Raw genomic sequence first — 57,374 nt, 5'->3', positions numbered from 1 at the left:
AGGGCCCCATCTGCATCACAGGACAGTGCCGCAGCCTCGAACTGCACAGCCCCATTCTGCTGCGCCCAGACATGCAGCAGATGGCTTTTGCCTGTACCCGCAGGCCCCCACAGCCAGAGCCTCCCTTCCGGCCAGCGGGCCCGTGCCAGCCATGCACGCGCCGACGCATTGGACGAACCAGCAATGAACCGTTCCGCCGAGAAAGGACGGTCCTGCTGAAGATCCAACACCAGCTGTACCCGTGCGTCTGTCATCCCCGCTTCATCCGCCCCCTTGCCTCAGCCTGCCTGCCCCTGTCATCGGGGAGCAGAAGGTTTCCCATTCTTTCACAAAACCGAAATGATTTGACAGTCCTGCACATTCCGTCTTCACGCAGGATGCTCTATAAAGGCACCAGCATCAACCAGCAGGGACATCATACCCCCATGACCAAGACATCCTCCTCCCCCAGTGCCAGTTACGCCGCAGCCGGTGTGGACATCGAAGCCGGAGATGCCTTGGTCGATGCCATCAAGCCGGCGGCCAAGGCCACGACACGCCCCGGTGTCATGGGCGGGCTTGGAGGGTTCGGTGCCCTGTTCGACCCCAAGGCAGCGGGCCTGAAAGACCCCGTGCTCGTCAGCTGCACGGATGGTGTGGGCACGAAGCTCCTGCTCGCCATCGAAAGCGGCCTGCATGATGAGATCGGCATCGACCTCGTGGCCATGTGCGTCAATGACCTGATCGTGCAGGGTGCCCAGCCGCTCTTCTTCCTAGACTACATGGCAACGGGCAGCCTTTCCGTCGCCGTAGCGGAACGGATCATCAAGGGCATTGCCAACGCCTGCAAGGAAAGCGGCTGCGCCCTGGTGGGGGGTGAAACGGCTGAAATGCCGGGACTCTATGGCAAGGGCCATTACGACCTTGCAGGCTTCAGCGTTGGTGCCGTGGAACGTGATGCCATGCTGCCCGCCACCATCCATGAAGGCGACAGCCTGATCGCCCTGCCATCCTCCGGTGTCCATTCCAACGGCTTCTCCCTCGTCCGCCACATCGTGGGAGCCTCCGGCCTGAGCTGGAACGACCCTGCCCCCTTCTCCCCGAAGCAGACGCTGGCCGAAGCCTTTCTGACGCCCACACGCCTCTATGTCAGCACCGTTCTTGCCCTGCATGAGAAGAAGCTGATCAACGGCTGCGCCCATATCACCGGTGGCGGCCTGCCCGGGAACCTGCCCCGTGTCCTGCCTGAAGGGCTGGGTGTGGAAGTGGACGGGCAGAGCTGGCCGATCCCCGGCATCTTCTCATGGCTTGCCGAACAGGGACCTGTCAGCGAGGATGAAATGCTGAAGGTCTTCAACTGCGGCATCGGCATGGTGCTGGTCACCAGCGAGCCGGAGAAGGTCATGGCAGAGCTGGAACAGCGTGATGAAGAAGCCATGCTGATTGGCCGTGTCGTCCGCAGCAGCACGCCGTTCCGCCTCACCTCCCCGCTGAATCTGGGCTGAGGAACCAATGGTGAAGAAGACCCCCATCGCCGTTTTCATCAGCGGTCGTGGCAGCAACATGGTCGCCCTGATGGAAGCCTGTGCCCGGCCAGACTTTCCTGCCGAGATCGTTCTTGTCCTCAGCAACCGGGCCGATGCGGCCGGGCTGGAAACGGCCAGCAGGGCTGGAATAAAAACACTCTGCATTCCCCACAAGGAATACGGCAAGGATCGTGAAGCTCATGAGCGGGCACTGGACGAGGCCGTCCGGGCCTCTGGTGCGAAGCTGATCTGCCTTGCAGGCTACATGCGGGTGCTGACCCCCTGGCTTGTCCAGCAGTGGCAGGGCCGCATGATCAACATCCATCCCAGCCTGCTGCCCGCCTTCCCCGGCCTGCATACGCATGAGGCCGCCCTGAAGGCTGGAGCCAGAGAACATGGCTGCACCATCCATCTCGTGACGGACGGTGTGGATGAAGGCCCCATTCTGGCCCAGGCCCATGTCCCCGTCCTGCCCGGCGATGATGCTGACACTCTGGCAGCCCGTGTTCTGGAGCAGGAACACCGCCTCTACCCGGAAACACTGCGCCGGTTCATCGAGGGACGGCAGATTTCCTGAACAGGATCCACCAGCTGGATACAGAAAAGGGAGCCGTCTCCGGCTCCCTTTCTTATAGGGGCCGATGCCCCATGCCGCTCTCCATTCAGAGAGGGATCAGGGCAGGATTTCCGTCTCGGCAAAGAAGAAAGAAATCTCACGCTTTGCATTCTCGAGGCTGTCAGAGCCATGAACGGAATTCTCGCCAATGCTCTGGGCATAAAGCTTACGGACGGTTCCCTCTGCGGCTTCGGCCGGGTTAGTGGCACCCATCACGTCACGATGGTGGGCAACAGCATTCTCGCCCTCCAGAACCTGCACGACCACCGGAGCGGAGCACATGAAGGACACCAGCTCACCAAAGAAGGGGCGGTCCTTGTGGACTTCGTAGAAAGCACCAGCCTGCTTCTCTGTCAGCTGGATGCGCTTCTGGGCCACGATGCGCAGGCCTGCATTCTCGAATACAGTATTCACCTTGCCGGTCAGATTGCGACGTGTGGCATCAGGCTTGATGATGGACAGTGTACGTTCCAGAGCCATAAGACCCTCCTCAGTAATAGACGTCTATAGTCAGCCTCCCCTAGAGGAAAAAACCTGTTTCTGGTAGTGTTCGGGGCATCTTTTTTCATATTTTCATCGTCCGAGGGCCTGCGTGAGTCTGCTTTCCATTACCGATCTTACCTTGCGCATCGCAGGCCGTACCCTGCTCGACCAGGCCTCCCTCACCATCGAACCCGGGCGGCGCATCGGGCTGATCGGTCATAACGGGGCAGGAAAATCCACCCTTCTGGCCGCCATTGCCGGGGACATCTCTCCCGATGGCGGCAGCATCACCCTTTCCGGCCGTGCCACGATGGGCCGGGTGAAGCAGGAAACACCCTCCGGCCACCTCTCTCTTCTGGACACGGTCCTGAACAGCCATGAGGAACGCACCCGCCTTCTGGCAGAGGCCGACAGCACGACAGACCCGACCCGTCTGGCGGACGTGCATGAACGCCTGCTCGCCATCGATGCCCACAGTGCGCCAGCCCGGGCCAGCACCATTCTTGCGGGTCTGGGGTTCGATCAGGCGGCACAGCAGCGTCCCGTCAATGATTTCTCGGGCGGATGGCGGATGCGTGTGGCCCTGGCCAGTGCGCTCTTTCTGGCCCCCGACCTCCTGCTGCTGGACGAGCCGACGAACCATCTGGACATCGAGGCCACGCTCTGGCTGGAGAACTGGCTGGCCCGCTTCCCCGGTGCGGCCCTGATCGTCAGCCATGACCGTGCGCTGCTGGACAACAGCGTGCAGGCCATTGCCCATCTGGACCAGAAAAAACTCTCTCTCACCCCCGGCGGCTATGAACGCTTCGTGCAGATACGCACGGAACAGAGGCTCCAGCAGAACCGGCAGGCCGAAAAGCTGGCGGACCAGCGGGCGAAGATGGAGGCCTTCGTGGCCCGCTTCCGGGCCAAGGCCACGAAAGCCAAGCAGGCCCAGTCCCGCCTGAAGGCTCTGGCCCGCCTCCCGCAGATTGATGCGGTGGTGGAGGACACCCCCACCCATTTCTCCTTCCCGGCCCCCGGTGCCCTGCCCCCCCCATGCTGAAACTGGATGGCGTGTCCGTCGGCTATGGTGAGACGGCCATCCTGCGCCGCCTCTCCCTCCGGCTGGACAGTGAGGACAGGATAGCCCTGCTGGGGCGCAACGGGCACGGCAAATCCACCTTCGCCAAACTTCTGGCAGGGCAGCTGTCTCCCATGTCCGGCGAGGTGCAGGCCTCCTCCCGCCTGCGGGTCGGCTATTTTGCCCAGCATCAGACGGATGAGCTGGTTCTGGATGAAACCCCCGTCCAGCACATGGCCCGTACGCTGAAGGAGGCCACCCCGCCACAGGTCCGTGCCCAGCTGGCCCGTTTCGGACTGGATGCAGAACGGGCGGAAACCCCTGTCAGCAACCTCTCCGGTGGCGAGAAAGCTCGCCTGCTTCTGGCTCTGGCCACCCGCCACGCTCCCCATCTGCTGCTGCTGGACGAACCGACCAACCATCTGGACCTTGATGCCCGTGATGCGCTCATCCGTGCCCTCGGTGAGTTTGAAGGGGCCGTCATTCTCATCAGCCATGACAGCCATCTGGTGGAATCCGTCGCTGACCAGCTCTGGATTGCCGAAAACGGAACGATCACGCCTTTTGACGGCGACATGGACGATTACCGCACATGGCTGGACGAACGGGCCAGACAGGCCACGCAGGAAAACCAGCGTCAGGCAGCCCGGTCCCGGAAAGACACGGATGACGACATCCCGCAGCCGGACAGGAACCAGCAGCGTGCCCAGCGCAAGGAGCAGACCCGCCAGCTCGCTCCACTCCGCCGCAAGATCCGTGATCTGGAAACACGGCTGGAACGGCTGGAAAAAGCCAAAACCCAGCTGGAAGCCAAACTGGCCGACCCAGACCTTTATCAGTCCAGCCGTGCAGAAGATATTGCCACGCTGAACAGCGATCTCGCCCTCGTCAGCCAGAAACAGGACGAAACGGAAATGCACTGGCTGGAAGCGCAGGAGGAACTTGAAAAAGCCACAAATTGACCTGCCGTGAAATAAGCCACATTATCTCTTTCGTCATCTTCGCCGCCCCTCACAGGAACTGCCCCGCCCGATGTCTTTTTTCTTCAGCCGCCCTCCCATTCCTGCGGCACAGCAGACTCCCGCCAATGCGCTGGACCGTATCTACGGCATCATTCGCCTGACGTTATGGCTTTCCCTCATCATGCTGGCCATCTGGCTCATGGGCGAGGTACTGGCGGTCCTGTTTGCTGCCACGCTGATGGCCATTGTTCTGCACGGGCTGGCCCGCATCCTGCGGCGACACATGAAATTCATTCCCTATCCGGTTGCTGTCAGCCTTGTCGCCCTCGCTGTCATTGGCATCATGACGGCTCTGGTCTGGAGCAACGGCCCGGCCATCGGGGAACAGTTCATTGCCCTCAAGAACGCCCTGGTTGCACAGTCCGGTGACATGCACCAGCATCTCTCCCAGACAACCATCGGGCAGATGGTGCTGGACCACCTGCCCGTCTCGCTGGGCGGCAATGATGCAACAACCCCCCTCAGCAGCTTTGGCTTTGGTCTTGCCGGGTCCGTCACCGGCCTGCTGGGCAGCGCTTTCGGTCTGGTTGGTACGCTCTTTGTCGTGCTGATTTCAGCCTTCTATTTTGCCGTCTCCCCGTCCCTCTACATCAACGGCTTTCTTCGGCTCGTACCGCCCGACCAGCGGGAAACCGCCCGCAACCTCCTCTACAGTGCAGGCAACACTCTCTGGGCATGGACCGCCGGACAGGCTCTGGACATGCTGGCTGTCGGTCTTTTCTCCGGCCTCGGCCTGTATCTGATCGGCATTCCGCTGGCCCTTGCTCTGGGTGTCGTGGCCGGGCTCTGCAACTTCATACCCTATATCGGGGCCATCCTGGGGGCTGTGCCCGCCCTGCTCATCAGCCTGTCCCTCGGCACACGAGAGGCTTTCTTCGTGGCCATTCTCTACAGCATCATCCAGTTCTGCGAAGGGAACATCCTGGCCCCCCTCATCCAGCGGCGGGCCGTTCACATGCCGCCTGCTCTGGCCATCCTGTCACAGAGTGTTTTCGGCTCCATCCTTGGTGTGCCAGGGCTTGTGCTGGCGTCCCCCATCACGGCCGCCCTGCTGGCCGTGTTTGACAAGGCGACTCCACCACTGGCGGATGCTACAAAAACCCAGCTGGAAACCAGTGAGCTGACCCAGCTGGAAATGGCCAGAAACAGGCAGGAACAATCTGACAGCACAAAAAAGGAGACGGATGGCTCAACCTCTCCGCCCAAGAAATGAGCGACTTTCCCCTCAGGGAAGATCAGGCAGATGGAGTGTCCCACGTTCGAAAGAACGCATCCGGTACGCCCCACCCGCCTTTGTCTGGATACCCACCACATCGGCACCATGCCGGAAGTGCCAGGCTGACAGAATGACGGCCTGACCATCGGCACTGGAAAGCTGATAAACAGCCTCCGCCGGTGTATCCTTGGGGGGGACCTCGCCAGAAATTCCCCAGCCTGTCTGGTGCTGGTGCAGCCACTGGTTCATGGCCGTGATCTCATCGGCCATGAGGTTCCGCTCTTCTCCAGCTTCCTGCACTGTCCCACGGGCAATGTCCGGCAGGGACCAGGGGCGCAGAATGGGCCACGCCACCGTCCAGATCAGCACGACCGGCACGATCACCGCCACCGCAAAAACCAGAAGAAACTTATTGTTGCGGCTCATCCTGCTCCTCCGCCCATATTCCAGTCACAGCCAGCACATGCGCAACCGCCTCATCAGAAAGATCAGGATGGATCGGCAGGGCCAGCACATGCTCTCCTATCCTCTCTGCCACAGGCAGGGCAACGCCATCATGCACCGCCCGGTACGCTGGCTGCTGATGCAACGGCATGGGATAATAGATGGCCGTGGCGATTTCCGCCTCGGCAAGACGGGCCCGCAGACTGTCCCGCAGGGCACGGGATGGCAGGGTCACGCAATAGACAGCCCAAGCGCTCTGGCTTTCCGGCACCCGTGCTGGCGGACGGACCAGCGACGGCAGACCAGCATCATAAGCACAGGCCACAGCCTCACGCCTCTTCAGCTCCTCATCAAAAACATCCATCTTGGCCAACAGAACAGCTGCCTGAAGACTGTCCAGCCGGGCATTCAGCCCGATGCGCTGCACGTCATAACGCTGCGGCCCTTCCCCATGGCTTCTCAGAGAGCGATAAAGTGCGGCCCTGTCGTCATCGTCCGTCAGGACGGCCCCGCCATCGCCATAACATCCCAACGGTTTGGAAGGGAAAAAGGACAAAGTCGTGGCTCTGGCCTCATGCCCCAGCCGGCGCCCCCTGTAAGAAGCGCCAAAAGACTGGGCGCAGTCCGCAACAAGAAAAAGCCCTTCCCGGGTGGCAAGGTCGTTCAGCTCATCCCATGGGGCTGGCTGCCCGAACAGATCCACCCCCATGATGGCTACAGGTTTCAGACGACCATCCTGCCGGACATCCGCCAGACGCTGCTCCAGAGATGGCAGGCTGATCTGGAAGGTATGCGGGTCCACATCCACAAAAATCGGCACCGCCCCCAGCAGGAGCACCACCTCCGCAGTGGCCGTGTAGGTAAAGGCTGGCAGAAAAACCGCCATGCCGGGGCCAATGCCCTCCGCCATCAGAACCATCAGCAGAGCATCCGTCCCGGAGGACACGCCGACAGCATGTCTGGCACCGCCATGACGGGCCAGACGCTCCTCCAGCTCCGCCACTTCCGGCCCCATTACGAAACGGCAATGAGCCAGAACCCGATCCAGCCGCTCCCGCAGGGCCGCCCCAAGACGCCTCTGCTGGGCGGGCAGGTCGAGAAAAGAAACAGGCCCGGACAAGAAATCAGCCAGCCCGACGGGTCTGGAGAGACGCCACGGATGAAAGAACAGGCGCACGGACGACCACATCATCAGCGCAGGCTTCTTCCATCACGCCACGCAGGTCCCGCAAATAGGCCGAGCCTTTCAGGGTTCGCTGAACAAGAATGGAACGACGGTCCAGCGGGTCCACCTTGCGGCGGGCCAGATCAAGCTCGCTCAATCGGTCCAGCGCACGGGTAATAGCTGGTTTGGACACATTGAGAGACTGGGCAAGGCCCCGCACCGTATGGGCGCCATCTTCCAGATAGCAGCTCAGAAACACAGCCAGCTGACGGGCAGAAAGATCCGGCCCCTCACCACGTACTGTGGAAACGATCGTATCACGCAGCAACTGAAGCATGCGATTATCAGCATTCCGACTCATAACAAAAGCCCCATCGTTTCCCGGTTTCACACACCCTATCATCCTGCCGGCCCAGCAAGCCTTCCGGCTGTGGTATCAGACGCACCTGTATAGGGATTTCATTCTACTATCCATTCTGTGACGTTTTCACATCGAAATGACAAGCACTCTCAGCGCAAGGCAGCCATTCCAAAACCCGTTTCCCTTGCAAAAGGCAAGAAAAAACAGGTTGCTGCACACAAGATTACAAATTGTTTCTTTTCAGAAACTTTCCGAAAACGCACGGAAAAGTGCCCTCAGGGCCAGCACCTCCCCGCCTGCGGGACGACCGGGCCGGACCGTGTCATTCCACGCATAGGTATCCACATGCGCCCATCTCTGCCCTTCCGGAACGAAACGCTGGAGGAACAGGGCTGCCGTGATCGCCCCGGCCATCGGGCGGGATGACAGGTTGTTGCAGTCCGCAATGGAGCTGTCCATCCAGCCGTCATAATCTGCCCAGAGCGGCAGCTGCCAGAGCGGGTCGTGAGCTTCCCTGCCGGAGGCCAGGATATGGTCCGCCAGCTCCTCGTCATTGCTGAAAAGGGCAGGCAGGTCAGGCCCCAGAGCCACACGGGCGGCCCCCGTCAGCGTCGCCGCATCCAGCAGGACGTCAGGCTGGCTCTCGGCAGCCTCTGCCAGAAGGTCTGCCAGAACGAGACGCCCCTCCGCATCCGTGTTGCCCACCTCGACACGCAGCCCCCTTCGGGTTGTCAGCACGTCCCCCGGGCGCATGGCATGGCCGGAGACGCTGTTCTCCACACAGCCGAGGCGGATTTCCAGCGCAATGTCGGTTCCGGCATCCAGCAGGGCACAGGCCAGTGCCAGCATCAGGGCAGCCCCGCCCATGTCCTTCTTCATCTTCGCCATGGAGGAGCCGGGCTTGATGTCATACCCGCCCGTATCGAAGCAGACGCCCTTCCCCACGAGGGACAGGCGGGGAGCATCCTTGCTCCGGCCATCCCGGCGGCCGATCACGACCACGGCTGGTCTGTCCGACCCGGCACCCACCGCCGCCAGACAGGGATAGGCTTTCTCCAGAGCCTCACCTTCCACCAGCTCAACCGCAACCTTCCGCTCCTCCAGCATCCTGCGGGCAGCAGTAGCCAGCTCCGCCGGTCCCATGAGATTGGCAGGCATGTTGATAAGGTCCCGCCCCAGCCAGGCAGCCCGGGCCAGAATCCGGGCCTCTCTCCCGAGGCTGGCCGGAATGCAGAGTTTTGGCCCCGTCTTCTGGTCTTTGCCTCCCTCATGCTTCAGCGAATAATCATACGCCCCAAGGCAGAACCCCAGAACCAGCTCCTCCAGCATGGCGTCGTGAGCAGCGTCCTCCTGCCCTTCAGGCTGCGGCTGCCAGTATCCTTCCTTCAGATGAGCAGGCAGGGCACCATAAGGCATGGGGCCTCGCCCCTCCTCCACGCAGAACACGGCCCCGGCCACACCGGAACCACCCGGCAGGAAGGTGAACTGCCCCGCACGCCCCTCGAAGCCCTGCTGCCGCAGGAAGGCCTCATGCTCCCCCAGCAGGTGGGCAAGGGTCGCCTCATCACCTGCCTTGACCAGATGGAGGGGGAGAGCCACCCCACCATCGCCAGAGGTACAGAGGGGCAAAAACGGAGCGTCAGACATATGGATACCGTCCCATCATCCAGAGCGTGACTCTGGCCTTCCTGAAAAACTGCATGGAATGTCTTGCTTTTATCCGATTCAGGCAAGATCATTCCAGCCATGACGGGACCACATCCAGCCTTTGCCCCAGCCACTTCCCGGCAATCGGGGGTGATCCATGCCGTACTTGGCCCCACCAACACCGGCAAGACCCATTACGCCCTGACCCGCATGATGGCGCACCAGAGCGGCATCATCGGCTTTCCCCTCCGCCTGCTGGCCCGGGAGAATTACGAGCGCCTTGTGAAGCTGAAAGGCGAGCGCCATGTCGCCCTGCTGACAGGGGAAGAAAAAATCATTCCACCGGGGGCCCGCTGGTTCTCCTGCACGGTGGAGGCCATGCCGCTGGACCGGAAGGTGGATTTTGTCGGCATTGACGAGATCCAGCTCGCCGCAGACCCGGACCGTGGCCACATCTTCACCGACCGGCTCCTCCATGCCCGTGGCAAGGGAGAAACGCTCTTTCTGGGGGCTGAGACCATCCGGGGGCTGCTCCGGCAGCTGGTTCCCGGCATCACGATCGAGACCCGGGAACGCCTCTCCCGGCTGACGAACATCGGGCCGGTCAACCTCACCCGTCTGCCACCACGCTCGGCCATCGTGGCCTTCTCCGCCACGGAGGTATATGCCATTGCCGAGGCCATCCGGCAGAAACGGGGTGGCTGTGCCATCATCATGGGCCGTCTCAGCCCCCGTACCCGCAATGCACAGGTCGCCCTCTACCAGAACCGGGATGTGGACTATCTCGTGGCTACCGACGCCATCGGAATGGGGCTGAACATGGATGTGGACCATGTCGCCCTCGCCGCCCTGCACAAGTTTGACGGCCAGAACTCCCGTGCCCTCACGCCGCAGGAAGTCGCCCAGATCACCGGTCGGGCTGGCCGGGGCATGAGGGATGGTACCTTCGGCACGACGGCCTCCTGCCCGCCCATGAGCCAGCAGCTCGTCAAGGCAGTGGAAGACCATGAGTTCGAGGCCATCAAGGCCGTCTACTGGCGGCAGACGGCTCTGGATTACACCTCGCCCGAGACGCTTCTCAACAGCCTGATGCGCAAGCCTCCCCGCCCCGGCCTGATCACCGGGCGTACGGCCTCCGATCTGGATGTCCTGACCGGCCTCATGCAGATGGACGACATCCGGGAGGTGGCCCGTGGCCATAGGGCAACGGAACTGCTCTGGGATGTCTGCCAGATTCCGGACTTCCGCAAGCTGGGCGATGGCAGCCATACACGCCTCTGTGCCCGCCTGTTCCTTGACCTCCTGAAACATCGCCGCATCCCTCCAGCGTGGATGGAAGGCCAGCTGAGAGGGCTGGACAGGCTGGATGGCGACATGGACACACTGATGCACCGGCTCTCCGGCGTGCGGGTCTGCGCCTATGTGGCTGCCCGGACGGGCTGGATGCACCAGAGCCGCCAGTGGCAGGAACGCTGCCGTGCCGTGGAGGACCGCCTCTCCGACACGCTGCATGAACGGCTGAAGGAACGCTTCGTCAACAGGCGGGCCACCGCCCTGCTCCGCCGTCCTGAACCCGGGGCGGCCTCCGAGGCTCTCCATGCCGTCACCCCCCAGAACCGCATCATCGTGGAAGGGCACGAGGTCGGGCAGATTGTGGGCTTCACCATGCAGATCGACACGCCCGCCGACAGCCGGGAGGGTGACCTGCTGCGCCGGGCAGGCAGGCGTGCCCTGCGGCAGGCCATGCCCGCCCGGATACGCCATTTCCTCACACAGGACATCAGCCGGTTCACCCTGACCGATGACAGGCAGATTCACTGGGAAGGTGCCCCCATTGCCACCCTCGTGCGGGGCGATGACCTGTTTCATCCCCTCATCCAGCTTCTGCCCGGTGAGTTTCAGGACAACCACCAGAGCCGACAGGTACAGACCCATCTTCAGGCCCTGATGACGGAGCGGATCAGCACCGTTCTGGAATTCTTTTTCCGTCTGGAAGACAAGCTGCAGGACAGTCCCATCCTGCGTGGCCTCTATTACCGCCTGCGGGAGGATGGCGGCACCACCCCTACCCTGCCCGAAGACCGCACCCTTACCCCTGCCGAGAGAAAACGCCTGCACCGCAGCGGGGTTCGCATCGGCTGGCGGCAGGTCTACTGCCCGCAGCTGTTCCGCCCGGCCTGCCTGCCGATGATGGTCCTGCTGCACAACATCTGGCATGACCGCCAGCAGGCCACACCCGATGCCGCCCGAATCTGTCTCACAAGCGATGGCCATCCCATCCCCCCGCCGGGCTGGGAAAAGGCCGGCCCCGTGCATGTCCGTCTGGACAGGCTGGATGCCCTGCTCTCCATCCTTCGTCCCCACGGCAGGCAGCCCGGCCGCAATATCATGGCTCCCGACACACTGGCTTCATCCCTCGGGATAAAGGCGACCCTGCTGCCCGCCCTGCTCAAGAGCCTGAACATTCCCCATCATGCGCCGCAGCCGCTTTCGGCCGGGCAGTATGGCGTCGCCTCGCCCCTCATCATTCTGGGTCGGACGGGCCGCAGGGACACACGGCCTTCCGGCCGCCAGAAAGGCACCGAACGGCGCAGGAACCGGCAACAGAAACCGTCTGCTGGCCGCAGGGAACAGAAAGCCGCCCAGAAGCAGGCCGACTCACCGTTCGCAGCCCTCCAGAACTGGTCATCATCTGGCAGATCATCATGATGGACGGACAGCGGCTTGATCTCTGGCTCTATTACACCCGCCTGGCCAAAACCCGTGGCCTCTGCGCCGCCTTCATCCGCAAGGGACGGGTTCGCATCAACGGGCAGCGGACCCACAAGACCCATGCCCGCCTCCGGTTGGGAGACATCGTCAGCTTCGCCTCTCCCCACCGTCAGGGAGAGGTCTGCGTATGGCGTGTCATGCAGCTGGGAGAGCGGCGTGGTCCTGCCAGAGAGGCCGCCCTCCTTTATGAACGGATCGAGGAAAAGACGGCCAATTTCTGACAATAGGCTTGCAAAAGGCCCTCCGCTTTCGGCATATCAGTGCTGGAATCTTTGAAATGGGCCGTTTGGCTGGCCTGCAACACCAAACCGGAGACGGCAATAATGGCCTATGTGGTCACAGAAAACTGTGTTCGCTGCAAGTTCATGGACTGTGTGGAAGTCTGCCCCGTTGACTGCTTCTACGCTGGTGAGAACTTCCTCGTCATCAATCCTGATGAATGCATTGACTGCGGCGTGTGCGAGCCTGAGTGCCCGGCAGAAGCCATCTTCCCCGACAGTGATGCCCGTGCCGCTGACTGGATGGAGATCAATGCCAAATATTCAGCCATCTGGCCGAACATGAGCCAGAAGGGCACGCCCCCGGCCGACCGTGAGGAATGGAACGGCAAGGAAGGCAAGCGTGAGATGCTCTCCGAAGAGCCACACAAGGGCTGACGCCAGCCTTCTTCCTGCTGGAACGGAGCAGAACCCCCGGGGGAATTGTCCCTCCGGGGGTTTTTCTTTGCATGGCTGCCACGGCTGCATCACACATAAAAAAAACCGGTGGAGGTTTCTCCCCACCGGTTTCTTCATGTCGCTGACATGATGGGCCGGTCTATCAACCAGCCATCATGTTCGCCTGAGCGTCCCAGAGAACGAACAGATACCCGGCAACCACGATCAGGACCATCAGGGCCGTCACGATGAAAGCTGCCAGATTCTGCCGCTGGGAGAGGCTCTTCGTACCCATGTGCAGGAAGAAGATCAGATGGACGACCATCTGGACCGCTGCCAGCACACCGAGAATGGCAATCGTCTGCCAGAAGGAGAAGGCCTTGCTGAGAACAGTGGCAAAGGATGCCACTGTCAGGACCACGGCAAGGATGAACCCTACAATGTAGGAGCCATAGGAGCCGTGATTTTCACCTTCGTGCGATGTCGTATGATTCCCGCTCATTAGACAACACTCCCCAGGTAAACGAAGGAAAAGACGCAGATCCAGACGATGTCAAGGAAATGCCAGAACAGGCTCAGGCACGTCAGTTTCGTCTGCATCCGGGTGCTAAGCCCCTGTTTGCCCATGATCTGGAAGAACAGGACCAGCATCCAGATCAGACCGATCGTGACATGCAGCCCATGTGTCCCTACCAGCGTGAAGAAAGAAGACAGGAAGGCGGACTTGTCCGGCCCTGCGCCGTGAGCCACGAGCTCGTGGAACTCGTTGATCTCCAGAACGACGAAGGACACGCCGAGCACGAAGGTCAGCAGCAGCCAACCCAGCACGGCACCCTTGTTCTTCTTGTGGGCGTTGATGGAAGCAAAGCCGTAGGTGATGGAGGAGAAAAGCAGGATGGCTGTTTCGATCTCAACATTCTTGATATCGAACAGGTCCTTCCCCGTCGGCCCACCAGCAAAGTGATGGCAGAGTGTAGCAAAGACGGCAAACAGCGTGCCGAAAATGATACAGTCTGTCATCAGGTAGATCCAGAAACCAAAGATCGTGGTTTCCTGCTGATGATGCTCATGCTCATCGTGATGAGCAGAGGGCGCGTGCATTACGTCATAAGACATGGTTTTCATCGCCTCCCTTTACTCTGCTGCCTTGGCAGCGGCAAGCCGCCGGGCAAAAGCTTCTTCATCAGCACGGATCTCTTCCACGGTGACGTAGAAATCAACATCCAGGTTCGCACTGCGGTGAACGATGGTGAAGAAGGCTACGACCAGCCCTACGATCACAGCCCACCAGATGTGCCAGACCAGCGCAAAGCCGATCAGCAGCCCGCAGGCACCCAGCATCGGGCCAACCGCCGAATATTTCGGCATGTGGATCGGCTCCAGCTCGGAGACCGGTGCCGGGCGACCCAGCTCCTTCTCGATATGGAACGTATCCAGGCCACGGATGACCGGCAAACGTGCGAAGTTGTAGTGCGGAACCGGAGACGGAAGGGACCATTCCAGCGTACGGCCAGAACCCCAGTTGTCACCCGTCAGATCCAAAGCATCCGGCTTCTTGTTGACGGCGTCAAACGCAGCCAGCACGAACTGGATGACCTGGCAGGCCAGACCAGCAGCCAGAACGAACACGCCAACACAGGCCACGAGCAGCCAGGGGTGCCAGTTCGGGTTGTCATAATGGTTCATACGACGGGTCATGCCCTCCAGACCAACAGCATAGAGCGGTATGAAGGAGAGGTAGAAACCGACGAACCAGAAACGGAACGCCCATTTACCCCAGACATCGCGCATCTTGTAGCCGAAAGCCTTCGGGAACCAGTAGCTCAGACCAGCCACGTAACCGAAGAACACACCACCGATAATCACGTTATGGAAGTGCGCCACCAGGAACAGGGAGTTGTGGACCACCCAGTCCGCTGCCGGCATGGCCATCATGACACCGGTCATACCACCGATGGAGAAGGTGATCATGAAGCCGACGATCCAGTGCATCGGACCTTCGAAGCGGACACGCCCCTTGTACATGGTGAAAAGCCAGTTGAAGATCTTCACACCCGTCGGCACGGCGATGAACATCGTCATGATACCGAAGAAGGTGTTCACATCAGCACCAGCACCCATCGTGAAGAAGTGGTGAACCCACACGATGCTGCCCAGGAAGGTGATGATACCCGTTGCGATGACCATCGTGGCATAACCGAAGAGCGGCTTGCCGGAGAAGGTCGCTGCAATTTCGGAGAACACACCGAAGGCAGGCAGGATGAGGATGTAAACTTCCGGATGACCCCAGGACCAGATCAGGTTCAGGTAGAGCATGACGCTACCGCCACCATCATTGGTAAAGAAGTGCATGCCGAGGTAACGATCCAGAGCCAGCAGAGCCATGGAAACCGTCAGAACCGGGAAGGTCGTCAGGATCATGACGCAGGCAAAGAAAGCCGTCCATGTGAAGACGGGAATGTGCATCCACTTCATGCCGGGGGCACGCAGCTTGATGATCGTCGTCAGGAAGTTCATCCCTGTCAGCAGAGTACCGATACCGGAGATCTGCACCGACCAGATGTAGTAATCCACACCGACGCCGGGATTGAACTGCAGTTCGGAGATCGGCGGGTAGCCGAGCCAGCCAACATTGGAGAACTCACCAATGAAGAGGGAGATGTTGATGAGAATGGCACTGACGAGCGTCATGTAGAAGCTGATCGAGTTGATCAGCGGGAACGCAACGTCGCGCGCACCAATCTGCAATGGCACCACGAAGTTGAACAGGGCCTGCATCATCACCATGGCCATGAAGAAGATCATGATCGTACCATGGGCCGAGAAGACCTGGTCATAATGGTGCGGAGGCAGATAACCGGGGTTACCTGCGTAGGCAAGGGCAAGCTGTGTACGCATCATCAGCGCATCGGCAAAGCCACGCACAAGCATGACGAGACCGAGAACAACATACATGATGGCGAGCTTCTTGTGGTCGACCGTGGTCAGCCACTCGCGCCACAGATAACCCCATTTTTTGAAATAGGTGACCGCCGCAAGAACGGCAATCCCGATTACAGCCACACCGATGAATGTACCGACAAGAATCGGCACATCATACGGTATGGACGAAAGGGTAAGTTTTCCGAGCATCTTTAGATCAGTCCTCACATGCCGGTATTGGAAGGTGCAGCCGTATGAGACTCAGCAGGCATGTCCATGGACTTGTCGCCCATGCTCGTGCCGTGGTTCTCATGGGTCATGCCGACATTGTATTTCGCAACAATGCTCTCAAACAGCCCAGACTGTACGTTGGAGAAATACACGACCGGAGCCGGCTTGGGTGCCTCAGCATGCGGGGCAGCCGGTGCGGCGTGATATTTCGGGTACGTCTGTGCATCCAGGGCTTCCTTGGCTGCGAGCGGATTGTCGCCACTGCGTACATTCTGTACCCAGGCGTCAAACTGCTCCTGCGGCATGGCAATCGTGCGGAAGCGCATGTCGGAGAAGCCCGGCCCCGTGTACTGGGCGGCCTCACCCTGGAAATTGCCCGGGCGGCTTGCCATCAGGTGGAGCTGTGTTTCCATCCCGGCCATGCTGTAGATCTGTGACCCCAGCTGCGGAATGAAGAACGATGTCATCACACTGTCAGACGTAATCCGGAAATCCAGAGGTGTCTTTGTGGGGACATCCAGCTCGTTGATGGTTGCAATCCCAAGGTCTGGGTAAATGAACAGCCACTTCCAGTCCAGGGAAACAACTTCCACATGGAGCGGCTTTGCATCGGGCGCACCAACTTTTACCTGCATCTCTTTGGAGATGGGCTTGTACGGGTCGTAATAATGCGTGCTCCAGTAATTGAAGCCACTCAGAACAAGAATGATCAGAATGGGGACACCCCAGATGAACACTTCAATCTTGTTTGAATGTGACCAGTTCCGCAGATATTCCGCCTTCGTATTGGAAGCCCGGTATTTCCAGGCAAATACGAGTGTCGCAATAATCACCGGAACCACAACGCACATCATGACGGCCCATTCAAGCACCATCATGTCGCGATTACCTTCCCCGATCGGGCCGGCTGGCTGAAGAAGATCAACCGTACAGCCCGACAGCATCAATGCAGGCAACGCCGGGAAAAATCGCCAGAGTCTTTTCATGGATCCTGCCTCTATCTGTTGTTCCGCCATAAAAAGGCCGGAACACTTTCTGACACAGTCAGGACAGCGCGATCGCCACCGAACGTTGTCATCTTATATGTGCCTTTCCCGTTCGTATCCTGACAACAGAAGGGAACTCCCTCCGTACTCAATATGAAATATGGAGCCCTGAGACCCCAGTGCCGCCCACTTTATTCTTCCCGAATAACGGAGATTACAAGGGGGCAAGCCTCATAAAAAAAAGGAACCCCGTCGGTCTTTTTAAAAAAAAGACCGGTTATCTGCCATTTCTGAGAAAACATCATATTTTCATCAAAAACAAGAAGATGATCGCTTAATTTTCCATTTTCCTTTCAACCGCAAAAAATCGCAACAAAAAAGGAGCCCGGAGGCTCCTCTTCCTGTACTGACCCGACTCATCAGTGGATCAATCGCGCCCACCAGATCTTGTCCCTGTAAACTGCAGCAGGAACTGAAAGAGATTTACAAAATTCAGATACATCGTCAGGGCATCATAGATCCCCATCTTCCCCGTCTCTTCAGCCGGAAGGACAGACGCATACTGCTGATAGGAAAGCTTGATGCGCTGGGTGTCATAAGCTGTCAGCCCCGTGAACAGCAGCACCCCGATGAAAGATATGGCCACTGTCAGCCCATGGGCCGGGATGAACATGTTGACCAGAGAAGCGATCACCAGACCTATCAGCCCCATCGTCAGGAACGACCCCATCCCCATGAGGGACCGGTTCGTCACATACCCCCAGAGAGACATGACGCCATACAGGGAGGCGGCAATAAAGAATGTCCGGACAACAGAAGACCCTGTGTAGGCCAGAAGCAGCGATGCCATGCTGACGCCCATGGCCACGCTGAACAGCACAAACAGAAGCTGCACTGTCGAACGGGAGAGACGGTTCACACCAAAGGACAGCACCATGACAAAGACCAGAGGGGCGAAAACACTCACCATCCCCAGTCCGGTCGGAGCCAGCGCAAAAGCATCCCCTCTCTGCACGACATGAAAGAACAGCGCCCGGAGCGATGTATGGACCACGGCATAGGCCGTCACCCCCGTTATCCCCAGAGCAAGAGCCATCCAGTTGTAGACACGCAGCATGTAAGCCCGCAGACCCGCATCAAAAGCGGCAGCCGCCTGTCCTCGTGTTGTCTCGTAATCGGAATGGAAAGCCATGATATCCACTTGCTGCGATAAGTCTTCAGGGGGGACTCACTGGGCCCGCCCCTATCGTTCCCGTAGAATGTGGGGTAGTTTCTTCCCAAGTCAAGAATTCAGGACAAGACCCTGACTTTCTTTTTGTTAATCTCCCTGATTTGCGGGAGGCCCCATGAATCTTTCCCTCGCCCTCACGCTGTCCCCCACCATACAGGCAGAACTTGGCCTGCTGCGTGGCAGTCTGGATGATGTCCGCTGGTCACCGGCAGAACAGTGTCTGATCCCCCTCCAGCCCCTTGGCTACCTAAACAGCCGCCACGAGATGGAGGAGCTGGACATGACCCTGTCCCACCTGCGATGGGAACCTTTCTCTCTGGCCCTCCATCAGGTCGGCCATCAGATGGGAGAGATGGAAGACCGGCTGACAGTCAGCCTCACTCCGCAGGCTCCGCTGCTTGCCTTGCAGAAGCGGCTTGCCAGCACCCTCCGCCGCGCAGGCCTCTCCCTGCCCCGCCGTGCCATCGTCCCGGAAGTGACCATTGCCTGGCTGGAACCGGCCTCCCCGACCGATCTCATCCCATGGATACAGCGGCACAACCTCTTTCACAGCTCTGAAATGACAGTAGACCACATCAGTCTGGTAGAGCATCTGCCTTCTGGCACCGGCCCCCATCTCCAGATTCTGGAAGCCTACCCGGCCCAGCCGGGGCTTGCCCTGCCGCACGTCAGCCCTCTTCTGGCTGATGAGGAAAACGGGTTTTTCTAAAGGCCCAGCAGCAGCTTCAGGGCGTGATAATCTTCCGGCCGGCAGACAAGAAACCATCCCTCGTCGCCTTCAAGAGAAAAAAGACCAAGGCCGAAAGAGGCGTAGATGTCCGCCTGCCGTGCTCCCTGCTGAAGGACGGCCAGCTGGCACCCTTCCTGCACGGCGTAATCCCGCAGCCGCCAGACAGCACCACCCCGCTGTCCCCGTGCCCCCACAGCTCCGCCCAGACACAGGAGCACTGGCTCCGACAGCAGGAAAGGCTTCAGCCGGACCACCGCGCAGGCAGCTTTCCCTGTTGCATCCGACAACATGCCATCAGGCACGAAAAGGCGCTCACACGGCAGGGAAAGAGCCTCTGCTGAATCCTGAAGGCAGGCGTACTGCACCCGGGCATCCATGTTCCATGGGAGAAGATGCAGCCGTGCTTTCCTCAGGGCAAACCACAGCCCCAGCAGACAGCACACGGCCGCACCACCGAGAAACCAGCGCCCGACCGCCGTATGGGCATCATGAACCATAGAACGCCACCAGACATGCCCGAGATGCCGCTGACGGGCGATCCAGCTGACACCGGCCAACCCGCACAGCCAGAGCGAGAATGGCGCCAGAACAAAAGGAGAAAACGGCTCTACCCGCCAGTAAGCCTGCCTGTAATAGGTCTTGCGGAATGGCAGCAAAACGAACAGCACGGCCAGCACGACAAGAAAAGCCACCCAATGGGCCTGCCTTACGGTCAGGATCAACAGCGTGATGGACAGAGCCCCGACAGAAAGCCGCCAAGCCAACGCCACCCGCTGGGACAGCCCCAGAGACAGGCCGACGAGCATCACCCCGATGAGGGTCAGCAGAAAAGCGGCGCCCTGAAGAAGGACCGCACTCCAGAAAGAATGGAACGGAGGCAATGGTGCCAGAAGGGCATAAACCACGATGACGATGCCCAGCACGGCCTGACTGCCCGTGGCAACGATCGTGGCGAAATCCGCTTCAGATGAACGCAAACTCTGGCTGTGCTCCACGGTCCTGCCAAACCGGGCCAGCAGAGGTGCCCCTTTTATGAACAGCTCATGCCCGGCAAACATGGCACCCGCCAGAAGCAGGGGAATGATGTAATAGAACAGGCGAAAAACCAGAATCCCTGCCATGATGTGCGGCACGGAAAACCACGGGGACAGCGCCAGCAGCATGGTGCTGTCGAACACTCCCAGCCCACCCGGAACATTGGCCAGCAGACCGGCCGTGTAAGCCCCGATATAGATGGCCAGAAACCCGCCAAATGTCAGGCCGCTCCCATTGGGCAGCGTATCCAGCACACACCAGGCGATCAGGGCGGTAGCAGACATGTCCGCCATGCTGGACAGGATCTGCCCCAGCCCGATCCGCCAGTCTGGAAACCGCAATGTCCACCTGCCAATATGCACTTCCTGCTTCCAGCAGGGCAGAAGCACATAGGCCAGCAGGACAGAGAAACAGGCTGCTCCCCCAAGATCAGTTACCCAGGGCGGCAGATGACGAACATAAGGAATAATGCCCGGCTGGGCCAGCAGGATGAACCCCACAAGCCCCAGCATCCCCAGCCAGTAGGTGACGGAACAGAACGCCACGATGGCCGCAATCTTGATCCCCGGCACACCCCAGTTACGATAGAGCCTGTAGCGCACAGCCGTGCCCGAAATGGCTGCGCACCCAAGATTATGGGACAGGACATAGGAACAGAACGCCACAAAGGCTGACCGCCGCCACGAAATGCCCGCCTGCACATGATGACAGGCCAGACCATCGTAGAAAGACAGGATGGCATAAGAAAGAATGGTTGCCCCGGCCCCCTTCCACAAGGCGGCGGCAGGAATGGCATGAAGCCCCGCCATCACCTGCTGGAGGGACAGATGCTGAAGCTCCCGCCAGATCACCAGCCCCGCAAAAATGAGCAGGACCAGCCCCACCATGGCCGGCAGACGCGTCAGAAAACGCCGCAGCCGTCCGTCAGCAAGTGACGGAGAGGCATCCGCACCATCTGGCATACCGGAGGGAGCCGTCATGCCTCAGCCTCTGGTTTCCTCCGTTGCCCCGGCAGGCTCAACAGGACGTGCCAGAGCCTCATCAATGAGGGCAACAGTCTCCTTCAGGCCAAACAAAGCCGCAAAAATGCCGAAGCGGGGGCCCTCTTTCTGCCCCAGCAGCACCTCATACAGGCACCCGAACCAGGACCGCAGCTCCGGCTTGGCAAAGTAACGCTTGCCGACCTCAAATACGACATTCTGCACATCATCCGGGGTCGCATTGTCCGGCACCGTCTTCAGCGTTGCTGCGAGGTCTTCCAGACCTTTGCGCTCTGTCTCCGTCGGAGCACGGAACACCTTGGTCGGACGGACACGCTCATTGAAGTAATCCAGAGCGTGCTGCACCAGCTGTGCCACATAAGGATGTGTCTCTGGCGACAGGCTGGAATCATAACGCCGCAGGAACTTCCAGAGTGTCTCCACTTCCCTGGCATTGGCCACGCTGGCCAGATTCAGCAGGGCTGTGAAGGAAACCGGGCTGGTATCCTGCGGGCGCAGTTTCCCTTCATGGATGAACCATACCGGGTTGGAAAGGAACTCCTCTGCGCTCTGCTGCTCACCCTTCTGCACGAGGGCCAGATATTCATCCGTGGCTCTGGGGATCATGTCCGTATAGAGCCTTTTGGCACGGGTCGGCTGCTGGAACATGTAATGAGCCAGACTCTCCGACGGGCCGTACCGCAGCCATTCCTCCACAGAGAGGCCATTTCCCTTGGACTTGCTGATCTTCTGCCCATTGGCATCGAGGAACAGCTCATAGGTCAGGTTCAGCGGTGGCTCACTGCCAAGAATGCGGCATATCCTGGAGGAAAGCTTCACACTGTCGATGAGGTCCTTGCCGGACATCTCATAATCGACACCTAGAGCATACCAGCGCATGGCCCAGTCGGCCTTCCACTGCATCTTGGCCTGCCCGCCATAGACGGATGTCTCAAAGCTCTTCCCGTCCTCGTCCTTCCAGACGACTGTTCCGGCATCCGGATTCACGCTGATGATGGGCACCTGCATGACACGGCCCGTCTCGGGATGGATCGGCAGCACAGGGGAATAGGTCGCCCGCCGTTCCTTGCCCAGCGTGGGAGCGATCACCTCGATGATGCGGTCATGTTCTTCCAGAACACGCTTCAGCGCCGCATCGAAGATGCCGGACGTGTAGTAATCGGTTGCAGAAGCAAATTCATAATCGAACCCGAACGCATCAAGGAACTGGCGCAGGCGGGCATTGTTGTGCGCCGCAAAACTCTCATGCGTGCCAAACGGATCGGGAATACGGGAGAGCGGCAGGCCAAGATGCTCAGCCAGCATCTCCTGCTGGGGGACATTGCCCGGCACCTTGCGCAGGGCATCCATGTCATCAGAAAAGGCCAGAAGACGGGTCTGGCGACCTGTCAGCTTCTCAAAAGCCTGCCGGACCCATGTCGTCCGGGCCACTTCGCCGAACGTACCGATATGCGGCAGGCCGGAAGGCCCGTAGCCTGTCTCCATCAGAACCGGTTTGCTGGGGTCCCTGTCTGCCACACGGGTGGCCAGTTTACGGGCTTCCTCAAACGGCCAGAGCTTGGGGAAAGACGAATCATTCTGGGGAGAAGGCGTTTTGTTCTGCATAAGACTACGTTAATTATGAACCCTCCCCCCTCTGGTCAAGTATGCAGGCGGGACGTGCACTGCTTTCCCCTCGCAGAAGGAGGACTTCCTGTGTATGAGTTGGAGCATGCCCAGCCTGTTCCGCTCCTACCTTGATGCGCCAGCCCTGATCGCACGACATGGCCTCTCCTCCCTCATCACGCCTGATGGTGAGGTGCTGGACATTCCCCTTGCCGAAGTCCGGGACATGCTCCGCCAGCTGCCGCCGCCGCTGCTCATCCACGGGCCTGCCACGCTCCGCCTGCTGGAACTGCCCCCGGAACCTCCTCCTGCTCCCTGGCTGGACCTGCTGGAACTCTTCCTTCTCGTCCATCCGGCCCGGAGCCTGACCCCGACAGCCCGTGGCCTCGCCCTGGAGCTGGGCCTTGCAGAACCGACGGATACAGCTCCCCTACAGGCCGACAGTCTCTACCGTATTGCCCAGCACCTTCTGGATGAGCTGTCAGGACAGCCTCCCCAGAAAATCGCCACGCTCCACCTTCTGCTGCCCACTCTGGACCAGGCCGGATGGAGCTGGCACGACATCGTGAAAGAGGCCCTGCCTCCTCCCTCTGCATCTTCGGGACGATCCAGAGAAATTGATGCCCTGAAAATATGGCGGCGCCTGCCCCAGTGGGAGGAGCGTGCGCCCCGTCCCCCTGCTGGCAGCCAGCCAGTCAGCCAGCAGGAAGCCCGCAGGCGTCTTTCCGCCCTGCTGGGCAGGCATGCAGAACCCCGCCCCGGTCAGGCCGATTTTGCCTCGGCCACCAGCTACGCCTTCACCCCCCGGGATGTCGCCAATGCCCCCAACATCATGCTGGCCGAGGCGGGTACCGGCACGGGCAAGACAATGGGCTACATCGCCCCGGCCAGCCTCTGGGCCGAAAAGAATGACGGAGCTGTCTGGGTCAGTACCTATACCCGCCATCTGCAACGGCAGATCGAACAGGAACTGACCCGTCTTTACCCCGATCCGACAGAACGGCATGAACTTGCCGTCATCCGCAAGGGGAGGGAAAACTATCTCTGCCTCCTGAACCTGGAAGATATCACCACCGCCCTTCTCAACCGCCAGCCACAGGCGCAGCCTGGCCTCATCCCGCTGGTCTTTCTCGCTCTCTGGGCCGAGACCACGGAAGATGGCGACCTGATGGGGGGCGACCTTCCCGGCTGGTTCGGGGACCTGTTCCAGCCCGGGCTGCTGAACATGATTGCCGACCGGCGGGGCGAGTGCATCCATTCCGCCTGCCCGCATTATCAGAGCTGCTTCATCGAGCATGGCATACGCCGTGCACAACATGCCCGGTTCGTCATCGCCAACCATGCGCTCGTCCTGTCCCAGGCAGCGTGGAACGCCATGCTGCCGCAGGACATGGCACCCGGCAATCTGGCAGACGAAAATGGCGTCCCCACCCGTTATGTCTTTGATGAAGGCCATCATATCCCTGATGCAGCAGACAGTGCCTTCTCTCTGGTCTTCTCCGGGCTGGAAGCAGCCGACCTGCGCCGCTGGATACTCGGGGCTGAGGGGAGCCGCTCCCGTGCCCGTGGCCTGATGCGCCGCATGGAAGACCTGATGGAGCGCCTGCCAGCCCTCAAGGATGCCCTTCAGGAGCTTGTCCTTGCCACACAGAAAGGCCTGCCACGCCCCGGCTGGAGCGGACGCCTGCATGAGGCCCGGCAGGCCCGCATGGCCCCGCCGCCACCAGACGTCCCCCCGCTGGAAGACAGGCCTGCCACCCCGCCTGATGACGATGAGGAAGACCCTTTCCCCCTCGCCATGGTCGAGGAAGCGTCCCTCCCCCAACCGGCCGAGGCGTTCCTCCAGATGCTGGACATGCATCTGGATGCCCGCATAGCGGAAATACAGATGCAGACCCGCGGCCAGCAGGGCCATTATCCTCGCCAGGAATGCGACCTGCACCCCATACCCGCCCCGCTGCGTGAGCACGCCGAAACCCTGCTCACGGCCCTTCAGGACATCGTCACCCCGCTGGACCGGATCATCCGGCACCTTCAGGAAGCTCTGGAAGCGCAGGAGGAAGACCCCGATACAGCCTTCCAGCAACGGCTGGAGGGAACCATACGCAGCCTGCATCGCCGTGCCCTCTCCCGCCTTCAAGGGTGGATCAGCATGGTACGGGCCATCATGGAGCAACCCGTTGCCCAGACAAGCCTGCCGACCTACGTGGACTTCATCCACCGGGAGCCTTTACCCCCCACACGGCTCCTCCAGGGAGGACACGACATTGCCCTGAACCGCCACTGGCTGGACCCGACCATTCCCTTCGCCAGCACCCTGCAAAGCACCACGCACGGGCTGCTCATCACCTCCGCCACCCTGCGGGACCGCAGCCCGGATGAAGACGGGGAAGCCGGATGGGAAAAGGCTGAGCGACGACTGGGCACGGCGCATTTCCTCAAGCCCCCCATGCGGGCTGCCCTGATGAGTCCCTTCGACTATGCCCACCAGACACGGGCCTACATCATCACGGATGTCTCACGGGACCCGGCAGCACAGGCGCAGGCCTTTCAGGCTCTTTTTGAAACCGCCAATGGAGGAGCTCTGGGGCTTTTCACAGCCATTCAACGGCTGAAAGAGGTCCACCGCCGCATCCATGAGCCGCTGGGGATGAAGAACATCCCCCTCTACGCCCAGCATGTGGACGCCATGAACAACGCCACGCTGGTGGATGTCTTCCGTACCGAGACGAACAGCTGCCTGCTGGGCACGGATGCCATGCGGGATGGCGTGGATGTTCCCGGAGAGGCCCTCCGCATGGTGGTGATGGAGCGCACCCCCTGGCCCCGGCCCGACATCCTACACCGGGAACGCCGCCGCCATCTGTCCGGCGGCAGGCCGGGTGACTATGACGACCTCATCACCCGGATGCGCCTGCGCCAGGCCTTCGGCCGTCTCATCCGCCGTGCTGATGACCGGGGCGTGTTCATCATTCTGGACAGCCGGATGCCGTCCCGCCTTCTCTCCGCCTTCCCTGATGGCGTACCTGTCCAGCGTCTACCGCTGAGCGAAGCACTGACAGACATTGACGGCTTCCTGAACAGGTAAAACACAAAAAAGCCCCGCTCCCGAAAGAGCGAGGCTTTTCTTTCTGCCTGTACGGGACAGGAGGCCATCCCGGCCAGAGTGACCGGGATGGGGAAGGATGAGCGATCAGAAGCCGCCCATACCACCCATGCCACCCATTCCGCCCATGCCACCCATACCGGCACCAGCAGCATCGTCGGACTTCTTCTCCGGACGCTCGGCAACCATGGCTTCGGTGGTGATCAGCAGGCCAGCCACGGAGGCTGCATCCTGAAGGGCCGTGCGGACGACCTTGGTCGGGTCAATGATACCGGCAGCCACGAGGTCCTTGTACTCACCCTTCTGGGCGTCAAAGCCTTCGTTGTAGTTGCTCAGTTCCAGCACCTTGCCAGCAATCACGGCACCATCTTCACCAGCATTGTGGGCAATCTGGCGCAGCGGAGCCTGAAGAGCCTTGCGAACGATCTGGGCACCAGCACGCTGGTCGTCATTCTCGAAGGTCAGGTCATCGAACAGCAGGCTTGCACGGGCCAGAGCCGTACCACCACCCGGGACGATACCTTCCTCAACAGCCGCACGGGTTGCGTGCAGGGCATCATCAACGCGGTCCTTACGCTCCTTCACCTCGACCTCGGTGCTGCCACCGACGCGGATGACGGCAACGCCACCAGCCAGCTTGGCCAGACGCTCCTGGAGCTTCTCACGGTCATAGTCGGATGTCGTGGCTTCGATCTGAGAGCGGATCTGGGCGCAACGGCCCTTGATGCCCTCGGCGGCACCGGCACCCTCGACGATGGTGGTGTTCTCCTTGTCGATATGCACCTTCTTGGCCGTGCCAAGCATATCCAGCGTGACGGATTCCAGCTTGATGCCGATATCCTCGGAGACGACCTGACCACCGGTCACGATGGCGATGTCTTCCAGCATGGCCTTGCGACGGTCACCGAAGCCCGGAGCCTTCACGGCAGCGATCTTCAGGCCACCACGCAGCTTGTTGACGACCAGCGTGGCCAGAGCCTCACCATCGACTTCCTCGGCGATGATCAGCAGCGGGCGGCCAGACTGCACGACGCTTTCCAGCAGCGGCAGCATCGGCTGGAGAGAAGAGATCTTCTTCTCATGGATCAGGATGTAGGGGTTTTCCAGATCAGCCGTCATCTTCTCCGTGTTCGTCACGAAGTACGGGGAGATGTAGCCACGGTCAAACTGCATGCCTTCCACGACATCCAGCTCGGTGTGCAGGCCCTTGGCCTCTTCCACCGTGATGACACCCTCGTGACCGACCTTCTCCATGGCTTCGGAGATCATCTTGCCGACTTCGGACTCGCCGTTGGCAGAGATCGTGCCAACTTGGGAAATCTCATCCTGGGAGGAGATCTTCTTGGTGCGGGTCTTCAGCTCTTCCACAACACGCAGCACGGCCTTGTCGATGCCACGCTTCAGGTCCATCGGGTTCATGCCGGCGGCGACAGCCTTGGCACCCTCACGGATGATGGCCTGGGCCAGAACGGTAGCGGTCGTGGTGCCGTCACCAGCCACATCGTTGGTCTTGGAGGACACTTCACGCACCATCTGTGCGCCCATGTTCTCGAACTTGTCGGCCAGCTCGATCTCCTTGGCGACGGAAACGCCGTCCTTGGTGATGCGGGGAGCACCGTAGCTCTTGTCCAGAACGACATTGCGGCCCTTCGGACCGAGCGTCACCTTCACGGCATTGGCAAGAATATCAACACCACGGAGCATGCGCTCACGGGCATCAGCACCAAATTTCACGTCTTTAGCAGCCATAACACCTAATTCCTTCAAAGATGGTCGGAGAGAAAAATGTCCGGGAATGTGGCCTCAGCCGACGATGCCCAGAATGTCGCTCTCTTTCATGATCAGCAGGTCTTCACCGCCGATCTTCACCTCGGTACCGGACCACTTGCCAAACAGGACACGGTCGCCAGCCTTGACATCCAGCGGCACGACCTGACCCTGCTCATTGCGGGCACCGGACCCAACGGCCAGGACCTCGCCTTCCATCGGCTTTTCCTTGGCAGTTTCAGGAATGATGATGCCACCGGCGGTTTTTTCTTCACCGTCCAGACGGCGGACCACTACACGGTCGTGAAGGGGACGAAACTTCGTCATGGATCACTCCATTTTAGGCTGGCCCTTCCATAAAGCAGCGCAGCCGGGTTATTGCGCTCATTCTAGCAGCGCACCAGTAAACTCCCCGATCAAACGGGGCGAATGAGAGATAGTGATGCCCCCCTGTAGCGTCAAGAACTCCCCTCCGAGGCACCGGAGATTTTTTAATCGTTCTTACTTTTAAACAAACATTCATGAACAGGCGCATCCTGTCATGAACCACACCGTTTCATTCCCTCTTGCTCCTGACCACGAAGAGGTGAAAACTTCTCTTTTCCATTCCCTGAAAAGGGGCGTCTTTACAGGATCAGGAGAGGCCATCATGGACCTGCATCTGCAAGAACGAACAGCCATCATCATGGGAGGAAGCCGGGGGCTGGGACTGGGCATTGCCCGATCCCTGGCACGGGAAGGCGTCCGCCCCTGTCTGCTGGCCCGTGATGAAAACAGACTGCGGCAGGCCGCTCATGATCTGGCAGCCGATACCGGCATCACCCCGCACTGGCATGCCGTGGATTTCTCGGCACCAGACAGCGTACAGACCTGCCTGACAGCCCTCCAGAATATCATGCCGGAGACGGACATCATCATCGGCAATGGCGGCGGACCGCCCCTGGAGCCTGCCACGGCCTGCGATCCGGCACTCTGGCAGAAAGAAACCGCCACGATGCTTCTGCCTGTCATGCAGCTTGTCGGCCAGTATCTGCCGGGCATGAGGCAACGACAGTTCGGCCGGATCATCATGGTGTCCTCCACCAGTATCGTGGAGCCCATTCCCAACCTCGTTCTCTCCAGCGCACTCCGCTCCGCACTGGCCAGCTGGGGTAAAACCCTCGCCCGGGAGGTCGCCCATGATGGCGTGACGGTCAATACGCTGCTGCCCGGCCGCTTCGAGACGGACCGCGTCGCCACCCTGAACAGAATACGGGCTGAAAAGGCTGGTATTCCGCTCGAAGAGTTCCGCAGGCAGAAAGAAAACGGCGTGCCCGCAGGCCGCTACGGCCAACCCGAAGAGCTGGGGCACATGGCCGCCTTTCTGGCCAGCCCTCTGGCGGCCTACATCACCGGGACCCGCATCCCGGTTGACGGGGGCCTACTTCACGGTTTCTGAAAGCCCTGCATGCAGAAAGACCTCCCCGCCATCCGGCAGGGAGGCCCTCCCTTCACAAAGCCATCAGGCTGGCGCTCAGCTGAACAGCACACGCCCCGCAACAGCGTCCAGACGGGCCAGAACGGAGAAGTCTCTGGCTTCCGGCGGCGTGATGATGGCATTGTCCAGCGCACGCTCGGCTGCACCGGTACCGGTGCAGATGGGGCGGGCCTTGCCAAGGGCCGGAATGGCCCGGCGAACAAGCTCCCGGGCATGTTTGGAGTTGCTCTTCATGGTACGGACGACAGCATCCACCGTGACGTGCTCATGCTCTTCGTGCCAGCAGTCATAATCGGTCACCATGGCAACGGTGGCATAGTTCATTTCTGCCTCACGGGCCAGACGGGCCTCCGGCATGTTCGTCATGCCGATGACCGACGCCCCCCATGAGCGATAAAGCTCGCTCTCGGCCCGGGTGGAAAACTGCGGCCCCTCGATCACGACATAGCTCCCGCCCCGTGTAACCGTGATACCCAGCTTTTCGGCCTCATCAGCCAGCGTGGTGGCCATGCGGGCGGAAACCGGCTCACCCATGCTGACATGGGCCACACAGCCTTCCTCAAAAAAGGTCCGGGGACGCCCCTGTGTCAGGTCAATGAACTGATCCACCAGCACAAAATGGCCCGGAGCCAGCTCTTCCTTCAGAGACCCCACGGCAGAGAGAGAGATGATGTCCGTCACACCGGCCCGCTTGAGGGCATCAATGTTCGCACGGTAATTCAGACGTGAGGGCGGAATGGGATGCCCACGGCCATGACGGGGCAGAAACACGCAGCGCACCCCCTCCAGCGTGCCAAAGAGGAGCTCATCGGAAGGAGCGCCCCAGGGGGATTCACAACGCCGCCACTCCCGGTTTTCCAGCCCGTCAATCTCATAAAGGCCTGAGCCCCCGATGACACCAATGACAGGTTCGATCATCTTGTCTGCAACCATAAATCCTCACTCCATCCTGCCTCGACCCGGTCGCCGCTCGCAGGGCACACAGTCCCGCACAACCCTTCCGGCAGTCCTCTCATCAGATAGCGGACAGTCTTTCAGAAGACCAACCCAAAAATCAATAGGCAGGGTTGCCTGCCCTTTTTACAACATCAGGAAAAGCCAGTAAGCCAGAATGAGCCTTTTGGCCTATGAACAGCATGACAACCCAGAGTGACAAACCATCCATTTCTGCCCCACACAGATCAGGAGATGCCCATGCCATCCTCAACGCCTTTTGCCCTGCCCGACCTGCCCCATGCCGGCCTGACGGACGAGGCCCGCAGCTGGTTCGAAAGCCTGCGTGACAGGATATGCGCCGCCTATGAGGCTCTGGAAGACGAGGCAGCAGCCGGGGACGCTCCCGTTCTGGCCGGGCATGAGCTGCCGGGGCGTTTCCAGCGTACGGCCTGGGAGAGGCCTGAAGGTGGCGGTGGTGTCATGTCTGTCATGAAGGGGCGTGTCTTTGAGAAGGTTGGCGTGAATGTCTCAACCGTCTGGGGGGAATTTTCACCAGAATTCCGCAAGACCATTCCCGGTGCGGCGGAGGACCCACGCTTCTTTGCCACAGGCATCTCTCTGGTGGCCCATCCCTGCAACCCCCATGTCAGTGCGGCGCATTTCAACACCCGCATGATCATCACCTCAAAGGGATGGTTCGGTGGGGGTGGCGACATCACGCCCATGTTCCCTGAAAGCCCGGAAGCCCTCGAAGATGCGGCCACGTTCCACCGGGCCTTTCAGGAGGCCTGCGACAGACACGACCCGGACTACTATCCCCGCTTCAAGAAATGGTGTGATGAGTATTTCTTCCTGAAACACCGCAACGAACCCCGTGGGCTGGGCGGCATCTTCTATGACTGGCTGGACAGCCAGAACCTCGCCAATGACTTCACCTTCACCCGGGATGTGGGAGAAGCCTTCCTGAACAGCTATGCCGGCATCGTCCGGGGGCGGATGTTCACTCCCTGGACGGATGGAGACCGTCAGGCCCAGCTCAGGCGACGGGGCCGTTATGTGGAGTTCAACCTCCTTTATGACCGGGGGACGCTCTTCGGCCTGAAAACAGGCGGCAATACCGAGGCCATCCTGATGTCCATGCCACCAGAAGTCATCTGGCCCTGAAGCATTCATGTCCAGCTCCATACGGAGCTGAAGAATGATCAGTCAGCATAGCCCTGCGGATGAGCCTGCCGCCAGCGCAGGGCTGTTTCAACAATCATGTCAAGCCCTGCAAATCTGGGCGTCCAGCCTGTATCGGCGTGCAGTCGTGCCGGGTCTGCCACCAGTCTGACAGGGTCTCCTTCCCGCCTTGGAGCAGGCTCCCAAGGTACCGACCGGCCGCTTACCCTTTCAACACTGGCAATAACCTCCAGATTGGAATAACCACACCCGGTCCCGATATTGTAGCATATGCTGCCCTGCTCCATCTGCTCCAGCGCCCTGAGATGGGCTTCGGCAATATCGGCGACATGCACATAGTCACGAATACAGGACCCGTCCATCGTTGGATAATCCAGGCCAAACAGCTTCAGCGTTGGCCGCATTCCCAACGCAGCCTCGATCGTCAAAGGAATCAGGTGCGTTTCAGGCCGATGATCTTCACCTGCCCTTCCAGCGGGATCGGCCCCAGCAGCATTAAAATAACGCAGGCAGGCGCTTCTCATGCCGTATATCCTGTCAGCCCAATGCAGGACACGTTCGATCATGAATTTGCTTTCCCCATAGGGGGAACCGGGATCAACAGATGCCGCTTCTGAAATGAGGCCAGTGCGCTCCGTTCCTCCAAACAGTGCCGCTGTGGAGGAAAAGACAAATTTCTTCACGCCATGGGCCACACAGGCTTCGATGAGATTGAGCGTGGTGAGATAATTCCGCCTCAGATAATGGAGGGGCCTTCTCACACTGTCACCAACACGGGACAGGGCAGCGAAATGCAGCACACCATCCCACGGCCCCTGGGCCATCACACCCGCTGTGGCCTCCTGACTGGCCAGATCGACCAGAAAGAAAGGGACGCCAGGTGGCACGGCTGCCCGATGCCCTGTGCTCAGATCATCAAGAACAGCAACTTCATGCCCTGCATCCAGCAGGGCAAGCACGACATGACTGCCAACAAAACCGGCACCACCCGTCACGAGATAACGCATCGGGGCCTCCTGACCAGAAAAGCCCCGAAAGAACTCACGACATCTGAAAACAGTCCGTTACTGGGCAATGGCTCATCCTGTCCCTACCTGACAAACACGCCATGGTATCCGTGCGGGTCATCATGGGACTTTCCGGCAGCACAGTGCCTCAGCCATCACTCCCAATAATGCCATCCACCAGCACATGGGGCAGCCCACGGGGACAGACCTCCAGACGGGTCTGGACACCATAGACATCTCCCAGCACGGCAGGTGTTGTCACGGCCATGACAGCCCCCTGTGCCACAAGCCGACCATCCCGCATATAGACAACATCATGAGCACGTTGCAGAGCGATGTTCAGATCGTGAACAACCAGTAGCGTCACGATATCACGTTTCCGTGTCTCACGACGGACGACGTCCATGACGGCAAACTGATACCGCAGGTCCAGCGCACTCAAGGGTTCATCCAGCAGCAACATGGCCGGACGGCGCACCAGGGCCTGCGCCAGTCCCACCATCTGCCGCTGACCACCGGACAGTTCATCCATGTAGCGGAGGGCCAGCCTGCCGATACCCAATTCCTCCAGAACGTCGGTGCTTTCCCGCAGGGCACACTCGGCAGACACGGCCTCCCCCGCCCGACGGGCCACCATCACCGCCTCGATCACCTGAAGATGAACGGCAGGCGGCAGGCTCTGTGGCAGATAGGCAGCCAGCCTGGCCCGCTCACCAACCCCCAGTTTTGAAAGATCCTGCCCGGCAAGGCGAACACACCCCTCCGCCCGGGTCAGGCCGGCAACCCCCCGCATGAAGGTGGACTTGCCCGAGCCATTCGGCCCCAGCAGGGCCGTCACACGCCCGGCCCGCATGGGGGCAAGCGTCATGTCATGCAGGACCTGCCGCCGCCCATAATGGACACTGAAATTTTCAACTTCCAGCTGATGTGTCTGACAGTTCCCCATTTCAGGCCCCCTTTCTCAGAACCACGGCAAGGAAGAAAGGAATTCCCACCAGTGAGGTAACAATCCCCACCGGAATCACGACCCCCGGCAGAATGTTCTTGGCCGCGATGGAGGCCAGCGACATGATGAGCCCACCGCACAGGGCAGCCCCGGGCAGATAAAAACGATGATCCTCCCCCAGCAGGCGGCGGGCAATGTGGGGCGCAACCAGCCCCACGAAACCGATCGTCCCGACAAAGGATACAGCCAGGGCAGACAGCACACTGATACGCAGCAGAGACATCATCCGCAGGCGTTTCGTATCCACACCATAACTTGCTGCCCGGTCCTCTCCCAGCCGCAGGGCTGTCAGGGCCGGAGCCGCCCGGAAGCAGAACGGCAGCACCAACAGGCAACCGAGGCTCATGACGGAAATCTTGCCCCAGTCAGCCCGGGTCAGGCTACCCATCGTCCAGAAAACAAGGTCCTGAAGAGCATCCTCATCAGCGATGAACTGCATCAAGGCCACGAAGGCATGAAAAGTGAATACCAGCGCAATACCGAACAGCACCACCATGGCCGTGGAATGGCCCCGTGCCCGGGCCACCAGCTCCAGCAGACCAGCCGAACCCACAGCAAACACGAACGCCTCCAGCGGGACCATCCAGTTTTCCGGCACATAAGGGATATGCCAATGCAGCACGATGGCCAGAGAGGCCCCAAATGCCGCCGCCGCCGACACACCCAGCGTGTAAGGGCTGGCCAAGGGGTTATCCAGCACCGTCTGCATCTCCCCACCGGATATTCCCAAAGCAACGCCCACCAGGGCCGCCATCAGGGCATAAGGCAGGCGGATATGCCATACGATGACGGCATTCGTCCCAGATGAGGGATGCATGAGCGCATGAAACAAGGCCGCCGGGCCAAGACCGGCCGGGCCCAGGGAAAAATCAAGCAGTATGGAAAAAAGGATCAGCCCTGCCATCAGGCAGAGGACACCCACCCTGTGGCGGGTCAGCTTTACATAGGATGCCTGTATGCCTGTCAATCGTGCGGCAAGACGGGCCATTTCGTCTGATGGCCCGTCTGTTCTGGTCTCTGTCTCTTTAATGGGCATTCGCCTTGATCCAATATGTCCCGCTGTTCGGCATCACTGTAAAACGGCTCTGTACCAGGCTGCGGTCAGCATCCGGGTCCAGATCCCTGAAGCGTTCGGGATAAAACCATTTTGCCATGACCTCAATGGCGAGAATATTGAACGGACTGTCATAGAACGTGTGCCAGATACCATAGGCACGTCCATTGCGGACCGCCCCAAGCCCGGCGAGTTCAGGCGCTTTCAGCAGGGCTGCAAGAGAGGCCTGTGCCATCTCCGGCGTCACCTGTGATCCCATCTTCAGGCCCGGCCCGCTGTTGCCCGGCCCCCGGGTGCCATCCAGAATCAGCACGTCGGGATCTTTGGCGATGACCATCTCTGCCGAAACATCGCCGATATAACCCGGTAGAAGATCGGCTGCGATGTTGCGCCCCCCGGCAGCCTCGATAAAGGCTCCCATGTTGCCTCGCCCTGCCGTATGGCAGCAGCTCTGCCGCGCCCCGGCCAGCATGTTGATGAACACGCTGGGGCGTTGGGCCTCCGGGATTGTCTCCACGACAGACTGGATGGCCTTCAGGCGGCTTTCATAAAAATCCGTATAGGCTTTTGCTTCTGCCTCACGCCCGAGGGCCTGGCCGAGAATGACCATGCTGGGAACGGTCGTTTTTACCGGGTCCTGCCGGAAATCCACAAACAGGACAGGCACATGCGCTGCCCGCAGCCTGGCCGTCACATCACCAGTCTGCCCGGGACCATGGCCGGTCGTGCTGAAAATGGCGAGATCAGGATGAAGGTCCAGCACCTTCTCCGGACTGATCGTATCAGCGGTTGTCCGTCCGATCACGGCGACCTTGTCAGCCTCCGGAAATGTCTTGAGCATCTGCTCATAATTCTGTCTGTCGGCCTCCCGGAATTCCCCCTGCCAGCCGACGATACGGTCAAACAGATGCTTTCCCTCCAGAGGCTCCAGGGCGTAGATCAGCCGCCCTTCTCCCAGAATGATGCGCTGGGGATGATCCGGAACGGACACGACCGCCCCCGTGATGTCCCGCACATCCTTCGCCTGAGCCTGATGGACTGGCCACATACCGCCAGCCAGGGCTGCCAGCATGACGCCGGCAGAGCCAAACAGGGCTTTCAATGAAACCATGATCTTGCGCCTTTCCCGGAAAGGTCATCCCGCAGGGACACCGTGCCCCCCATGGATGAAACCTCCTTCTTTAATTGATAATCATTCTCGATATTAATGTTATAGAAAACCTCTTCCCCTTCTCCAAGATCGGAATGATCCTCCCTTTCCTCTTCTAGCGTTTTTTCCGCAAAAGAAGCCGCAAGGCACCCTGATTTCCCTGATGGCTGTGCACCACACCCAGCACCATGGGCGCTATGTCGGCACGATGCAGCCAATGAGGCAATTCCCGGCGGATGCTCCCTCCCCGGATGCCACTGCCCAGCCCGGTAACGACCTCGACGCAGCGCCACCCCATGACACGGCTGCGCTGCATGAAGCGGTGAAACTCCTCAAAAGCCTCCTGCACGACGTAGCCATGCAGGTCGAGCCGGGCATCCACACGCATCTGCCCACGGGACAGACGACGCCACTGCGTATCATCAAGGCCAGGAGCACGGACCCCCACATGCGGGGCAGGACGGGGACGGGGTGCCCTGGCCGACTGGGCCATCACCAGCCTGACCGTCATCATCCCTGTATTCCGCCCCCCTTCCGACTGGCGGGCTACCGTACTCTCCGTCTTGCCAGTCTCCTCCCGGACAAACCTGCCCGCAGCCTCCCTTCGCCCCCGCAACGGGGCAACATCCCGGACGAAAGCTTTCCACAGCGCCGCTTCATCATCACCCAGAGTCCGTCTTGCCACCTTGTTATGCCCCGTCTTCCGTCACTGCGCCGGTATCACCCTGCATTATCATGGCACGCAGACGCTTGCGTGCAAACCGGACATAGGTCGTATCGGCCTCAATGCCGATGGAGCGGACCTTCAGCGACTCTGCGGCCACAAGGCTCGTCCCCGTTCCCATGAACGGGTCCAGCACCATCATCTCAGGATGCACCCCATGCAGGCGGATGCAACGCTCCGGCAGGGCAACGGGGAAGGTCCCCGGATGGCTGTAGCGGGCTGAACGACTCCGTACCGTTTCATAGGGGATGAACCATGTATCACCCCGACACCGCCGGTCCTCCCTGTGCTGGCGACGATGGATGTTGCTTTTGTCCGTGAAAGGAACACCCGCCCCGAGCCGGTCCAGCTCCACATCTCCCTGTTTGGTCAGGTGGAAAATATGCTCATGGTTCCGGTTGACGTAGCGAGGTGAATTGACCGGCTTGAAGTGCCCATGCGTCACCTCCCCTACCGATACGGACTTGATCCATGAAATATGGTTCTGAAGGGTAAACAGCTTCCTCAACCGGACCATCAGCTCGAATGGCAACCATGGCTGGGCAGATGACCCGGCTATATTGAGAAAAAAAGACCCATCATCCCGCATCACACGGGCTACCTTGGAGCAGATGATCTCCATCCAGTCGAGATAACTCTCCTCGGAGAGGCTGTCCCTGTAGCTGCGATAAGCAAGCCCCAGATTATAGGGAGGGGATGTCACCACCACATCCACACTGCCTGCGGGCATACGCCGCATGACACTCAGACAGTCTCCCCGGATGAGCGTATGCATCCCCAGCGTCTCACGACGCGCACGAATCATCTGGCTGTCTGCCCCGCCCCTGCTGCCATGACCTCCGTTGCCGTACCGACGACCGGCTGCTCACCAGCCTGCTTTGCCTCAGGCAGGGGGACGAGAACCATCATCTGACCGTGATTCTTCATGTCCCCAGCAATCCTGGCGGCCTTCTCACCCCACCCGAGGAACAGGTCCCCACGCGCTGCACCCCGTATGTCGCTCCCGGTATCCTGCGCAAAGACCATCCGGGACCATGTCACGAAACGCCCCTGCGCATCCTTGCCGCTGATATTCACCCAGACAGGCATCCCATACCCCACGAAGCGCCTGTCCACGGCAAGAGAACGCTGAGGAGTCAGCGGCAGGCCAAAGCCCCCTGTCGGTCCTTCATCAGCCGTGCGCTGCGTACGGCGGAAAAAGACATAACTGGGGTTTGCCTCCAGGACAGAAGCAACCTGATCCGGATTGTTGGCCAGCCAGTCCCGGATGCTCTGGGCATCCACATCTTCCGACTTCATCAGCCCACGTTTGACCAGCACGCGGCCAATCGGAACATAAGGCTGCCCATTGCGGCCATCATAACCAAGAAACACCTGCTGGCCGTCCGGCAGGCGCAAACGGCCAGAGCCCTGCGTCTGCAGGAACAGCAGATCGACAGGACTTTTCAGCCAGGCCAGCTCCAGCCCTTTCCCCTCCAGAGAACCAGAATTGATGGTTGCCCGGTCATCATAGGGCCGGAACACGGAATTCACCCAATGGCCATATTCCAGCTCGCCATTTTCATCCCGCCCCCGCAGGAGGTCTTTCGGGCGGGCATAAACAGGAATCTGATACTCTCCACCCTGTGTAAGCGAGGCAGAAACCTCAGGGTCATAGTACCCCGTATAGAAAGCATCCTGCTGGACGAGGTAGGGCTGGAACCAGCTCTCGAAGAACTGTCTGGCCTCCGTCCTGTTACTCCGCACCGACGAGGCTGCCACGCAGACATTCTTCCAGTCTTTCATGTCACGGCCATAAGGCAGGGTAACGGCGCCTCCAAGAGAAGTCCCCGCAGGCAGATGGGCGATACGCAGGCACTCCAGCCGCACCATGTTGACCAGCGCCGTATGGTCCTCTCCCTCCCAGCCGGGGAGCTGGCTGAAGCTGACAGGAGCAACATCCATCCTGCCCTTGGGAGCGCCGGGCATACACCCGGCAAGAAGAAGCATCAGAGGGCCCAGCACCAGACCAGCAGAGGAGAAACGACGTTTCATCATGACAGAGTTACCCCACCCCGGCATGAACAAGCACCGGGTCTTCATCATACCCGGCCTCCCCGTGCGGGAGACCAACCTTACCCAGCGGGGTAGCCTCAGTCCGCTTCTGTGGCAACCACCTTCCACTGGCCATTTTCGCCCTGTTCAAAGGTCCAGCGATCACGAAACTCCGTCAGGGCTTCCGTTCCCTCGACGAGCATCCCCTTCTCATCCCGGCAGTAGCTGACCTGCCACGACACGATGCGGACACCGAGACGGCAGGCACCACCCTCCCCATCTCCCGGATGCACGGATGCATAATCCAGCCGCTCGATCCGTCGCAGTTCCAGATGAACCTGCTCATGACGCTTCTTCCGCTCCTCCAGAACGTGACTGAACGTTTCCAGCACGGCGGGAGACAGAACCTTCTCCAGCGCAGGAAGATCAGCGCAGGCAAAGGCCTTGATGGTACGGGCGAAAATATCCTCAGCCTTCTTCAGGAAATATTCTGCCGAGAACCCGCTGACATCCGTTCCGACTCGGGCCAGAGCCTGTCCGAGCTGTGTATCCGCCTCCGGGAGCCTGTATTCCGTCGCTTTCTGCTCTCCGCCGACACGGCCGGGCAACGGCGGCGGCTTGGGGGCATCGGCCACGCCCCCCTCCCGCCGCTGGCCAACAGCACGGGCTGCCGGCATCTGTTCCTGCCGGATGGCCTGCGCCCCCATGCGGCGCCCCAGAACAAAAAACACGGCACTGCCCACGGCCACGGCCAGCAGAGCCCAAAAAACGATATCCCAGGGGAAATCCGTCATCTCAAGTCCCAATCATCACACCCGGAGCCGGCCTGCACGGCCCTCTCCTCATCATGCCCTAAAGGTAGGCCGCCCCGTCGGCAATCTCAAGAGTGACCACCCTCTCGCACCGCAGCAGCAAAAGAAGAACCGCATCTGCTTGGCCCCTTCTTCAAGACATGCTACCGCCATAAAAGACGTGCGTACGCAGGAGGCGGGCCCATCCCCCCGTCGGAAAGCGGCTTCATCCCTGCGGGCGCCCCATCTAGAGTTACGTTCACGCAAGGATGATCCCGAATGTCCGACAAGACAAACCCTGAGGCCCCGCAGGACAACACCCCTCCCTCCCTGCCGCTGGCCATCAACCTGCAATATACCAAGGATCTCTCCTTCGAAGTTCCCCGTGGTGCGTCAACCTTCACCTCCCTTCAGGCTCCGCCGCAGGTTGGCGTGAACATCGACGTGCAGGCGAACCGCATCGAAAAAGAACAGTCCATCTATGAGGTCACGCTGATCATCCGCACCGAGGCCACCGAGGCCCCCGCAGAAGGAAGCCAGACCCCTGGGCCAGTGGTGTTCATCACGGAGCTCGCCTATGCCGCCATCGTCACGCTGGACAACCCGCCGCAGGAAATCATTGAGCCGATCCTGCTGGTGGAAGTACCCCGCCTGATCTTCCCCTTCGCCCGGGCCATCATCAGCGATGTCACACGGGATGGCGGCTTCCCGCCGGTGGCTCTCCAGCCCATCGACTTTGCCGCTCTGTGGCAGGCCAAGCAGGAGCAGAATTTCCCCGAGCCGGAAGGCGAAGCCTGAAGCCGGGAAACACGCTGTGGCCAGACCACAACAAGGAAAGGCGGACCCAATGAGGGTTCGCCTTTTTTCTTATCCTCTTCCCAGCAGCCTCAGGGGAGGACCAACCTCAACCTGCCCCCACAGGCCGCTCTCCCTGACACGCCCGGCGATGGCCTGGGAGAGACAGATGGCCCTGCAATGGCCAAGCTGCCGGTACAGGTCCGGCGGGCACAGCTCCATGAACAGGGAAACCGTCTCACTGGAATAAAAAAGGACAGCACTCACCTCTTTGCTCGCCAAGGCGGTCCTTGCCGCCGCAGCAAGCTGTCTGACAGGCTGTACCTGATAGGCCTCAACACGCTGCGCCCCCAGATTGGCCGCCAGATCGGCCCCGTAGGGCTGTCCATGCCGCCCCCGCCCGCAGGCCAGCACAAGGCCGGAGCCAGACAACCCTTTCTGGCGGCAGAGCGTTTCCAGACCGGCCTGTGTCCCTGATGCCGCCTCGACACGCCGGAACCCCATCGCCACAGCCCGCTCCGCCGTACGGTGGCCCACTGTCAGCAGCAGCCTGTCACGGTCCTGATGGACCAGAAAAGGCAGGGCCTGACCGCTCGTTACCAGCAGAGCATGACAGGGCCGGTCCGCCATTGGTGGTTCCTGCCGTATGGTCATGACAGGGCTGGCAACGGCCCGCCAACCCTGCGCCTGCACGGCACCGACTGTCTCGCTCAGCCCCGGCTCAGGCCGGGTTACCAGCACAGTCTGACGCATGGTCGTTATGGCTGGACGATCTTCGCAAAGATGGCAGGCGGTGTATCCCGCCGCAGCTCACAGGCCAGCTCATAGCCCAGACGAGCCGCATCTTCCGGCAGCCCTTCAGTTTCCCGGCGCAGCAGGAAGGTGCCATCTTCGCTGGCCACGAGGCCGGAAAGATGAAGCCGCCCTTCCTTCAGCTGGGCATAACCGCCAATCGGAGTCCGGCAGGAGCCATCAAGTTCCGCCAGCAGGGCACGTTCCGCCGTGGCCACGGCACGGGCCTCCGGGTCCTCAATGGCGGAAAGCAGCTCCCTCAGCTCATGGTCGCTCTCCCGTACCGTCACGCCCACGATGCCCTGCCCGGAGGCCGGAAGCATCACCTCGGGGGAGAGCGGCACGTCGATGCGGTCTTCCATGCCGAGGCGTTTCAGCCCTGCGTAGGCCAGCAGCGTCGCATCGCACTGTCCTGCCCCCAGCTTGTCCAGCCGGGTCTGCACATTGCCCCGCAGCAGGGTGAAGCGGAGGTCCGGCCGGACATGAAGCATCTGCGCCTGGCGGCGGACAGACGCACAGCCCACGAGTGCTCCTTCTGGCAGACAGTCGAACGGCCTTTCAGGATCAACCGTCACGCCCCGTTTGCGCAGCATCAGCACATCACGGGCATCCTCACGCTTCATCGTGCAGGCCAGCACCAGTCCCGGCGGCAGGTGGGTCTCAAGGTCCTTGAGGCTGTGGACGGCAAAATCGATCCCGCCCACGGCCAGAAGTTCATGAATCTCTTTGGAGAACAGCCCCTTCCCACCGATCTCGGCCAGACGGTCCTTGAGGTTCAGGTCCCCGGAGGTCTGCATCTGCTCTTCCTTGAAGGCCCCCATGTCCCGCAGAACGGGACAGAAACGGGTCAGCCGGGTCAGGAAGTGCCGCGTCTGCACCAGTGCCAGCGGGGACGCCCGTGTCCCGACCCGCAGGGGAAGTTTGCGCCGGTCCGGTGGAGCCTGCGCATGGGAGCGGCGAGCCGCTTCGGCAGCAATTTTCTGAAGTGCTGCGGAGGAAAAGTTTGAAGCATTCATGGTGTTCCCTCCATAACCGATTCTGGAAGGGGTGTCATGCTCCGAAGAATCCGCCATAATGAACCAATCATGTCTGACATTTCCCACCTGACGCCGCTTCTGGCCATCGAGACCTCATGCGATGACACCGCCTGCGCCATTCTGGACGCCCACGGAGCCCTGCTCGGGGAAAGCGTCCTCTCGCAGGAGGATCATGCTGCCCTGGGCGGTGTCGTGCCGGAGCTGGCCGCCCGTGCCCACCTGAAGGCCCTGCCGGAACTGGTGGAGCTGACCCTCCAGCGGGCCGGACTGGAGCTGGAGGACATCGCCCTTTTTGCCGCCACGACCGGCCCCGGCCTGATTGGCGGGCTGATTGTTGGCAGTTCCTACGCCAAGGGGCTGGCCATGGCCTGCGGGAAGCCTTTCATGGGCATCAACCATATCGAAGGCCACATCCTGACCCCCCGCCTGCCTGCGGCCCTGCGGCCGGATGAAACGGCCCCGGCTTTCCCTTATCTCGCCCTGCTCGTCTCTGGCGGGCACTGCCAGTGCATCACCGTGGAGGATACCGGCCAGTATCGCCGCCTTGGAGGCACGATTGACGATTCCGCCGGGGAAGCCTTCGACAAGGTGGCCAAGATGCTGGGACTGGGCTGGCCCGGCGGCCCGGCACTGGAGAAGCTCGCCAGAGAAGGCGACCCGCAGGCCTACAGCCTGCCTCGCCCGCTGAAAGGCCGCCCCGGCTGCGATTTTTCCTTCTCCGGCCTCAAGACGGCCGTCGCCCGCCACATCGAACCATACGGACGTGAGGCCCTGCCCCGGCAGGTGGCCGCCGACCTCGCCGCCTCCTTCCAGCAGGCCGTGACGGACGTGATGGCGGACCGCATCCTCAATGCTCTGGCTCTGGCACCGCAGGTCACCTCACTCGTGGTGGCCGGTGGCGTGGCGGCCAACAGCGTGCTGCGCCAGAGGCTGGAAAAAATTGCCAGCCAGCACGGGATCACCTTCCTTGCGCCCCCGCTACGTCTCTGCACCGACAATGCCGCCATGATCGGCTGGGCTGCGCTGGAACGGCTGAAACAGGGTGAAGTGCCGGACGACATCACCCTGGCCCCCCGCCCCCGCTGGCCGCTGAGTGAACGCCAGCCCTACCGGCCACAGGCCACACAGGAAACGTCCTCCACCGGACACAGCTCTCTGATGGAACCATCCGCATGATCGTCCAGCCACATATTGCCGTCATCGGTGCCGGAGCATGGGGCATCGCTCTGGCCTGCACCCTCTCCCACATCGCCCGGATCACCCTCTGGACACGCACTCCCGTTCCGGCGGGCATCCGTGCCCTGCCGCACCTGCCACAGGTCACCCTGCCAGAGGCCGTCACCGTCACCAGCGACCTGCCGACGGAAGCCGACATCGTGGTGCTTGTTGTCCCCACGCAGGGGCTGCGGGATGTCACCATGGCCCTCCAGAAGCATCTGAAGCCCGACGTGCCGGTCATCACATGCTGCAAGGGGATGGAGCGGGGCACCTTCCTGCTCCCTCTCCAGATCGTGGAGCAGACCATGCCCGGCCGACCGGCTGCCGTTCTCTCCGGCCCCAACTTCGCCATCGAGGTGGCCCGGGGCATGCCCGCCGCAGCCACGCTGGCCGCGCATGATCTCACCTTCGTCACGGCGCTGACCGAACGCCTCACCACCCCCACCCTGCGCCTTTATGCCAGCACGGACCCGCTAGGCGTGCAGATCGCCGGGGCAGCCAAGAATGTCATCGCCATCGGGGCGGGCATCAGTGTCGGTGCCGGGATGGGTGAAAATGCCAGAGCCGCCATCATCACCCGTGCGCTGGCCGAAACGGCCCGCCTTGTCGATGCCATGGGGGGGCAGGGCCGTACCATGTACGGCCTGGCCGGAATGGGCGACCTGATCCTGACCGCCACGGGGGCTGGATCCCGCAATTACAGCCTGGGCGTGGCCATGGGGAAAGGCGAGAACATACAGGACATCCTCGCCCAGCGTGACACGGTGGCCGAGGGCGTTCTGACAGCCCCGACATTGCAGGAGCTTGGCCAGCGTTTCGGCATCGAAACCCCCATCATCAATGTCATCACCCGTCTCCTGTCCGGGGAGCTGACCCCCCATCAGGCCCGTGACGAGCTGCTGGACCGCCCCACCCGTTTTGAATAGGCCCCATCATGACCAGCTTTTATGATTTCCGGCTCCCCGCCCTTGAAGGCGGCGAGATTGACCTCTCCCAGTGGCGGGGCCGCCCCGTACTGGTCGTCAACACAGCCTCCGAATGTGGCTTCACCAAACAGTATGAGGGCCTCCAGACCCTGTGGCGTGACATGGGACATTCCACGCCGGATGGCCTCATCGTGCTTGGCGTGCCCAGCAATGATTTCGGCAGACAGGAGCCGGGGACATCGGAGCAGATCAGCCAGTTCTGCCAGCGTCGTTATGGCGTGAGCTTCCCTCTGGCAGCACGCTCCGTCGTCCGGGGAACGGAAGCCATTCCGCTGTTCCACTGGCTGGCGAAGGAAGGAGGCTTCCTCTCCCTGCCCCGCTGGAATTTCTACAAATATCTCATCGACCGTCAGGGAAAGCTGCACCGCTGGTTCACCCCGCTGACAGACCCCCAGGCCCCCCGCCTGCTGGAGGAGATCCGCCGGGTAAGCCGGAAACACGCCTGAACGATGCTGCGTCACCTTCTCACCGTTGGCAGCTGGACCATGCTGTCCCGCCTGCTGGGGCTGGTGCGGGACCAGCTTCTGGCCATGTTTCTGGGGGCCGGCCCCGTGCAGGATGCGTACCAGATCGCCTTCCGCCTGCCCAACATGTTCCGCCGCCTCTTCGGAGAAGGGGCCCTGAACGCCGCTTTCGTTCCGCTTTTCACATCCCGTTATGAGAAGGAAGGCCCACCGGCTGCCCTTCTGCTGGCCGGGCAGGCCTTCTCCCTCCTGCTGCTCTGGCTGAGCCTGCTGACCATTCTGGCAGAAATCTTCATGCCGTGGGTGATCGACCTCATCGCCCCCGGCTTCCGCTCCCACGGCACGGGCCGTTTCGCCATCGCCGTGCAGCTCACCCGCATTACCATGCCCTATACGGTGCTGATCTGCGGGGCAGCCCTGGTCGCCGGCATCCTCAATGCCCGCAACCATTTCGCAGCCGCCTCGGCGGCGTACATTTCCTTCAACATCGTCGGGATCGCCGCCATTCTTGTGGGGGCCTTCTGGGGGCACCAGCATGTCGCCCCGACCAGCGCATGGGGCATCACCCTCTCCGGTATCGCCCAGCTTGCCGGGCTGCTCTGGGCAGCCCGAAAGGCCGGACTGACGGTGCCACTGGTCCGCCCGGCGCTGTCGCCCGACATCCGGCTGCTACTCCGCCGGATGCTGCCGGGGCTGGTCGGCTCCGGCGTCACGCAGATCAACCTGACCATCGACACCATCATCGCCACCCTGCTGCCAACAGGCTCCATCTCGTGGCTCTATTTTGCAGACCGGGTCAACCAGCTTCCTCTTGGCGTGCTGGGGGCGGCCCTCGGCACGACGCTGCTGCCGCTCTTCACCCGTCATGTCGCTGCCAATGACCGCTCCGCCCTCCAGACCAGCCTGAACCAGGCCCTGAACTACGCCCTGCTGCTCAGCCTCCCCGCCATGATCGGCCTGTTCAGCCTGGCACCGGAGATCATGGCCACCCTGTTCGGCTATGGGCATTTCACACCCCATGACGTGCAGAATTCCGCCGCAGCCCTCCGCATGTATGCGCTCGGGCTGCCCGCCTTCATCATCATCAAGCTGCTGGCTCCGGCCTTCTTTGCCGAAGGCGACACCACGACACCGGTCCGCATCGGCTTCGTCACGATGGGGATCAATCTGGCCCTCAACCTGCTGCTGTACCGCACGCTGGCCCATCTGGCTCCACCACTGGCCAGCACGCTGGCCGCCATCGTCAACATGGGGGCACTGGCCCTGCTGCTCTGGAGACGGGACTCGTTCCGCCCCACCGTCACGAGCCTGTCACGGGCCATCCGCATCATGGTGGCCGCTCTCATCATGGGCGTCTGGGCCTGGGGCTGTGCCCGCTTTCTGGCCACCGGCCTGCCGGAATGGCACGCCCTGCCTCGACTCTGCGCCCTGATCATCCTGATCGGCAGCAGCGTCGCACTTTATGGCGGGCTGCTCGTGGCCCTGCGGGTGCTGGGACTGGAGGAACTCCGTACCCGCCTGCTCCGGCGTTTCAGGCGCTAGGCAGGCGGAAAAACAATTTCAGAGATGCGATTCCAGAAGCCGGACAAGGGCTTCCAGCTGTGCCTGATCTTCTGCCGAAAAGCGATTCTTCACGGGACTGTCGATGTCCAGCACGCCATGCACTTCCCCACCCTTCATGATGGGCAGGACGATCTCCGATTCCGAGGCTCCATCACAGGCGATGTGACCGGGGAAGGCATGGACATCCGCCACACGCTGCACGGCCCGTTCTGCCACGGCAGCCCCACAGACACCCTTGCCCACGGCAATCCTCGTGCAGGCCACCCGGCCCTGGAACGGACCAAGGACCAGCTCACCACCTTTCATCAGGTAAAAACCGACCCAGTTGACCTGCGCCATCGCCTCGAACAGCAGGGCAGCAATATTGGCCAGATTGGCGATTTCGTCCCGTTCGGCTTCCAGCAGTCCCTGAGCCATCGGGAGAACATCTTCAAAAACAACATGATTTTCCGGTGCAGTACTCATGAGGCCACCATGCCGCCCCGGGGCAGGTTGTGGCAAGGGAAACCACTCTACCCTGCCCTGCCATCATGACTCTGGCCTTCCCCTCACCATTTCATGATAATAAGAAGCATCGCATCTCAACTTAACCTTCTATTAATCTTCATGGGCTGCCCAGCCACGACAAAGCGGTGAGGTCTTTTTTCTGCATGGTCGACCAGAAACCATCCGTCCCTCCCATTCCCCCGCAGGTAACGGGGAAGGTCACGCCGACCATGGAGCAGTGGTTCACCCTGAAAAAGCAGGAACCTGATGCCCTGCTCTTCTTCCGCATGGGAGACTTCTACGAGCTTTTCTTTGGCGATGCCCATGCGGCCGCCCTTGCGCTGGACATCACCCTCACCCACCGGGGAACTCATGATGAGGAACCCATCCCCATGTGTGGCGTGCCCGTAGGCACGGCGCAGGTCTACCTCTCCCGGCTCATCCGCCGGGGCTTCCGGGTGGCCGTGGCCGAACAGACGGAAATCCCCCGCAAGGGCCAGAAAGGCCCGCTCCGCCGGGAGATCGTCCGTGTCATCACGCCCGGTACCCTGACGGAAGATGAGCTGCTGGAAGCCGGACGGGCCAACACGCTCCTGGCCATCGTCGCCCCGGACAGACGCCGCAGGCACTGCCTCGGTGCGGCCTGGATCGACATTTCCACCGGTACGCTGGAACTGCTCCAGCTGGAGGCAGACACCCTGGCCGAGCTGCTGGCCCGCCTCTCCCCCTCGGAAATTCTCTCCGACCCGGCCCTGATCCCGGCGGACCATGCCGGAATCATCACCCCCTCCACGGCCGCCCCCAGCCGGGAGGCCGCAGAACGCACCGTGACAGACGCCTATCAGGTCGCCCAGATGGATGCGCTGGGGGATTTCCGGGATGAACAGATCATCGCCTGTGCCGTGCTGCTGGACTATGTCCGCCGCAGCCAGGCGGGCAGGCTCCCCCGGCTGGCCCCTCCCATCGACCACGGGCTGGACAGCATCATGGGGCTGGACCCGGCCACCCGCAGCAGTCTCGACATTCTCCAGTCCCGGGATGGCGGCAGCAGGCACACGCTCTTCACCAGTGTCAATCAGACAGCCACAGCGGCCGGTACCCGCCTTCTGTCCCACTGGGTCAGCACCCCCAGCACGGACCTCACCCTCATCACGCAACGGCAGGAGGGCTGGAACTGGCTTCACCAGCATCCCCAGCCCACGGGAACATTGCGGGACATCCTCCGGCAGGCTCCCGATTCCGCCCGTGCCCTGGGGCGCATCTCCAGCGGCCGTCCCCTGCCACGGGACCTTGCCGCCATCCGGGACACGCTCCGGGCAGCGGATCAGATCACCGGGATACTCGGCGGACTGACAGAAACCGGCATGCCCGAGCGCATCCGCCATGTCGGAGCCAGCCTGTACGGGCGGGCCGACGCCCTGCTGGAACGGCTTGAGGCCGCCCTAAATGCCGAACTGCCCGTCAAGATCGAGGATGGTGGGGTCATCGCTCCCGGCTTTGATGCCGAGCTGGACCGCCAGCGGGACCTGCGGGACAACAGCCGCCGCCTGATCGCCCAGCTGCAGGTCCGCCTGTCGGAAGACTATGAGATTTCCAGCCTGCGCATCCGCCATCACAACCAGCTCGGCTACGTCATCGAGGTTCCTGCGGCGGCAGGCCGGAAGCTGCGCCAGCATGAGGGGCTGAGCCTGCGGCAGGGCACGGCGAGTCTCGCCCGCTTCTCCAGTGAAGAACTCTCCTCGCTCAACCAGGCCATTCTGGAAGCGTCGGAAAAAGCCGACGAGCTGGAACGTCACCTTTTTGCCGACCTGGCCCAGCACTGCCTCAACACCCCTGCCCTTGATGATGTCGGCCGTGCCCTGGCCGAGCTGGATGCGCTGATCTCCTGCGCCCGCATCATGGACCGTGGCACATGGTGCCGCCCCACCATGACGGACGGGCAGGATTTCACGCTCTGCGCCTGCCGTCACCCCGTGGTGGAAGCCGCCCTGCACGACCAGGCCGCCCATGACACGGCCTTCATCGCCAATGACTGCACCCTGCCACCGGAAAAACACGCCATCCTGCTGACAGGCCCCAACATGGCCGGGAAATCGACCTTCCTGCGCCAGAACGCCCTGGCCGTCATTCTGGCACAGGCCGGGCTGCCCGTCCCGGCACAGGAGGCAACGATCGGCATCGTGGACCGGCTCTTCTCCCGTGTGGGGGCGGCCGACGATCTGGCCCGTGGGCGTTCCACCTTCATGGTGGAAATGACGGAGACCGCCGCCATCCTCAATCAGGCGGGGCCACGCTCCCTTGTCGTGGTGGATGAGATCGGGCGGGGCACCTCGACGCTGGATGGCCTCTCCATCGCCTGGGCCACGCTGGAGGCCCTGCACTCCCAGCTGCGCTGCCGCACCATCTTCGCCACGCACTTTCATGAGCTCGGTGCCCTGCTGGAAACCCTCCCCCGGCTGGCCGCCTGCACCATGGCCGTGCGGGAATGGAAGGGGCATGTCGTCTTCCAGCACGAGGTCCGACCCGGGCTGGCCCAGAAAAGCTGGGGCCTGCATGTGGCAAAGCTGGCGGGCATTCCAGCTTCCGTCCTCCAGCGGGCACGGGTCCTGCTGGCACGCCTCGAAAACGAACGGGGACAGACCCGCCAGCCTGCCAGCCTGCCCCTGTTTGAACAGGCCGCCATGGAAACCCCTCCACCGGATGCCCCCCTGCCCACTGGCCATACCTCCACCGACGGACTGGCCACCCTCCATGCCCTGCGTGACGAACTGGCAGGGCTGGACCCGGACTCCCTCTCCCCCCGGGAGGCCCATTCAGCCCTCTATCAGCTGAAAAGCCTGATGGATGGCCTTGCCAAAAAGGATGTTGCGGATGCAGAATGACGCAACGGGTACCCTGCAAAACCTGCCAGAGCCTGCCGCCAACAAGAGAGCTGTCATGTCTGCTCCCCTCACCTCCCTCCCTCCATCACACATGAGCCAGGCCTGGCAGCCCGTCGTGCCCCGCCAGGAAGCTCTGGAACAGCTGAGAACAGAACTCGGCCTGCAACGGGAGCGTATCCGCCAGCAGTTTGAAAAACGGGAAACGAGCGGTGTGGAAACAGCCCGCAACCTCGCCCTGCTGATGGACCATGTCATTGCAGAACTGGCCCGCCATGCCGGGCTGCCCTCTGCCCCACAGGAAGATGGAACAGGTGAGGCCTTCTGCCTCTGTGCCACGGGCGGACATGGTGCGGGACTGCTGGCTCCCTTCAGTGATGTGGACCTGCTCTTCCTGACCGAGGCCCCTCCCTCTGCGAACCTCATCAAAGCCATCGAGTACATCCTCTATACACTGTGGGACCTCGGGCTGCGGGTCGGCCATGCCACACGCACCATCGACAGTGCCATGGAGATGGCCAGAACAGACCAGACCTCCTGCACGACCCTGCTGGACATACGCCCTCTCCACGGACAGAAATCACTCGTCCTGGCTCTCCAGGAAAAGCTGGAAGCCTATCTGAAAGGCCCTGCACTGGAGCGCTTCGTCCTCCAGGCCATCACCCAGCGGGAGGAGCGGCACCAGAGGTTTGGTGATACACCCTATCTGGTCGAGCCACACATCAAGGAAGGCAAAGGCGGGCTGCGGGACCTTCAGGTCCTGAACTGGATTGGCTATGCCGTGCTGGGAAATGGTCTTTCAATAAAATCCAACCTCCAGCGTGCCCAGGGGCTGGCCCCGGCCTGTACCCTGCTCGGCCTGCTGACACAACGGGAAATATCCCGTACCCGCAGCCTCTGGAACTTCCTCTGGACGGTGCGGCTCAACCTTCATTACATCACCGGCCGGAATGAAGAACGTCTGACATTTGATGTCCAGCCCATTATCGGGGCCAGGATGCGCTATGGCAATCATGGTCATCAGCGAGGGGTGGAGCGCTTCATGCGCCACCATTTCCTCATGGCCCGGGCCGTGATGCGGCTGACCCATGTCTTCCAGCCTGCCATCCTTCTGCACCTGCGCAACCAGCTCCAGCAGCGCCCCCCGCGGGTGGAACCGGGGCCAGACGGGTTCCAGCGCATTGATGGCTGCCTCAGTTTCCCCAACCCGCTGGCCCTTGTCCGGGAACCTGTGACCGTCCTGCGTTTTCTGGACTGTGCACGCCGCCATCAACTGGCTCTGCACCCTGCTGCCATACAGCATATCATCCGTTTTGAACGGCACAGCGCCTTCCTCCGCCATGATGATGAGGCCTCCGCCCTCTTCATCAGGCTGCTCTGCGAACCGGCTGCTGAACTTCCGGCACCAGGCACAGCTACTGTACCGGAGCAATATCCCGAGCAGTGGCAGGACCGCCTCTTCTGGCTGCCACTGCTCAACGAGACGGGCATCCTCTCCCATCTCCTGCCTGGCTGGTCCCGCATCCTCGGTCGGACGCAGTTTGATGGCTATCACATCCATACCGTGGATGCCCACACGATCGAATCCGTCCGTGTCCTGCGGATGATCGAGCAGGGCCGCATGACGGACGAGCTGCCGCTGGCCTACAGGCTGGCCCGCACCATGACACAGCGGCCCCTGCTCTATCTGGCCACCCTGCTGCATGACATCGGCAAGGGACATGGCGGGGACCATTCCGAAATCGGGGCCGACATCGCCACCACCATCTGCCAGCAGCTCGGCTTCTCCGCCAGCGACACGGACACGGTCTCTTGGCTGGTCCTGCACCATCTGCTACTATCCCGCACCGCCTTCAGCCGGGACATTGACGACCCCCAGACCATCCTGGACCTGGCCGACATCATCCAGTCACCCAAGCGGCTGCGGATGCTGCTCCTGCTCAGCATTGCCGACATCCGGGCCGTTGGCCCACGGGCATGGAACGCATGGAAGGCCACCCTGCTGGGCCGCCTCTATGCCCGCATAGCCGATGTGCTGGAAGGCGGCCTGCAGGCCCGGGAAGATGATGAACGGGTGGAACACAACAAGGCCTTCGTCCGGCAGGAGCTGATGAACAAAGACATGGCCCCCGCAGACATCGCCTCCTTCATGAAGCTTGGCAGCCCCGGCTACTGGCTGAGCTTCGACCCGCAGAGCCATGTCCGCCATGCCGGATTGATCAGCCAACACCGTGAGGACGGGCGTGACAACGCCATCATCATGGATATCGTCCCCCTCCCGAGCCGGGGAATCACGGAGCTGACCGTCTTCTGCAAGGACAAGCCGGGCCTCTTCTCCCGCATCACGGGGGCACTGGCCCTCTGCGGGGCCACCATCGCCGATGCCCGCATCCATACGCTCCACAATGGCATGGTGCTGGACACATTCTGGTTCCAGACCCCTCACGGCGAGGCTTTTCTGGAGCCGGAACATGTAGAACGCCTGCGTGAGACAATCACGCAGGTCATGGAAGGGGATGTCAATCTGGACGAGACGCTCAGTGCCGCCAGCTTCCCCCTCGTCCGGCGGCTGGAAGCCCTTCCCATTCCCTCCCGTGTTCTCATCGACAATGATGCGTCAGAAAATCACAGCATCGTCGAGGTCAACGGGCGGGACAGACCGGCCCTGCTGTACAACATCACCGCCACGCTCAGCCGCCTGAAACTGCACATTTCTTCCGCCCATATCATGACCTACGGGCTGCGGGCCGTGGACGTATTCTATGTGACGGATGCGGAAGGTCACAAGCTGGCAACGCCAGAGCAGGAAGAGGCCCTTCAGACGGCCCTGCTGGAAACGCTCCGCCACACGGAGGCGGACATCTCCTGACGGGAACAGGACCGTGCCTGCATGGCATGGCCCCGTCCGGTTCGACTCACATGTCGGTCGAGAAAGACGCCTTGAAGGTCCGTGGCAGCCCCTGGGTCAGATAACCGTTCACGCTGCTGAACGCCGTGTAGGATGAAGCCCAGTAATGGCTGTTGGTGAGGTTTTCCACACCAAAACGGAAGGTCATCGGGCGTTTCGGTGTCATCATGAAGGTGTAGCGGGCACCGAGATCGTAGGTCGTCCAGTTCGGAATCCGCAGGGAATTCTGGACATTGACCCACTGATGGCCCGTATGGGTGACACGCCCCGTCAGGGTCATTCCCTTCATGAAGGGAATGTCATACTCCAGATTCCCGTTGATCGTATAACCGGGAATGCCGACAGCCCTGTTGCCGACATAGTCCCCCTTGACCTGCTTGGCCTGGATGAGGGCACTGCCCCCGTTGAAGCGCAGCCCGTGAATGATCTCACCATTGACGTTCAGCTCGATGCCCTGATTGCGCTGCCTGCCACTGGCCTTGAATATCTGTTCCGTCCCATAATCCTCGACCAGCCCTGTCGGCCGGTCCAACCGGTAGAAGGCCAGGGACGCACTGAAACGGCCAATGTCATATTTCCCACCAACTTCATACTGGACGGTCCGTGTGGGTGACAGGAACTGCTGCGCATTGACCAGATTGGGATAGAGGGAACTCCGTGCCGGGGCCTGAAGCCCCTGGTTCAGCCCCTCCACCCGGTTGAAATAGAGAGAAGCATGGCGGGCCACATGCACCACCAGCCCGACCACAGGCGTGATGGCATCCCGGGAATAATGGGTCGGCGTGTACTGGTAGCTGTTCTGGAGAATGTGCTGGTACCGGAAGCCTCCCGTCAGGGCGATGCGGTCATGCCAGAACGACATCGTATCCGAGAAGAACAGGCTGTAAAGCTGCGTCTTCGTGGCTGGCGTTGCCGAAACATGATGGACCGACGCCGGCTTGGCCTGGACCCCGGGGGTGTACAGGCTCGTATCGCCGACCATTCCGCCCGCATAGCCCGTGGAGGCCTCCGACCACAGGGCCGACCCACCGGCATTGACCTCATGCTTCAGGAAACCTGTCCTGAAATGCGCCCGCACGCCACCCCGGGTGCTTTCATTGGTCTGCTGGTAGGGGACGTAGGACCCGTATCCGAAGCCGGTGCCCTTCAGCCCGTCCGAGACATAGACCGTATCGTAATTGCCTTCCTCATGGCCTGTCATGCCCCCGAACGTGCCATAGAGCATGACATGGCTGTTCAGGTCATGCTCGACATTGAGCAGCCCGAACACATAGTGCATGTCCTCATAGCTCCAGCCCTGGCTCCAGTTGCGCCCCGGTCTCGTGGGTCTGGGAACGGCCGTCAGACCGGAATTCAGCACCACGGCCCCCCGCCCCTGCTGGACGTTCTGGTTCTGGTAGTTGATGTCGAGGCTGATCCGGGTGTCGTCATTGTGCCAGTCCGTATCCAGGCCCAGCGCAACGGAATGACGCCGCTCACCAGAAATGGAGGTCTGGCCATCCATGCCCGCCGCATTGAAACGGATGCCGAACTGGTCATTCCTGCCAAAGCGACGCCCCACATCCAGACTGCCGCCTCCCTGACCCCTGCTGGTGTAGTCGCCCGTCAGACGAGCGAGCGGTTCGCTCCCCGCATGTTTGAACTGGAGGTTGATGTTGCCACCGACCGACGTTCCCCCCGGAGCGGCCCCGTTGATGAAGGCACTCGCCCCATTCAGCACCTGCACCGAATCATAGAGCTGGGGAGAGATCAGCTGGCGGGGGCTGATTCCATACAGGCCGTTGATGGCCACATCATCCCCATAAACCGGCATCCCCCGGATGATGAACGTCTCCGAGAAATTGCCAAAACCATATGTCGTCCGCACGGACGGGTCGTTCTGAAGCACCTGCCCCAGTGTCTGGGACTGCTGGTTCAGGATCATGCTGGACGTATAGCTGCGCAGGTTGAAGGGCAGGTCCAGCCCCTTCTTGTTGCCCAGCACGCCGGCCTGCCCGCCCAGCTTCACCTCCATCTGCTCCCGCCGCCGTGCCTTGACGAGGATGGTTTCCACCGGGGGTGCGTCCGCCTGCTGACGGTCCTTTCCGACGCTCTTCTTCCTGATGCCAGCCTTGCCGTCCGGCTGGCCGGACCGTGCCATCTGGCCCTTTGCCGTCTGTTCTCTGCCCTCATCTCCGGCAGCCCAGACGGGATGCCCCGTCAGCATGCTGCCTGCCAGAAGGCACCAGAGAGTGACGGTTCTGCGGGAAAAACGGAAAGGAATAACCATGCGTGCCCATCCTGAACTGTGAAACTGAATGAGTGCCGCTTTATATGTTAACGATAATTATTCTCAACTTTTTTTCATAAAAAAAACCTTTTTTCTCTTACCGTTTTTTACACCCCTGTCATTTTTGCGTCCTGCCCCATTTACAGAACTGCCAAAACCTCGTAATAAATGAGAATCATTCTCATTTATGCCGTGTTGCGTCCATCATGTCTCCAAGGCTCCGCACCGCACTACGCCTTTTCCATCGCTGGATCGGCTTCCCGGCTGGCCTTTTCCTGTTCGTTCTCTGCTTCACCGGCTCGCTGGCCTGTTTTTCTCCGGAAATACAGGGCTGGATGCAGCCCCGCACCGCCCTCCACAGTCCCCTGCCCGCCATGACACGCACCGGCCTGCTGAAGGCCGGACAGAATCTGAAGACACAGCTCGACACGGGCATCTTCGCTTTCCTGAAACTTCCCTCTCCACGGGACCCCGTTTTCCGCCTCTGGCACTATGATGGGCGCATCTTCCTCGGCCCGGCCCTTGCGCCTGACACGGGCCTGCCGCTGACAGACCATGACGTCACCGGCGGCACGTTTTTCGTGACCCTCCATGCCAGCCTTCACCTGCCCAACCCATGGGGGCAGATACTGACAACCACCGTAGGCATCGGTCTGCTCGTGACACTGTTGACCGGCCTGTGGCTCCAGCTGCGCCGCTTCCTGCCGGACCTGCTGCTTTTCCGCCCCCGGGCTGCCTCCCAACGCCGCTGGCTGGACCTGCACCTGCTGTGCGGCACGCTGAGCCTGCCCGTCCTGTTCATCATCGGCCTGTCCGGCGTGATCCTTCAGTCCCAGAAGCTCATCCACATGATGAACCCGCCCCATCACCCCGCAGGCCATGCCAGTCGCCATCAGGCCCACACAGCCATACCACCGTCCCTGTCTCCCGCCATCATCAGCAGCCTGACCGAAAACGGCCTGCGGCAGTGGGGCACGGTAGCAGATGGATTCTTCATGCAGACCGGCAGGGAAATCGGCCTTTATGGCCCTGACACCCTGCATTTCTGCCTCCAGAGGCAGGCCCTGATACCTTCCCACCCCACCCTGCCGCCCCGGTCCGTCTGCCCGACCGTACACAGCTTCTTCGTGGGACTGCACAACCTGCGCTGGGCCGGACTGGCAACACGCTGGTTCTACTGCTTCAGCGGTCTGATGGGCTGCATCATCATCGGGTCCGGCCTGGTCCTCTTCCTGCAGTCGGAAAGGAACAGCATCGCCCATCACCCTGTTTCCTCCACAATCCGGCAGCGCCTCCAGCGCAGTCATGAGGCCGTCACCATCGCCACCACACTGGGGCTGCCCCTGGCCACGCTGGCCCTGTTCTGGAGCACACGCCTCCCCACGCCGTTTTCCCTGTCGCCCATTCTCTGGGAAGAAAGTGTTTTCTTCGGTCTCTGGAGCCTCTCACTGCTCCATGCCTTCATCATCAGACCGGCAACCTGCCAGCAGCTCGCCCTTGTGGCTGTTCTGGGCACTGGCACTACAGGACTCGACCTACTGACTCGCCCTTTTCATACGGGGCGACCTCTCCTCTTCGGCGCCGTGGACCTTCTGGCAGCCTGCCTTGGACTGGCTGCCCTGTCCGTTCTTCTGCATCTTTTCCGAAAGCAGGCGGCATGATCATCCTGTTCCTCATGGGCCTCTGGGCTGCTGTCTGGCTGCTCCATCTCAACAGACTGCCCACCTACAGGCGACAGAATCCCTGCCATCTTCCCCCTGCCGGAACGCTACAGACGCTTCTCCGCCCGGCCCTGCCTGCCGCCGGCCTGACCGGAGCCTGCCTTCTGGAAGGACTGGACGGACTATTCCTCTGGGTCTTCACAGCTCCAGCCACGGGCTTTCTGCTCGGCCTGACCCTCCCCCATCTGCCACACTCACCAGCTCCCAAAGGCCGGAACTTGCAAAACCATCGGGGAACACCCAGATACCTGCCATGAAAATACGTCTGTCCTCACTGCTGACCTCAGCCCTTATCATGTCGGCCGCCGTTCTGGGGCTCAGCCCCGCTGCCAGAGCAGACCGCCCCTGGCAGGACGCCCATGTGCAGGCCCGGATTGTTGGCGAACATGAGCTGAGCCTGCCGCTGGCCCCCTCGCTGAATTCCCTTCCCGATGGGTCCCCCTTCGCCTTGGGTATGACGGGCAAGATCTATCGTCTGGACCCCGTGGACAGCCGCCTCACTCTCCTGATGGACGAGTTGCCCGCCATCACGGCCCTGACGGCGACATCCCAGGGCCTCTGGGCCGTAACACAGGCGCCCACGCCCGCACTGCTCAATATCGCACCGGATACAGGGGTCATCCTCAACCATATCGGCTTCAGCAATGCCCTGGCCGTCGGCAGCCACATTTCGGCCCTTCAGGTCACGGACAGCAAAGCTTTTCTGGTCGATGACGGCGTTCCGGCTTTCGTCATCATCGACCTCAGGAGCGGTCATGCAGAGCGTCTGCTGGAAGGCGCCCCCTCCCTCAGCAGCCATGCCCCTCTCATCAGGCATGGCCAGCCCGTCACGACGGCACAGGGGCAGCCCAAAACGGGGGGCAACGTGCGCTTCCTCCTACTGGACCACGGCAAAAACTGGCTGTTTTATCAGACCCCGACAGGGCCACTTTACCGAATCGGAACTGACATTCTGACCGATTCCAGCCTTGGCCCGGCGGAACGGATAGAAGCCATGACAAACTGGCGCCGTACCCCCAGCCTTGGCGGCATGACCATCAGCCGGGATGACACGATCTACATGATCGACATCGAACATGGAGACCTGCTCGCCTTTGGTGCCGACCGCCTGCCCTGGCGCCTGCTTCATGATGAGAAACTCTATGATGCCCAGGCCGTCACACTGCTCAAAGGCCGCTCAGGCGTGCCGGGACGGCTGGCTGTCCTGACCGGTTCCGCCATGCCGGAAAACGGCACGAATCCGGCCCCAATAACCAATCACCAGCATCTTCTGGAAATTACCCTGCCCTGATGGCGTTTCGGTGATATAGTGGGGGCATGCGTTATCGATC

Annotated in this window: 49 protein-coding genes and 1 pseudogene (2 of these 50 cut by a window edge); 22 read left to right on the top strand and 28 right to left on the bottom strand. The window is 61.1% G+C overall.

Going from position 1 to position 57,374, the window contains the following annotated elements; translation table 11 throughout:
• A protein-coding gene (locus DTQ13_RS08005; protein ID WP_086431070.1) for a DnaA ATPase domain-containing protein crosses the window boundary here: on the bottom strand, positions 1-254 show its 5' portion. It extends 457 nt beyond the left edge of the window; only the first 254 of its 711 coding nucleotides appear in the window; it begins with the start codon at positions 252-254; its stop codon lies off the left edge, out of view.
• Between the two features lie 171 nt (positions 255-425).
• On the opposite strand from DTQ13_RS08005, the gene purM reads away from it, so the two are divergent.
• On the top strand, positions 426-1,484 hold the full coding sequence (purM, locus tag DTQ13_RS08000; protein WP_043561347.1) for a phosphoribosylformylglycinamidine cyclo-ligase: 1,059 nt from the start codon (positions 426-428) through the stop codon (positions 1,482-1,484).
• Positions 1,485-1,491: 7 nt separating this feature from the next.
• Entirely contained in the window at positions 1,492-2,082 is a 591-nt protein-coding gene (gene purN / locus DTQ13_RS07995; RefSeq protein WP_248460515.1) for a phosphoribosylglycinamide formyltransferase, read from the top strand.
• Positions 2,083-2,178: 96 nt separating this feature from the next.
• Here purN and ndk read toward each other — a convergent pair whose 3' ends face one another.
• The gene (gene ndk / locus DTQ13_RS07990) at positions 2,179-2,601 is read right to left on the bottom strand and encodes a nucleoside-diphosphate kinase (RefSeq protein WP_043560494.1); all 423 of its coding nucleotides are present in this window, start codon (positions 2,599-2,601) and stop codon (positions 2,179-2,181) included.
• Between the two features lie 112 nt (positions 2,602-2,713).
• Between ndk and DTQ13_RS07985 the strand changes: the two are divergent.
• Positions 2,714-4,629 (top strand): annotated as a pseudogene (locus DTQ13_RS07985) (ABC-F family ATP-binding cassette domain-containing protein).
• A 70-nt stretch (positions 4,630-4,699) separates the two neighbouring features.
• A complete protein-coding gene (locus DTQ13_RS07980) occupies positions 4,700-5,902 on the top strand; it encodes an AI-2E family transporter (RefSeq protein ID WP_043560499.1) in 1,203 nt (400 codons plus the stop codon).
• 12 nt (positions 5,903-5,914) lie between these two features.
• On the opposite strand, the gene DTQ13_RS07975 is transcribed toward DTQ13_RS07980, so the two are convergent.
• From DTQ13_RS07975 to DTQ13_RS07960, 4 genes are all read right to left on the bottom strand, one after another.
• Positions 5,915-6,331, bottom strand: coding sequence for a hypothetical protein (locus tag DTQ13_RS07975; RefSeq protein WP_043560501.1), 417 nt, complete (start codon positions 6,329-6,331; stop codon positions 5,915-5,917).
• Positions 6,315-7,469, bottom strand: a complete 1,155-nt coding sequence (locus tag DTQ13_RS07970; RefSeq protein WP_248461246.1) for a DegT/DnrJ/EryC1/StrS aminotransferase family protein — start codon at positions 7,467-7,469, stop codon at positions 6,315-6,317. The genes DTQ13_RS07975 and DTQ13_RS07970 overlap by 17 nt, the downstream gene beginning before the upstream one ends.
• A 4-nt stretch (positions 7,470-7,473) precedes the next feature.
• Positions 7,474-7,875, bottom strand: coding sequence for a MarR family transcriptional regulator (locus DTQ13_RS07965; RefSeq protein ID WP_043561353.1), 402 nt, complete (start codon positions 7,873-7,875; stop codon positions 7,474-7,476).
• 240 nt (positions 7,876-8,115) lie between these two features.
• Positions 8,116-9,522: a M17 family metallopeptidase gene (locus tag DTQ13_RS07960; RefSeq protein ID WP_248460513.1), complete on the bottom strand. Its 1,407-nt coding sequence runs from the start codon at positions 9,520-9,522 to the stop codon at positions 8,116-8,118.
• A gap of 99 nt (positions 9,523-9,621) precedes the next feature.
• Between DTQ13_RS07960 and DTQ13_RS07955 the strand changes: the two genes are divergently transcribed.
• The 3 genes from DTQ13_RS07955 to fdxA all read left to right on the top strand — a co-directional run bounded on the left by DTQ13_RS07955 (position 9,622) and on the right by fdxA (position 12,950).
• On the top strand, positions 9,622-12,231 hold the full coding sequence (locus DTQ13_RS07955; RefSeq protein WP_248460511.1) for a helicase-related protein: 2,610 nt from the start codon (positions 9,622-9,624) through the stop codon (positions 12,229-12,231).
• Positions 12,228-12,515, top strand: coding sequence for an RNA-binding S4 domain-containing protein (locus DTQ13_RS07950; protein WP_043560508.1), 288 nt, complete (start codon positions 12,228-12,230; stop codon positions 12,513-12,515). The genes DTQ13_RS07955 and DTQ13_RS07950 overlap by 4 nt, the downstream gene beginning before the upstream one ends.
• 102 nt (positions 12,516-12,617) lie before the next feature.
• Positions 12,618-12,950, top strand: a complete 333-nt coding sequence (fdxA, locus tag DTQ13_RS07945) for a ferredoxin FdxA (protein ID WP_248461245.1) — start codon at positions 12,618-12,620, stop codon at positions 12,948-12,950.
• 163 nt (positions 12,951-13,113) lie between these two features.
• Here fdxA and cyoD read toward each other — a convergent pair whose 3' ends face one another.
• The 5 genes from cyoD to DTQ13_RS07920 form a co-directional block, all read right to left on the bottom strand.
• A complete protein-coding gene (cyoD, locus tag DTQ13_RS07940; protein ID WP_043560511.1) occupies positions 13,114-13,452 on the bottom strand; it encodes a cytochrome o ubiquinol oxidase subunit IV in 339 nt (112 codons plus the stop codon).
• Positions 13,452-14,066, bottom strand: coding sequence for a cytochrome o ubiquinol oxidase subunit III (cyoC, locus tag DTQ13_RS07935; protein ID WP_043561362.1), 615 nt, complete (start codon positions 14,064-14,066; stop codon positions 13,452-13,454). Before cyoC ends, cyoD begins: the two co-directional genes overlap by 1 nt.
• 18 nt (positions 14,067-14,084) lie before the next feature.
• Positions 14,085-16,082, bottom strand: coding sequence for a cbb3-type cytochrome c oxidase subunit I (locus tag DTQ13_RS07930; protein WP_086441195.1), 1,998 nt, complete (start codon positions 16,080-16,082; stop codon positions 14,085-14,087).
• Positions 16,083-16,096: 14 nt separating this feature from the next.
• A complete protein-coding gene (gene cyoA / locus DTQ13_RS07925) occupies positions 16,097-17,089 on the bottom strand; it encodes a ubiquinol oxidase subunit II (protein WP_248460509.1) in 993 nt (330 codons plus the stop codon).
• Between the two features lie 427 nt (positions 17,090-17,516).
• Positions 17,517-18,281: a Bax inhibitor-1/YccA family protein gene (locus DTQ13_RS07920; RefSeq protein WP_248460507.1), complete on the bottom strand. Its 765-nt coding sequence runs from the start codon at positions 18,279-18,281 to the stop codon at positions 17,517-17,519.
• Positions 18,282-18,435: 154 nt separating this feature from the next.
• Between DTQ13_RS07920 and DTQ13_RS07915 the strand changes: the two genes are divergently transcribed.
• Entirely contained in the window at positions 18,436-19,029 is a 594-nt protein-coding gene (locus tag DTQ13_RS07915) for a 2'-5' RNA ligase family protein (protein ID WP_248460505.1), read from the top strand.
• Here the strand turns inward: DTQ13_RS07915 and DTQ13_RS07910 are convergent.
• Entirely contained in the window at positions 19,026-21,065 is a 2,040-nt protein-coding gene (locus DTQ13_RS07910; protein ID WP_232317218.1) for a lysylphosphatidylglycerol synthase domain-containing protein, read from the bottom strand. The genes DTQ13_RS07915 and DTQ13_RS07910 overlap by 4 nt on opposite strands.
• A 3-nt stretch (positions 21,066-21,068) precedes the next feature.
• Positions 21,069-22,691: a lysine--tRNA ligase gene (locus DTQ13_RS07905; RefSeq protein WP_248460503.1), complete on the bottom strand. Its 1,623-nt coding sequence runs from the start codon at positions 22,689-22,691 to the stop codon at positions 21,069-21,071.
• Between the two features lie 106 nt (positions 22,692-22,797).
• Here DTQ13_RS07905 and DTQ13_RS07900 point away from each other — a divergent pair, with 106 nt between their 5' ends.
• Positions 22,798-25,779 (top strand): ATP-dependent DNA helicase, encoded by a 2,982-nt coding sequence (locus DTQ13_RS07900; RefSeq protein ID WP_408902127.1) that lies wholly within the window; start codon positions 22,798-22,800, stop codon positions 25,777-25,779.
• Positions 25,780-25,884: 105 nt separating this feature from the next.
• Here the strand turns inward: DTQ13_RS07900 and groL are convergent, their stop codons facing one another.
• Positions 25,885-27,546: a chaperonin GroEL gene (gene groL / locus DTQ13_RS07895; RefSeq protein ID WP_043560525.1), complete on the bottom strand. Its 1,662-nt coding sequence runs from the start codon at positions 27,544-27,546 to the stop codon at positions 25,885-25,887.
• Between the two features lie 54 nt (positions 27,547-27,600).
• Entirely contained in the window at positions 27,601-27,891 is a 291-nt protein-coding gene (gene groES, locus DTQ13_RS07890) for a co-chaperone GroES (protein ID WP_043560528.1), read from the bottom strand.
• 322 nt (positions 27,892-28,213) lie between these two features.
• Between groES and DTQ13_RS07885 the strand changes: the two genes are divergently transcribed.
• On the top strand, positions 28,214-29,002 hold the full coding sequence (locus DTQ13_RS07885; protein ID WP_043561370.1) for an SDR family oxidoreductase: 789 nt from the start codon (positions 28,214-28,216) through the stop codon (positions 29,000-29,002).
• Between the two features lie 75 nt (positions 29,003-29,077).
• Here the strand turns inward: DTQ13_RS07885 and DTQ13_RS07880 are convergent, their stop codons facing one another.
• Complete coding sequence (locus DTQ13_RS07880) at positions 29,078-29,974, bottom strand: S-methyl-5'-thioadenosine phosphorylase (protein ID WP_043560531.1); 897 nt, start codon at positions 29,972-29,974, stop codon at positions 29,078-29,080.
• A gap of 261 nt (positions 29,975-30,235) precedes the next feature.
• Here DTQ13_RS07880 and hemF point away from each other — a divergent pair, with 261 nt between their 5' ends.
• The gene (hemF, locus tag DTQ13_RS07875; RefSeq protein WP_081563047.1) at positions 30,236-31,141 is read left to right on the top strand and encodes an oxygen-dependent coproporphyrinogen oxidase; all 906 of its coding nucleotides are present in this window, start codon (positions 30,236-30,238) and stop codon (positions 31,139-31,141) included.
• A 38-nt stretch (positions 31,142-31,179) separates the two neighbouring features.
• Here the strand turns inward: hemF and galE are convergent, their stop codons facing one another.
• The 8 genes from galE to DTQ13_RS07835 form a co-directional block, all read right to left on the bottom strand.
• A complete protein-coding gene (galE, locus tag DTQ13_RS07870; RefSeq protein ID WP_043560537.1) occupies positions 31,180-32,166 on the bottom strand; it encodes a UDP-glucose 4-epimerase GalE in 987 nt (328 codons plus the stop codon).
• A 148-nt stretch (positions 32,167-32,314) separates the two neighbouring features.
• Positions 32,315-33,112: an ABC transporter ATP-binding protein gene (locus DTQ13_RS07865; RefSeq protein ID WP_043560539.1), complete on the bottom strand. Its 798-nt coding sequence runs from the start codon at positions 33,110-33,112 to the stop codon at positions 32,315-32,317.
• A gap of 1 nt (position 33,113) precedes the next feature.
• Entirely contained in the window at positions 33,114-34,160 is a 1,047-nt protein-coding gene (locus DTQ13_RS07860; RefSeq protein ID WP_052349086.1) for an iron ABC transporter permease, read from the bottom strand.
• A 37-nt stretch (positions 34,161-34,197) separates the two neighbouring features.
• Positions 34,198-35,337 (bottom strand): ABC transporter substrate-binding protein, encoded by a 1,140-nt coding sequence (locus DTQ13_RS07855; protein WP_043560542.1) that lies wholly within the window; start codon positions 35,335-35,337, stop codon positions 34,198-34,200.
• Positions 35,338-35,491: 154 nt separating this feature from the next.
• Complete coding sequence (locus DTQ13_RS07850) at positions 35,492-36,061, bottom strand: Smr/MutS family protein (protein WP_227449641.1); 570 nt, start codon at positions 36,059-36,061, stop codon at positions 35,492-35,494.
• Positions 36,062-36,065: 4 nt separating this feature from the next.
• Positions 36,066-36,905 (bottom strand): site-specific DNA-methyltransferase, encoded by an 840-nt coding sequence (locus DTQ13_RS07845; RefSeq protein WP_086431081.1) that lies wholly within the window; start codon positions 36,903-36,905, stop codon positions 36,066-36,068.
• A complete protein-coding gene (locus DTQ13_RS07840; RefSeq protein WP_248460500.1) occupies positions 36,902-38,137 on the bottom strand; it encodes a murein transglycosylase A in 1,236 nt (411 codons plus the stop codon). Before DTQ13_RS07840 ends, DTQ13_RS07845 begins: the two co-directional genes overlap by 4 nt.
• A gap of 95 nt (positions 38,138-38,232) precedes the next feature.
• Complete coding sequence (locus DTQ13_RS07835) at positions 38,233-38,928, bottom strand: Tim44/TimA family putative adaptor protein (protein ID WP_248460498.1); 696 nt, start codon at positions 38,926-38,928, stop codon at positions 38,233-38,235.
• Between the two features lie 276 nt (positions 38,929-39,204).
• On the opposite strand from DTQ13_RS07835, the gene secB reads away from it, so the two are divergent.
• Positions 39,205-39,723 (top strand): protein-export chaperone SecB, encoded by a 519-nt coding sequence (secB, locus tag DTQ13_RS07830; protein ID WP_043560554.1) that lies wholly within the window; start codon positions 39,205-39,207, stop codon positions 39,721-39,723.
• Positions 39,724-39,792: 69 nt separating this feature from the next.
• On the opposite strand, the gene DTQ13_RS07825 is transcribed toward secB, so the two are convergent.
• Positions 39,793-40,473: a uroporphyrinogen-III synthase gene (locus DTQ13_RS07825; RefSeq protein WP_086441203.1), complete on the bottom strand. Its 681-nt coding sequence runs from the start codon at positions 40,471-40,473 to the stop codon at positions 39,793-39,795.
• Positions 40,474-40,478: 5 nt separating this feature from the next.
• Complete coding sequence (hemC, locus tag DTQ13_RS07820; RefSeq protein WP_043560559.1) at positions 40,479-41,528, bottom strand: hydroxymethylbilane synthase; 1,050 nt, start codon at positions 41,526-41,528, stop codon at positions 40,479-40,481.
• Positions 41,529-41,597: 69 nt separating this feature from the next.
• Between hemC and tsaD the strand changes: the two genes are divergently transcribed.
• The 4 genes from tsaD to murJ are packed head-to-tail and all read left to right on the top strand — an operon-like array spanning position 41,598 to position 45,759.
• A complete protein-coding gene (gene tsaD / locus DTQ13_RS07815) occupies positions 41,598-42,725 on the top strand; it encodes a tRNA (adenosine(37)-N6)-threonylcarbamoyltransferase complex transferase subunit TsaD (RefSeq protein ID WP_154981572.1) in 1,128 nt (375 codons plus the stop codon).
• Positions 42,722-43,693, top strand: a complete 972-nt coding sequence (locus DTQ13_RS07810) for an NAD(P)H-dependent glycerol-3-phosphate dehydrogenase (protein WP_248460496.1) — start codon at positions 42,722-42,724, stop codon at positions 43,691-43,693. The genes tsaD and DTQ13_RS07810 overlap by 4 nt, the downstream gene beginning before the upstream one ends.
• Positions 43,694-43,701: 8 nt before the next feature.
• Entirely contained in the window at positions 43,702-44,199 is a 498-nt protein-coding gene (locus tag DTQ13_RS07805) for a glutathione peroxidase (protein ID WP_103765443.1), read from the top strand.
• 3 nt (positions 44,200-44,202) lie between these two features.
• Complete coding sequence (gene murJ / locus DTQ13_RS07800) at positions 44,203-45,759, top strand: murein biosynthesis integral membrane protein MurJ (protein ID WP_248460495.1); 1,557 nt, start codon at positions 44,203-44,205, stop codon at positions 45,757-45,759.
• A gap of 18 nt (positions 45,760-45,777) precedes the next feature.
• Here the strand turns inward: murJ and DTQ13_RS07795 are convergent, their stop codons facing one another.
• Positions 45,778-46,245: a GAF domain-containing protein gene (locus tag DTQ13_RS07795; RefSeq protein WP_081563459.1), complete on the bottom strand. Its 468-nt coding sequence runs from the start codon at positions 46,243-46,245 to the stop codon at positions 45,778-45,780.
• 185 nt (positions 46,246-46,430) lie between these two features.
• Here DTQ13_RS07795 and mutS point away from each other — a divergent pair, with 185 nt between their 5' ends.
• Together mutS and DTQ13_RS07785 are read left to right on the top strand one after the other, a co-directional pair.
• Positions 46,431-49,148 carry a DNA mismatch repair protein MutS gene (gene mutS, locus DTQ13_RS07790; RefSeq protein ID WP_248460493.1) on the top strand — a complete coding sequence of 906 codons (2,718 nt, stop codon included), beginning with the start codon at positions 46,431-46,433 and terminating at the stop codon, positions 49,146-49,148.
• On the top strand, positions 49,138-52,014 hold the full coding sequence (locus DTQ13_RS07785; protein ID WP_248460492.1) for a [protein-PII] uridylyltransferase: 2,877 nt from the start codon (positions 49,138-49,140) through the stop codon (positions 52,012-52,014). Before mutS ends, DTQ13_RS07785 begins: the two co-directional genes overlap by 11 nt.
• 46 nt (positions 52,015-52,060) lie before the next feature.
• Here DTQ13_RS07785 and DTQ13_RS07780 read toward each other — a convergent pair whose 3' ends face one another.
• A complete protein-coding gene (locus DTQ13_RS07780; RefSeq protein WP_248460490.1) occupies positions 52,061-54,322 on the bottom strand; it encodes a TonB-dependent siderophore receptor in 2,262 nt (753 codons plus the stop codon).
• A 206-nt stretch (positions 54,323-54,528) separates the two neighbouring features.
• On the opposite strand from DTQ13_RS07780, the gene DTQ13_RS07775 reads away from it, so the two are divergent.
• The 4 genes in view from DTQ13_RS07775 to thrC are tightly spaced (at most 26 nt apart) and all read left to right on the top strand, a layout consistent with a single transcriptional unit that may run on beyond the window.
• Complete coding sequence (locus DTQ13_RS07775; protein WP_248460489.1) at positions 54,529-55,983, top strand: PepSY domain-containing protein; 1,455 nt, start codon at positions 54,529-54,531, stop codon at positions 55,981-55,983.
• Positions 55,980-56,300: a hypothetical protein gene (locus tag DTQ13_RS07770; RefSeq protein WP_192848061.1), complete on the top strand. Its 321-nt coding sequence runs from the start codon at positions 55,980-55,982 to the stop codon at positions 56,298-56,300. The genes DTQ13_RS07775 and DTQ13_RS07770 overlap by 4 nt, the downstream gene beginning before the upstream one ends.
• On the top strand, positions 56,297-57,334 hold the full coding sequence (locus tag DTQ13_RS07765; protein WP_192848060.1) for a hypothetical protein: 1,038 nt from the start codon (positions 56,297-56,299) through the stop codon (positions 57,332-57,334). The genes DTQ13_RS07770 and DTQ13_RS07765 overlap by 4 nt, the downstream gene beginning before the upstream one ends.
• Before the next feature lie 26 nt (positions 57,335-57,360).
• A protein-coding gene (gene thrC / locus DTQ13_RS07760) for a threonine synthase (RefSeq protein ID WP_248460488.1) crosses the window boundary here: on the top strand, positions 57,361-57,374 show its 5' portion. It continues 1,384 nt past the right edge of the window; 14 of the gene's 1,398 nt are visible here — the first part of the coding sequence; it begins with the start codon at positions 57,361-57,363; its stop codon lies beyond the right edge, outside the window.

The sequence above is a fragment of the Parasaccharibacter sp. TMW 2.1888 genome (assembly GCF_023167265.1).
Classification (GTDB): Bacteria; Pseudomonadota; Alphaproteobacteria; order Acetobacterales; family Acetobacteraceae; genus Bombella; species Bombella apis.
The sequence above is the reverse complement of the archived record's forward strand: the minus strand, read 5'-3'. Positions and strand labels throughout refer to the sequence as shown.

What these genes read in the sequence shown, in the direction of transcription:
- purM (WP_043561347.1), top strand. Translation starts at nt 426, where the DNA reads ATGACCAAGACATCCTCCTCCCCCAGTGCCAGTTACGCCGCAGCCGGT.
- purN (WP_248460515.1), top strand. Translation starts at nt 1,492, where the DNA reads ATGGTGAAGAAGACCCCCATCGCCGTTTTCATCAGCGGTCGTGGCAGC.
- ndk (WP_043560494.1), bottom strand. Translation starts at nt 2,601, where the DNA reads ATGGCTCTGGAACGTACACTGTCCATCATCAAGCCTGATGCCACACGT.
- DTQ13_RS07980 (WP_043560499.1), top strand. Translation starts at nt 4,700, where the DNA reads ATGTCTTTTTTCTTCAGCCGCCCTCCCATTCCTGCGGCACAGCAGACT.
- DTQ13_RS07975 (WP_043560501.1), bottom strand. Translation starts at nt 6,331, where the DNA reads ATGAGCCGCAACAATAAGTTTCTTCTGGTTTTTGCGGTGGCGGTGATC.
- DTQ13_RS07965 (WP_043561353.1), bottom strand. Translation starts at nt 7,875, where the DNA reads ATGAGTCGGAATGCTGATAATCGCATGCTTCAGTTGCTGCGTGATACG.
- DTQ13_RS07960 (WP_248460513.1), bottom strand. Translation starts at nt 9,522, where the DNA reads ATGTCTGACGCTCCGTTTTTGCCCCTCTGTACCTCTGGCGATGGTGGG.
- DTQ13_RS07955 (WP_248460511.1), top strand. Translation starts at nt 9,622, where the DNA reads ATGACGGGACCACATCCAGCCTTTGCCCCAGCCACTTCCCGGCAATCG.
- DTQ13_RS07950 (WP_043560508.1), top strand. Translation starts at nt 12,228, where the DNA reads ATGATGGACGGACAGCGGCTTGATCTCTGGCTCTATTACACCCGCCTG.
- fdxA (WP_248461245.1), top strand. Translation starts at nt 12,618, where the DNA reads ATGGCCTATGTGGTCACAGAAAACTGTGTTCGCTGCAAGTTCATGGAC.
- cyoD (WP_043560511.1), bottom strand. Translation starts at nt 13,452, where the DNA reads ATGAGCGGGAATCATACGACATCGCACGAAGGTGAAAATCACGGCTCC.
- cyoC (WP_043561362.1), bottom strand. Translation starts at nt 14,066, where the DNA reads ATGTCTTATGACGTAATGCACGCGCCCTCTGCTCATCACGATGAGCAT.
- DTQ13_RS07930 (WP_086441195.1), bottom strand. Translation starts at nt 16,082, where the DNA reads ATGCTCGGAAAACTTACCCTTTCGTCCATACCGTATGATGTGCCGATT.
- cyoA (WP_248460509.1), bottom strand. Translation starts at nt 17,089, where the DNA reads ATGAAAAGACTCTGGCGATTTTTCCCGGCGTTGCCTGCATTGATGCTG.
- DTQ13_RS07920 (WP_248460507.1), bottom strand. Translation starts at nt 18,281, where the DNA reads ATGGCTTTCCATTCCGATTACGAGACAACACGAGGACAGGCGGCTGCC.
- DTQ13_RS07915 (WP_248460505.1), top strand. Translation starts at nt 18,436, where the DNA reads ATGAATCTTTCCCTCGCCCTCACGCTGTCCCCCACCATACAGGCAGAA.
- DTQ13_RS07910 (WP_232317218.1), bottom strand. Translation starts at nt 21,065, where the DNA reads ATGACGGCTCCCTCCGGTATGCCAGATGGTGCGGATGCCTCTCCGTCA.
- DTQ13_RS07905 (WP_248460503.1), bottom strand. Translation starts at nt 22,691, where the DNA reads ATGCAGAACAAAACGCCTTCTCCCCAGAATGATTCGTCTTTCCCCAAG.
- DTQ13_RS07900 (WP_408902127.1), top strand. Translation starts at nt 22,798, where the DNA reads ATGCCCAGCCTGTTCCGCTCCTACCTTGATGCGCCAGCCCTGATCGCA.
- groL (WP_043560525.1), bottom strand. Translation starts at nt 27,546, where the DNA reads ATGGCTGCTAAAGACGTGAAATTTGGTGCTGATGCCCGTGAGCGCATG.
- groES (WP_043560528.1), bottom strand. Translation starts at nt 27,891, where the DNA reads ATGACGAAGTTTCGTCCCCTTCACGACCGTGTAGTGGTCCGCCGTCTG.
- DTQ13_RS07885 (WP_043561370.1), top strand. Translation starts at nt 28,214, where the DNA reads ATGGACCTGCATCTGCAAGAACGAACAGCCATCATCATGGGAGGAAGC.
- DTQ13_RS07880 (WP_043560531.1), bottom strand. Translation starts at nt 29,974, where the DNA reads ATGGTTGCAGACAAGATGATCGAACCTGTCATTGGTGTCATCGGGGGC.
- hemF (WP_081563047.1), top strand. Translation starts at nt 30,236, where the DNA reads ATGCCATCCTCAACGCCTTTTGCCCTGCCCGACCTGCCCCATGCCGGC.
- galE (WP_043560537.1), bottom strand. Translation starts at nt 32,166, where the DNA reads ATGCGTTATCTCGTGACGGGTGGTGCCGGTTTTGTTGGCAGTCATGTC.
- DTQ13_RS07865 (WP_043560539.1), bottom strand. Translation starts at nt 33,112, where the DNA reads ATGGGGAACTGTCAGACACATCAGCTGGAAGTTGAAAATTTCAGTGTC.
- DTQ13_RS07860 (WP_052349086.1), bottom strand. Translation starts at nt 34,160, where the DNA reads ATGGCCCGTCTTGCCGCACGATTGACAGGCATACAGGCATCCTATGTA.
- DTQ13_RS07855 (WP_043560542.1), bottom strand. Translation starts at nt 35,337, where the DNA reads ATGGTTTCATTGAAAGCCCTGTTTGGCTCTGCCGGCGTCATGCTGGCA.
- DTQ13_RS07845 (WP_086431081.1), bottom strand. Translation starts at nt 36,905, where the DNA reads ATGATTCGTGCGCGTCGTGAGACGCTGGGGATGCATACGCTCATCCGG.
- DTQ13_RS07840 (WP_248460500.1), bottom strand. Translation starts at nt 38,137, where the DNA reads ATGATGAAACGTCGTTTCTCCTCTGCTGGTCTGGTGCTGGGCCCTCTG.
- DTQ13_RS07835 (WP_248460498.1), bottom strand. Translation starts at nt 38,928, where the DNA reads ATGACGGATTTCCCCTGGGATATCGTTTTTTGGGCTCTGCTGGCCGTG.
- secB (WP_043560554.1), top strand. Translation starts at nt 39,205, where the DNA reads ATGTCCGACAAGACAAACCCTGAGGCCCCGCAGGACAACACCCCTCCC.
- DTQ13_RS07825 (WP_086441203.1), bottom strand. Translation starts at nt 40,473, where the DNA reads ATGCGTCAGACTGTGCTGGTAACCCGGCCTGAGCCGGGGCTGAGCGAG.
- hemC (WP_043560559.1), bottom strand. Translation starts at nt 41,528, where the DNA reads ATGAATGCTTCAAACTTTTCCTCCGCAGCACTTCAGAAAATTGCTGCC.
- tsaD (WP_154981572.1), top strand. Translation starts at nt 41,598, where the DNA reads ATGTCTGACATTTCCCACCTGACGCCGCTTCTGGCCATCGAGACCTCA.
- DTQ13_RS07810 (WP_248460496.1), top strand. Translation starts at nt 42,722, where the DNA reads ATGATCGTCCAGCCACATATTGCCGTCATCGGTGCCGGAGCATGGGGC.
- DTQ13_RS07805 (WP_103765443.1), top strand. Translation starts at nt 43,702, where the DNA reads ATGACCAGCTTTTATGATTTCCGGCTCCCCGCCCTTGAAGGCGGCGAG.
- murJ (WP_248460495.1), top strand. Translation starts at nt 44,203, where the DNA reads ATGCTGCGTCACCTTCTCACCGTTGGCAGCTGGACCATGCTGTCCCGC.
- DTQ13_RS07795 (WP_081563459.1), bottom strand. Translation starts at nt 46,245, where the DNA reads ATGAGTACTGCACCGGAAAATCATGTTGTTTTTGAAGATGTTCTCCCG.
- mutS (WP_248460493.1), top strand. Translation starts at nt 46,431, where the DNA reads ATGGTCGACCAGAAACCATCCGTCCCTCCCATTCCCCCGCAGGTAACG.
- DTQ13_RS07785 (WP_248460492.1), top strand. Translation starts at nt 49,138, where the DNA reads ATGCAGAATGACGCAACGGGTACCCTGCAAAACCTGCCAGAGCCTGCC.
- DTQ13_RS07780 (WP_248460490.1), bottom strand. Translation starts at nt 54,322, where the DNA reads ATGGTTATTCCTTTCCGTTTTTCCCGCAGAACCGTCACTCTCTGGTGC.
- DTQ13_RS07775 (WP_248460489.1), top strand. Translation starts at nt 54,529, where the DNA reads ATGTCTCCAAGGCTCCGCACCGCACTACGCCTTTTCCATCGCTGGATC.
- DTQ13_RS07770 (WP_192848061.1), top strand. Translation starts at nt 55,980, where the DNA reads ATGATCATCCTGTTCCTCATGGGCCTCTGGGCTGCTGTCTGGCTGCTC.
- DTQ13_RS07765 (WP_192848060.1), top strand. Translation starts at nt 56,297, where the DNA reads ATGAAAATACGTCTGTCCTCACTGCTGACCTCAGCCCTTATCATGTCG.